Raw genomic sequence first — 54,729 nt, forward strand, 5'->3', positions numbered from 1 at the left:
GGTCCTGGCCTTCGTAGGTGTTGGCCACGGCGTTGACCTTGCTCAGGGCCTTGCGGTTGCCCTTGTCGTAGTTTTCCACGACCTGGATGAACGGCTGGCGGTCCACCGCAGCGGATTCGCGCAGGATGGACACCGGCGAAATGGTCACCAGGTGGCCGTTGACCGTTTCAGCCCAGACCCGGTTGTTGTAGCCAGGCAGGTAATCGGTGGTGGCACGGTTTTCCACGGCTTTGCCGCTGGCCAGGTTGAACACCTTGCCGCTTTCGCGCGGCTGGTCGGCTTCACAACTGCTCATGGGGATCTGCGACGCCTGCGCGCTGGAGATCAGGGCGAAACCACCGCTCTTGGGCGTGATTGCCTGGCCCAGGGTCCATTGGTTGGTGCTGGCCGGCTTGCCGCCGAAGTCCACTGCTGTGCCTTTGAACGGGCTGGCGGAGCTGGTCGGCGTTTTGGCCGAGGCGACTTCGCTGGACTTGCCTTGCGTGCTGGTCACGACCGGCGACTGCGCCGTGGACTCGCTGCTGGTGTCTTTGCTGGTGTCGGTTTTCGCGACGGTGGTGCTGGTCTTGTCCGTCCCGGTCTTGGCGACCGTGGTGGCGGACTTGTCGCTGCCGGACTTGGCCACGCTGGTGTTCTTGCTCGAGGCGGTTTTGCCGCTGCTGGCGGTCGCCTTGCCTTGAACCGGGGCGGCCGGCGCTGTGGTCGACGTACCGTGGGCCAGGTATTTCGGGTTGTTCTGCTCGGCGTTGATGCGTTTGACCAGGGTCTGCACATCATTCACTTCGACGATTTCCACGCGGCGGTTTTTCGCCCGCTCGGTGACGTCGGTGTTGTCGGCCACCGGACGCGAAGCGCCCGCGCCCTGGAAGTACATGCGGTCGGCGCTGATGCCCTGCTCGGCCAGAATGCTGGCGACAGCGCGGGCGCGTTGTTCCGAAAGCTTCTGATTGGTGGCGGCGCTGCCGGTGGCGTCGGTGTGGCCGACCACCAGGATGGCCGTTGTGTCTTTCTCACCCGGCTTGCTGGCGAAGGCGCTGGCGAGCTTGCGCACCTGGCGCTGGCCGTCGGCGGTCAGGGCCGCGCTGCCCAGCGGGAACATGCCCTGGTCTTCGACCTGGGCGACGAAACCGGCGTCTTCGGGTGCGGCACCCGGTTCGGCGGTCTTCAGGGTTTCGGTCTGCAGGCGCAGGTTCTCTTCCTTGGCGACCTTCTCGAGCTTGTCGATGCGGTTCTTGTACACCAGTGCGATGCCGCAACCGGCGGTGGCGCCGATGAGTGCGCCGCCGATGATCGAGCCGTTGCCCTTTTCCTTCTTGTTCTTCTTGACCATGGCGCCGGCCGCGGCACCCGCGACGGCACCGATGGCGCCGCCGGTAATGCAGTTGACGCTTTCACTGTGGCTGGCGGCGAAGTCGTGCACGGTGGTGCAGCCACTGGTGAAGAGGGCGACGGAAAGGGCCAGGGCCGTTGCACGGAAAGTCCGTGAGCCGATCGGATTCTGAGAGGGGATCAATGGTGCGCTCCTGATGCTCACGACAGAACCTCAGGGCGCTCGCGAAGGGGCGTAGTGAAAATGGTCATCCCTGAAGCAGGCAGGGCGAAGCCTTGTTGGCTTCGCGCGAACGGGCATTTCATCACAGCGAGTGATGGCGCTTCAATGGCGTCAAGAAAAAATCATTACATGATGTGGCCAGCTTTCGGCGCTGGCCAACATTCGCGGGGGTGCGGGTGCGTGTCGCTCACTCGCTGGTGATGGGGTTGAGGCGGGCTTCGAGTTCTTCGAACTTGGATTCCAGCGCTTCAAGGCGAGCGCGGGTGCGAGCGAGCACAACCATCTGGCTGTCGAATTCTTCCCGGCTGACCAGGTCGAGCTTGCTGAAGCCGCTTTGCAGCAGGGCCTTGAACTGGCTTTCGAGTTCGTTGCGTGGCTGCGAGGCGTCGCCACTGAACAGGCGGGAGGCCTGGTCGCTCAGGGCATCGAGAAAGGCTTTGGGCGCGAGCATGATCGGCTGTCCTGTCTGGCAAAGAGGGGCGGCAGTGTAGCACGGGGCAATGGCGGCCTTTTGCTGCACGCTTTTTGAGCATGCCCGGGAATGGTCGCGCACCTTTATTGTGCGTCCCTTGCTTGCTGGCGACTGGCCAAGATCGTGAATCGCTCCCAAGTCGTTGTAATCCGGGCTTTTGTCAGACATGGCAAGGTTTCTGCTAAGACCATCGTGACCCATGCACTGATGCAGTCCCCGTGACGAGGCAGTGCTCAGGCAGCGCGAATACATGTGTTTTGTCAGGAGCGGTACTGGTGTCGGACCGGGCATATAAAGCCGACGAAGCGTTACAAAGCCAGGCACTGCGCTTAGACTTGAGTCGGGTTTGTTTTCCTGGGGCAAGTCCACCAATTCGGGAGAAAGTTTCATGAAGCTAGTCACTGCCATCATCAAGCCGTTCAAATTGGACGATGTGCGCGAGTCGCTGTCCGAGATCGGCGTGCAGGGCATTACCGTCACTGAAGTCAAAGGTTTCGGTCGTCAAAAGGGTCACACCGAGCTGTATCGCGGCGCGGAATACGTGGTCGACTTCCTGCCCAAGGTCAAGATCGATGTCGCCATCGACGACAAGGATCTGGACCGGGTCATTGAAGCCATCACCAAGGCCGCCAACACCGGCAAGATCGGTGACGGCAAGATTTTCGTGGTGAATCTGGAACAGGCTATCCGCATCCGTACCGGCGAAACCGATACCGACGCGATCTAAAACAAGCCGCCCCAAACCCAACGCCCCAGGAGATAACAACATGACTCTGCGTAAGTTCGCAGGGCTAGGAGCCCTTTTGTCCCTCGCAATGCCTGGCCTGGCATTTGCCGAGGAAACCGCGGCGGCGGCAGCAGCCCCGGCGCTCAATTCCGGCGACACCGCCTGGATGCTTACCGCAACTGCCCTCGTCCTGTTCATGACCATTCCTGGCCTGGCGCTGTTCTACGGCGGCATGGTGCGTTCGAAGAACGTCCTCTCGGTGATGATGCAGTGTTTCGCCATTACCGGCCTGATCAGCGTGCTCTGGGTCGTCTACGGCTACAGCATGGCGTTCGATACCACCGGTATGGAACAGGGCGTCACCAACTTCAATTCCTTCGTCGGCGGCCTGTCCAAGGCATTCCTCGCCGGCGTGACTCCGGCAAGCCTGACTTCGGCCTTCCCGGAAGCGGTGTTCGTCGTCTTCCAGATGACCTTCGCCATCATTACCCCGGCCCTGATCGTCGGTGCCTTCGCCGAGCGCATGAAGTTCTCCGCGATGCTGCTGTTCATGGGTATCTGGTTCACCCTGGTTTATGCACCGATCGCGCACATGGTCTGGTCCGGCAACGGCGGCCTGATGTGGGACTGGGGCGTACTGGACTTCGCGGGCGGCACCGTGGTGCACATCAACGCCGGTGTTGCTGGCCTGGTGGCCTGCCTGGTGCTGGGCAAGCGTAAAGGCTTCCCGACCACCCCGATGGCCCCGCACAACCTTGGTTACCCCCTGATCGGCGCCGCCATGCTGTGGGTTGGCTGGTTCGGCTTCAACGCCGGCTCCGCCGCTGCCGCCAACGGCACCGCCGGCATGGCGATGCTGGTGACCCAGGTCGCCACCGCTGCCGCCGCACTGGGCTGGATGTTCGCCGAGTGGATCACCCACGGCAAACCAAGCGCGCTGGGCATCGCCTCGGGTGTGGTTGCCGGCCTCGTCGCCATCACCCCGGCTGCCGGCACCGTCGGCCCGATGGGCGCCCTGGTGATCGGTCTGGTCGCTGGTGTGATCTGCTTCTTCTGCGCCACCAGCCTGAAACGCAAACTGGGCTATGACGACTCGCTCGATGCCTTCGGCGTCCACGGTATCGGCGGTATCGTCGGTGCGATCCTCACCGGTGTGTTCGCAGCACCGGCCCTGGGCGGCTTCGGCACCGTTACCGATATCGGCGCTCAAGTCTGGATTCAGGCCAAGGGTGTCGGCTTCACCGTGATCTACACCGCGATCGTCACCTACGTGATCCTCAAGGTGCTGGATCTGGTCATGGGCTTGCGTGTAAACGAAGAAGAAGAGTCGGTCGGTCTCGACCTGGCACAACACAACGAGCGCGGCTACAACCTGTAACTGTCCTCGAAAAAACTTGCCCGGTTCGCCGGGCATTTTTTCGTCCGGATTTTGCCCTTGTTGGCGACGCAAACGGTTTTTCGCCTCAGGTTCATCGCTGCGGGAATGCATTGAGCGACGGCGCCTGGATTGTCAGCGGAAAACTTACAGGCATCCGGGAGATTTAGGCACTTTGCTTTTTCATCGGGCACGCTAGAATGCGCGCCGTGGGGTGATGATGGCCTGTTCACACACTTCATGGCCCTTTGCTAGGCTTGTCGATGAGCAGGCCCAGTCGGCGGGGTAAAGTCCGGTGTGGTTGAACCGGCAGCTCTTTATTTGGTCAGGCTCAAAGTAGCCTGCACGGCGCTCGTCAGGCGACACGGCGGGTGCTGTCGATCACGGGTTACCCGAGGTCTGTTTTTTCTCCAGCGGTCGTAAACCTCCACGGCTGCTGGTCTATAACTAATCTGCTTTTCGCAAGTCATGAGGTAGAACATGAGCGACGACGATCTGGAAAACGATGACCTCGAAGTAGGCGACGAAGACGAAGGTGATGAAGGCCTCGAAGCGGCAGCCGACGATGTAGCGGACGACGCGGGCGATGACAGCCCGGCGCCGGCTGCCAAGGGCAAGTCCAAGGCTGCGGCAGCGGTCGACGAAATGCCGAGCATGGAAGCCAAGCAGAAGGAGCGCGACGCTCTCGCCCGTGCGATGGAAGAGTTCCTGAATCGCGGTGGCAAAGTGCAGGAAGTCGAAGCCAACGTGGTTGCCGACCCGCCCAAGAAGCCTGACAACAAATACGGTAGCCGTCCTATCTGAGGCCGCTGTAACAAAAAAGCCCGCCATTGCAGCGGGCTTTTTTGCGTTTGGGGTTCAGCGCCAGCGGGCGAGCACTTCCGGCAATTGCGACAGGCGCTGGATTTCCGCGTCCGGGCGGCTGTCGGCTTGCCAGGCTTTGCCCTGGGGGTTGAACCACACCGCGCGCAGGCCGGCCTGTTGCGCCCCGGCGATGTCATCACCGGGATGATCGCCGATATGCACTGCGGCACCCGCCTCGACGCCGCCCTGGCGCAAGGCTTCAAGGAAGGGCGCCGGGTCCGGCTTGCCGATCCCCAGGTCTTCGGCGCAGAGCGCGAATTTGAAATAGTCGGCCAGGCCCAGGCGGCGCACATCGGCGTTGCCGTTGGTGACCACCCCGAGGGTGTAATGGTGGCGCAGGATCTCCAGCACCGGCTGCACCTCGGGGAAGATATCGATCTGGTGACGGGCGTGGAGGAACACCTCGAACCCTTCGTTGGCCAGCTCGCGGGCGTGCGCTTCGCTGTAGCCGACATCTTCCAGGGCATGGAACAGCACGCGCCGGCGCAAGGCGCTGATGCGGTGCTTGAGGCCGGGCTCGGCCTGCACCAGGCGTTCGCGAATGGCGTACAGGTGCTCGACCGGCACGCCGCCCAGGCTCGGCGCATTGGCCGCCAGCCAGTCGCGCAGGACGGCCTCGGCGCTGACGATCACCGGCGCGGTGTCCCACAGGGTGTCATCAAGGTCGAAGGTGATCAGCTCGATACTCATGAGTCGCTGCCTTTGCTGCGTTTGGCACGAGGGTGGGCGCTGTCGTAGACCGCCGCCAGGTGCTGGAAATCAAGGTGAGTGTAGATCTGTGTGGTGGCGATATCGGCGTGGCCGAGCATCTCCTGGACCGCGCGCAAGTCCTGGGACGACTCCAGCAAATGGCTGGCGAAGGAGTGACGGAGCATGTGTGGGTGCAGGTTCTGCCCCAGCTCGCGCTCGCCTGCGGCGCGGACCCGCAACTGCACGGCACGCGGGCCGAGGCGGCGGCCTTGCTGGCTGACGAAGACGGCGCCGTCTGGCGGGTTGCTCATCGGCCGCAGCGCCAGCCAGAGCTCAAGCGCTTCGCGTGCCTTGCGCCCGACCGGCAGGACGCGGGTCTTGCTGCCTTTGCCGTGCACTTGCACCAGCCCTGCGGGCAGGTCCAGTTGCTCCAGGTTCAGGCTGGTCAGCTCGGAAAGGCGCAGGCCGGAGGAATAGAACAGTTCGAGAATCGCCTGATCGCGGCGGGCGAGAAAATCGTCCTCGACGCCGCCTTCGAGCAGTTGCAGTGCGCGGTCGGTGTCCAGGGTGCGCGGCAAGCGCCGCTCGCCCTTGGGCGCCGCCAGGCCGTTGGCCGGATCGTGCTCGCACAGGCCTTCGCGGTTCAGGTAGCGGTAGAAGCCGCGTACCGCCGAGAGCAGGCGGGCGAGGCTGCGGGAGGACTGGCCCTGGTGATGGCGGCGGGCGATGAACTGGCGCAGTTGCTGGATCTGCAGGGCTTTCCAGTCGCTGATGCCGGCGGTGGCGCACCAGGCGAGGACGCTGTCCAGGTCGCGGCGGTAGGCCAGTTGGGTGTGTTCGGACATCTGGCGTTCATTGCGCAAGTGCGCATGGAACGCCTCCAACTGGCGTTCCATTAGCGCACCGGGCGCAGGGTCTGGGTAACTTGGGGGATGACCCGACCGAGCACTTCGGCGATATAGCCGAGGAACAGCGTGCCGACGGTGCTCTTGTAGTGATGCGGGTCGCGGCTGCCGATCGCCAGTACACCGTGCAGGCCCTGGTTTTCCACCGCGGCCACGGCGCTGGAACCGACGTCCTTGCGCGCCTCGCCGAACAGGAAGTCCAGCTCGTGGTCACGCAGGTTGCCGCTGACCGTCTTGCCGCCGCAGAGCAGCCCGCCAATGGCTTGCTGCGCTTCGCTGGTGCTGACCCAGCGGCCTACTGGCGTGGCGTTTTCACCGAACAGGATGAGGCTGACGAAGGGCACCTGGAAGTCCTGGCGCAGACGGTCTTCGACCGCCATGACCACGGCTTCCAGGCTATCGGCATCGAGCAGGTCGAGGATCAGCCGGCGGGTCTTTTCGAACAGCCGGTCGTTGTCGCGGGCGACATCCATCAGGTGGGAAAGGCGGTGGCGCATTTCGATGTTGCGATCGCGCAGCAGCTTGAGCTGGCGCTCCACCAGCGACACGCTGTCGCCGCGCTGGTGGGGGATCTGCATGTCCAGCAGCAAGTCATCGTGCTCGACAAAGAAGGTGGGGTTGGCACGCAGGAAAGCTGTCACGGCCTCAGCCCCGACGGTGGGCGTTGAGCCCTCCGCGAGGTTGTCGCTGGGCTCTTCGGCTGGCGCCTGGGGCTGATCGGTCATGGCTGGCACTCACTCATAGACGAACCTGTCCTTCATACACCCGAACTGCCGGGCCGGTCATCATGACCGACTGGCCCGGGCCGTTCCACTCGATGGACAAACGTCCGCCGGGCAGGTCGATCAGCAGCGGCGAATCCATCCAGCCCTGGCTGATGGCGGCCACTGCCGCGGCACAGGCGCCGGTGCCGCAGGCCTGGGTTTCCCCGGCGCCACGTTCCCAGACGCGCAGTTGCGCGCGGTGACGGTCGATGACCTGGAGGAAGCCGACGTTCACCCGCTGCGGGAAGCGTGGGTGGTTCTCGATCTGCGGGCCCAGGTCGTGGACCGGCGCCGCATTGATGTCATCGACCCGCAGTACGGCGTGGGGGTTGCCCATGGAAACGGCGGCCAGTTCGACCGTCTGCCCGCCAACTTCCAGCGGGTAGCTCAGCGCCTGGCTCGGTGCCTGGAACGGGATGTCCGCCGGGACCAGCCGAGGCGGGCCCATGTCGACGCAGATCTGGCCGTCGTTGCGCACGTCCAGCTCGATGATGCCGCTCTTGGTTTCGACGCGGATGGTCTTCTTCGCGGTCAGGCGCTTGTCCAGCACGAAGCGGGCGAAGCAGCGCGCACCGTTGCCGCACTGCTCGACCTCGGAACCGTCGGCGTTGAAGATCCGGTAGCGGAAGTCCACCTCCGGGTTGCTCGGCGCCTCGACGATCAGCAACTGGTCGAAGCCGATCCCGGTATGGCGGTCGCCCCACTGTTTGGCGTGCTTGGGCAGGATGTGCGCATGCTGGCTGACCAGGTCGAGGACCATGAAGTCATTGCCCAGGCCGTGCATCTTGGTAAAACGCAAAAGCATCGGGTCACTCCGGCAGCAGGCTTTCGCCGGCAAACAGCTCGGCTACGGTCTCGCGGCGGCGCACTTCGAACGCCTGGTCGCCATCGACCAGCACTTCGGCGCTGCGGCCACGGGTGTTGTAGTTGGAGCTCATGACGAAACCATAGGCGCCCGCCGAACGAACGGCCAGCAGATCGCCTTCGGCCAGGTTCAGGGAGCGGTCCTTGGCGAGGAAGTCGCCGGTTTCGCAGATCGGCCCGACCACATCGTAGGTACGCGGCTCGCCCTGGCGCGGTTGTACGGCGCTGACGTCCATCCAGGCCTGGTACAGCGCCGGGCGGATCAGGTCGTTCATCGCCGCATCGACGATGGCGAAATCCTTGTGTTCGGTGTGCTTGAGGTACTCGACCTTGGTCAGCAGCACGCCGGCGTTGGCGACGATATGCCGGCCCGGCTCGAAGACCAGTGCCAGGTCGCGGTCGCCGAGACGCTCACGCACGGCCTTGATGTAGTCGCCGGCCAGAGGCGGCGCTTCATCGCGGTAGCGCACGCCAAGACCGCCGCCCAGATCCAGGTGGCGCAGCAGAATGCCACACTCGCCGAGGCGATCGACCAACGCCAGCAGGCGGTCGAGCGCATCGAGGAAAGGATCGAGGGAGGTGAGTTGCGAACCGATATGGCAGTCGACACCAACCACTTCCAGGTTGGGCAACTGCGCGGCGCGAATGTACACATCTTCGGCATCGGCGATGGCGATGCCGAACTTGTTTTCTTTCAGGCCGGTGGAGATGTACGGGTGGGTGCCTGCATCGACGTCCGGGTTGACGCGCAGCGAGACCGGAGCGCGCAGGCCCATCTCGGCGGCGACCACTTGCAGGCGTTCCAGCTCCTCGGTCGACTCGACGTTGAAGCAGTGCACGCCGACTTCGAGGGCGCGGCGCATGTCTTCACGGGTCTTGCCGACGCCGGAGAAGACCACGCGATCGGCGCGTCCGCCGGCGGCCAGGACCCGCTCCAGCTCACCGCCGGAAACGATGTCGAAGCCTGCGCCGAGGCGCGCCAGGACGTTCAGCACGCCGAGGTTGGAGTTGGCTTTTACGGCAAAGCAGACCAGGTGCGACATGCCCTGCAGGGCATCGGCATAGCTGCGGTACTGGGCTTCGATATGGGCCCGGGAGTAGACGTAGGTCGGGGTGCCGAAGCGCTCGGCAATCGCCGACAGCGCTACGCCTTCCGCGAACAGCGCGCCGTCGCGGTAGTTGAAAGCGTCCATCGGTGCCCCTTACTGGTGCTGGTGCGATTGCGACTTCTTGCCGTCCTTGCCGTCTTCCGGCAGGTACAGGGGGCCTTTCTGACCGCAGGCGGAGACGAGGCAGGCAACCGCGACGAGCGCCGCGAGGGAGGAAATCAGGCGCTTCATGGCGAAATCCTTTAATTTAAGCAGTATTGCGCCGGAGTATACCGAGCGCCCGACGCCTTGCCTATGTAGCCGGTCCGCCGTCGGGCGGTGCAGCGGGCGCGGCGCGTTTGTCTTTGCATTCGTGGCGCTGCGCTCGTATCTTGCCCGGCTTGCGTGTTGAGCAGACATTTTCGAGGTTCTTGCAATGAGTTTGAGCGAAGCGCGTTTTCACGATCTGGTAGACGCCACCCAACAGGCACTGGAAGACCTGTTCGATGAAAGCGGCATGGACCTGGACATGGAAAATTCGGCCGGCGTGCTGACCGTCAAGTTCGACAACGGCAGCCAGTTGATCTTCAGCCGCCAGGAGCCTCTGCGCCAACTGTGGCTGGCGGACCGTTCCGGCGGTTTCCACTTCGACTTCGACGAAGAAAGCGGCAAGTGGACGTGCGAGAAGACCGAGGAACTGCTGGGCGAGATGCTTGAACGCATCGTCTGGGAGCGCGCCGGCGAAAAACTCGATTTCGAAGAGATCTGAGATGACCGCCGCCGTCAGACCGGCCAAGCCGCTGTACAGCAATGTCAGCCCGGCTGTCCCTTCACCCTGCATCAGCACCTGCCGTCTCGACGAGGCGCGGGTGTGCATTGGCTGCTTCCGGCATGTCGAGGACATTCGCGAGTGGCGCTCGGCAGATGACCAGCGGCGGCGCGAGATTTGCGCGCAGGCGGGTGAGCGGCGGTTGATGGCGAGCTCCTGAGTCGGGGTGTTCGCGCGTCCCGCCGCCTCTTGTGAATTTGTCCCGCTGTGGTAGTGTCAGTCCTCATCGGCCGAAGCCGAACCGTCAAAACCCCGCCCTTGGGCGGGGTTTTGCTTTATTCGATCTGCAAAAAGGAGTCTTACCGGATCATGAGCACCAAGCCCTCCCTCACCCTCACCCGATTGGACGTGCAGCGTCTCGAGCGTCTGATCGACAGTCTCGATGAAGATGTTCCGGGTGTGCTGGCCCTGCAGGGCGAGCTGGACCGTGCCGAGCAGGTGGTCGGTCACGAGGAAATCCCGGCCGGCGTGGTGACCATGAATTCCCGCGTGCACTGCCGCGAGGAAGCGACCGGCAAGGATTACCACCTGACGCTGGTCTACCCGAAGGACGCCGGCAAGGAAGGCAATGTGTCGATCCTCGCACCGATCGGCTGCGCGCTGCTGGGCCTGTCGGTGGGCGAGCAGATCGACTGGCCGGCGCCGGGCGGCAAGACCCTCAAGCTCAAGCTGCTGGAAGTCGAATACCAGCCAGAAGCCGCGGGCGATTTCGACCTCTGATCAGGCCGCCGCCAGCGCCTGGTTCAGCAACCGCTCAAGCTCCTGCTTGTAGCGCAGGTAGAGAATGCTCGAGCCCTGGCCGTCGGCGAGCAGGTCCGACAGGTCCAGGTCGGTGATGTAGCAACGATAGCGCTGGGCATCCCGGCGCTGCTCGATGATTTCCCGGGCGACCACGGTGTAGAGCTGGTCGCCGTGATCCAGTTCGGAAAACTCTTTCTGATTGCAGTACAGCGTGACGTGCAGCGCATCGTCGGCGGCTGCCTGGATGATCGCCTGAACCTCGTAGTAAGGCTGATCCAGCGTCAGTTCCGGGGCCTGCCACGGTTCGACCTGGCGGGCGCGGCCCGTGCCCGAAGGCAGTAACCGGTAATAGAGGATGTCCAGTGGATGGGCTTGTTGCTCGTCCATCGGCAGCCGCGCATTGCGCCGGAACACCACCGACTGCAAGAAGCGCTGCAGCGGCAGCAGCAGGCTGCTGTCGTCGTGGAACGGCAGGCGTTGCTGCCACAGCACGTTGAACTCATCCAGCACATAGACATCCGCCACAGCGTCCTGCACCCGGTAGAAAACCTGAATGCACTGCGGCTGCCCCAGCGGCAGGACCAGCGCCAGGTCGTGGTCTTCCAGCACGTTGCTGTCCAGCGCCAGCGGGCTGTAGCTGCTGCGCTCCTGACCGAGGTAGGTGAGCAGGCGTGCCTGGCTGTCCAGCGACACCAGGTTCACGCCGCTGGCGAGCAGTTCCAGCACATGGGTGTGCTGCTGGACCTGAATCAGGTAGCGATAGTCGAGGTGCTGGTCGTGGAGCGACTGAGCGGTGGTGAACACTTCCTCCACCCGTTGGGCAATCGCCAGCGCACGGTTGTGGCAGAAGCTGCGCACCCGCAGGCCTGGCCGGTGCCGTGCGTGCGCGGGGGTATCGTCGAGGCTGTTGAGGTAGTCGCGTAGGCAGCGCAGCAACGCATGCTCGCCGTCGTAGCGCAGCACCTGCACTTCGTTCCAGCTGTTGAGGGTGATCTGGTCGAGGGTCAGCACCAGGTTTTCCCGCACGCCGGCGTAGCTCAGCGAGTCGGTGCGCTCGGTGGTCATCAGGATGTTCAGGTCGCGGTGATGACGCAGCGGGTCGACGCCGACGTTCACCAGCAACAGCACGTTGTCCGCCACGCTCGGCTGCAGCAGGCGCGCATCGCTGACGGTGCTCAGCGGCAGCACCACGCTCTGTTGCAGGCTGCCGAGCAGGTTGAACAGCTCGTACTCGCTCAGGTCGCTGCTGCCCGGGTGCAGGGCCAGCCGCGTGGAACTGTCGATAACGCCGTTGCGGTGGGCCCAGGCCAGCAGGTCGAGCAGGTCGCGGCTGCGCTTGATCGGCGTGAAATGCTCCCACTCATGGGCGGTCAGGTTGCCGTTGTACAGCCCCCAATGGGTTTGCCCGGGCTCCTTGCGGTCGGGCGACTGGACCACGGTCAAGGTGTCTTCGGCCAGGTCCGGGGCGACGCCCGGGTTGACGAACTCGACCTTGCCGGCACGTCGCTCGAAGGCGGCATACAGGCGCCGGCCGAGGATGTTCAGGTCGCGCTGGTTGATGCTGGCGGTAGCGCCCCGGGTGCGGGCGAACTGATCGAGGAAGCGGTAGCTGTGGTTCAGCTCGGCCACCAGCACCCGCCGCTCGGCCGCGACCTGACGCACCTTCCATTGGCTGCGGCTGTCCAGCAGCGCCAGTTGTCGTTCGTCCCAGCCCCATTCGTGGGTCAGGCGCTCCAGCAGCGCGGATTGCCAGTTGGAACGCTGCCGCGCCAGTTGGCTGATCTTGCGGTTCACCTTCAGGTACAGGCTGCGCCGCACCAGTTCCAGGCGCTGGTGTTCGCCGCGGCGTTGCAGGTATTGCTCGATGCGCCGGTACACCATCATGTACGGGTCGAGTTCGTCCAGGTCCAGCACGTTGGCGAACACCGCCTGCTTGAAGTGCAGGCTCAGGCAGCGCACGTCCGGGTGCTCGCTGGCGTAGACCTCGGTCAGCAGCAGCTTGAGCACGGACTTGTAGGGCGATTCGATGCCCTTGAACAACTGCCACAAGCCGGCGCCGACGAACTCGCCGGGCGGGATGTGCGACAGGTTGCCGAGGTCGAGCACTTCGTCGCCGGGCACGAAGCGTTTGGACAGCAGGGTTTCGGTATAACGGGCGTAGTTGGCTTCTTCGTAGACCGGCACCAGCCACCACAGCGGCGTGCGTCCGGCCAGCCAGATGGCGGTGCGGTAGAACTCGTCCAGCAACAGGTAATGCTGGGTGGTGCCGCAGTCGTCGGAACTGAGGCGGCTTTCGCGCTCGCCGGTGATGAACTGCCGCGGTTCGATCATGAACAGGTGCGCTTCGGCGCCTTGGCTGGCGGCCCAGATTTCCAGCAACTGGCATTTCTTGCGCAGCTCGGCCACTGCGACCTCGCCCAGGTCCGGGGCGTGGCAGACCCAGATGTCCATATCGCTTTGTTCGGCCTGGGCCAGCGTGCCCAGGCTACCCATCAGGAACAGGCCGTGGATCGGCAGCCATTGTTCGCCGCGTTTGGCTTTGTAGGAAAACGAGCGGGTCAGGCGCTGGGCATCGGCCAGGGCCAGGGGCGTCGGCTCATAGGCGGACACGCCGGCAGGCGTCGTGCCGGACACATAGCCGGGCAGCAGCGGATGATTGACGTGGAAGAACAGCGGCAGCAGGGTCAGGACCTGTTGCTGGCGGCTGGAAAGTCCTTCCATGGCCCGGGCCAGACGCCCTTGGTTGAGATCCAGGAAGCGCTTGCGCAGCTGGCTGAGGACTTTTCGATCGATGCCCTGATCGAGGTTCGGGCGAATTTCCTGGGGGTGATTCATCGCGAGCTTTAAACCGGCCGTCATGAAGGCATGGGCGAGTTTAGCCGTTGTCGCGTTGTAGGAATAAGCGCTATTTGATTTTTGACGTCAGATTTCCAGCGCCGTTTGTCGGCGCCACCGAATCTGTCGTGGCAAGCCCGCGGTAGCGCGGGCTTGTCGGAGGAGGGAGGCGGTCAGGCCGGTTCGGCGACGTTCAGAATGGTCAGCAATTGCTGGGCTGCTTCTGCGGCATCGTGGCCCAGTTGAGTGAGGTAGCCGCCATCGGGCTGGTCGATCAGCTTCTTCTCGTAGAGGCGCTTGGCCGCCGCGATAATATGAGGGGCGGCGGTGTTGTGGACTTTAAGTCCTTCCTGGGTGCTGTCCAGATTGAACAGCGCGAGGATTTCCAGTTCGGCAACCAAATCGGGGGTAAACGACATAGATACTCCGGACTTCAAGAAAAAGGAGGGCGGCACCTCTGCGGATGCCTGGTTTTGCAGTGTAGTCAGCCTCGCCTGGCTTTGCGTCAGTCTTTCTCTGGCGGCAGCTCGGGCAGGGCGCGCAGCGCGGTTTCATACCATTCGGTGTTGAAGGCGCGGTCATCTTCAAGCATGGCATCGATCTCGATGGCCAGGACATGGGCCATCAGGTTGAGGATGTCCTCACGCTCGTAGCCCACCAGGGTCAGCTTGTTGAACGCTGCCTTGGCTGCCGGCGGCTCTTCGCTTTCAATCTGGTTTTCGATGGCTTGGGTCAGGGTCGATTCGGCGAAGGCTTCTTCATCGTCGTTGTCGATATCGTGGTCGCTCATGGGCGCGCTCCTCGGGATGAGGCAGCCAGTTTGCCACGGCCTTGGCGACAATGCCGGGGTATCTGCCGCTTGGATGATGCTGGTCAGTACCGGGCATTGGGTCTATAACACCCCGGCCAACCCCTTACGGCCTGGAGGCTGTTTTCATGCTCAAGCTTCATGGATTCGCAGTCAGCAACTACTACAACATGGTCAAGCTGGCACTGCTGGAAAAAGGCCTGCCGTTCGAGGAGGTACTGTTTTTCGGCGGTCAGGTGCCGAGCTCGCTGAAAATCAGCCCGAGGGGCAAGGTGCCGGTGCTGGAGACCGAGCACGGTTTCCTCAGCGAAACCGACCTGATCCTCGATTACATCGAGCAGACCCAGCCGGGCAAGGCGTTGCTGCCGAGCGAACCGTTCGCCCGCGCCAAGGTGTGGGAGCTGGTCAAGGAGATGGAGCTGTATATAGAGCTGCCGGCGCGCGCGTTCTACCCGCAGACCTTCTTCGGCGCCGAAGTGCCCGAGGCGATCAGGGAAAAGGCCTGGACCGAATTGCAGAACGGCATCGCAACCCTCAAGCGCAACGGGGTGTTCACCCCTTACGTCGCGGGTGAGAGCCTGACGGTGGCGGATATCTTCTTCTGCTTCAGCGTTGATCTGGCTCGTGCGGTGGGCAAGAAAGCCCATGGCGTGGACTTGCTGGAAGACTTCCCGCAGGCCAGCGCACTGCTGGAGCAGTTCGCGCAGAACCCGCATGTGGTGGCGATCAATGAAGCCAAGGCGGCGCAGTTCCCGACCTTCCTGGAGCAGGTGGTCAAGGCGCGTAGCCAGTAGTAAAGGCGTGGGAGCGAGCAAGCTCGCTCCCACGGTCACTCAGCGGCTGGCCAGCAAGGCCTGGCCGCGGGCCACGGCAGCGCGAACCTGCGCCGGCGCGGTACCACCAATGTGGTTACGAGCGTTGACCGAACCTTCCAGGGTCAGCACTGCGAACACGTCCTGCTCGATCTGGTCGCTGAACTGGCGCAGTTCGTCCAGGCTCATCTCGGCCAGGTCCTTGCCGGTCTCCACACCGTATTTCACGGCATGGCCGACGATTTCGTGGCAATCACGGAACGGCAGGCCGCGGCGTACCAGATAGTCCGCCAAGTCGGTCGCGGTGGAGAAACCGCGCAGAGCTGCTTCACGCATTACCGCGTGACGCGGCTTGATCGCCGGGATCATGTCGGCAAAGGCACGCAGCGAGTCGCGCAGGGTGTCGGCGGCGTCGAACAGCGGTTCCTTGTCTTCCTGGTTGTCCTTGTTGTAGGCCAGTGGCTGGCCTTTCATCAGGGTCAGCAGGCCGGTCAGGGCGCCGAATACGCGGCCGGTCTTGCCGCGAACCAGCTCGGGAACGTCCGGGTTTTTCTTTTGCGGCATGATCGAACTGCCGGTGCAGAAACGATCCGGCAGATCGATGAACTGGAACTGGGCGCTGGTCCACAGCACCAGCTCTTCCGAGAAGCGCGACAGGTGCATCATCGCCACGCTGGCAGCGGCGCAGAATTCGATGGCGAAGTCGCGGTCGGACACGCCGTCCAGCGAGTTGCCGGCGACGGCTTCGAAGCCCAGCAACTGGCAGGTCAGCTCGCGGTCGATCGGGTAGGTGGTGCCGGCCAGCGCGGCGCTGCCCAGCGGCATGCGGTTGGTGCGCTTGCGGCAGTCGACCAGGCGCTCGTAGTCGCGGCTGAGCATCTCGAACCAGGCCAGCAGGTGGTGGCCGAAGGTCACCGGCTGCGCGGTTTGCAGGTGGGTGAAGCCGGGCATCACGGTTTCCGCTTCGCGCTCGGCCTGCTCCAGCAGACCCTGCTGCAGACGGGTGATTTCGGCGAGGATCAGGTCGATTTCGTCACGCAGCCACAGGCGGATGTCGGTGGCCACCTGGTCGTTGCGGCTGCGCCCGGTGTGCAGCTTCTTGCCGGTGATGCCGATGCGGTCGGTCAGACGCGCCTCGATGTTCATGTGCACGTCTTCAAGGTCGATGCGCCAGTCGAAGTTACCGGCCTCGATCTCGCCCTGGATGGTCTGCAGGCCGTCGATGATGGTGTCGCGTTCGGCGTCGGTGAGCACGCCGACCTTCGCCAGCATCGTGGCGTGGGCGATCGAACCCATGATGTCGTGGCGGTACAGGCGCTGGTCGAAGGTGACGGAGGCGGTGAAGCGGGCGACGAAGGCGTCGACGGGCTCACTGAAGCGGCCGCCCCAGGACTGGTTGGTCTTGTCAGTGCTCATGGATTCGCTCGTTGAAGGCGTGAACGGGAAAAAGTGCCGCAGATGATAACAGGGTTGCCGGCTGCTACGAGGCCCGGAAGTCGGCACGCATGCGGGTTGGTGTCGCAGCTGCACGGGATATTTATCGATTGAACGGCAGTGTTCCGGCAACCGTCTACAGTTGGACAAAGGATCGGCATGTTTGCTGTCGAACCAGTGAATCTTTAGCCATCGTGCGAGTCTGAGCGTGGATCGCCGTGACGGTCGTCACCTCACCTGTCTACGTTACCCTTGTGCGAGACTCACGCAGGAATCCAGCGCAATATGAATGTCCTGATCGTTGATGACGAACCCCAAGCCCGCGAACGCCTGAGCCGGCTGCTCGGCGACCTGGAGGGCTATACCGTGCTGGAGCCCAGCGCCACCAATGGTGACGAGGCTCTGGCGTTGATCGACAGTCTGAAGCCCGACGTGGTCCTGCTCGACGTGCGCATGCCGGGTGTTGACGGCCTGCAGGTCGCTGCCCGTCTTTGCGAGCGCGAATCCCCGCCGGCCGTGGTGTTTTGCACCACGGACGACGAGTTCGCCGTGCAGGCGCTCAAGGACAGCGCCGTGGGCTACGTGCTCAAGCCGGTGCAGGGCGAAGACCTGCACAACGCCCTGCGCAAGGCCGACCGGCCCAACCGCGCGCAACTGGCGGCCCTGACTCGCCCTGCCGCCGAAAGCGGCAGCGGCCCGCGCAGCCATATCAGCGCGCGGACCCGCAAGGGCATCGAACTGGTCCCCCTCGACCAGGTGATCTATTTCATTGCCGACCACAAATACGTGACCTTGCGCCACGAAGGCGGCGAGGTCTTGCTGGATGAGCCGCTCAAGGCCCTGGAAGACGAGTTCGGCGATCGCTTCGTGCGCATCCACCGCAACGCGCTGGTGGCCCGCGACCGCATCGAGCGCCTGCAGCGAACGCCGCTCGGGCACTTCCAGCTGTTCCTCAAGGGGCTCAACGGTGACGCGCTGATCGTCAGCCGGCGTCATGTGGCGGGTGTGCGCAAAATGATGCAGCAGCTTTAGGGCGGGGCAGGAAAGCCAGACGACCAGGGATGGTCACTTTTCAGATGACATAGATCTGCAAGAGGCTTTGGCGGAGCTGTTATTATCCGGCGAATCTTTCTGCTACGGATCGTTCCATGTCCACTCGCGAAATCCGCATTGCCACTCGCAAAAGTGCCCTTGCCCTGTGGCAGGCCGAATATGTCAAAGCCCGTCTGGAACAGGCCCATCCGGGACTGATCGTGACCCTGGTGCCGATGGTCAGCCGTGGCGACAAGCTGCTCGATTCGCCGCTGTCGAAAATTGGCGGCAAGGGCCTGTTCGTCAAGGAGCTGGAAACCGCGCTGCTTGAGCAGGAGGCCGACATCGCCGTGCATTCGATGAAGGATGTGCCGATGGACTTCCCCGAGGGCCTGGGCCTGTTCTGCATCTGCGAGCGCGAAGACCCACGCGACGCCTTCGTTTCCAACACCTTCTCCAGCCTCGAAGCGCTGCCGGCCGGCAGCATCGTCGGCACCTCCAGCCTGCGCCGTCAGGCCCAGTTGCTGGCGCGCCGGCCTGATCTGGAAATCCGCTTCCTGCGCGGCAACGTCAACACCCGCCTGGCCAAGCTGGATGCCGGCGAGTACGACGCGATCATTCTCGCCGCCGCCGGCCTGATCCGCCTTGGTTTCGAAGACCGCATCACCGATTCCATCAGCATCGACGACAGCCTCCCGGCGGGCGGCCAGGGCGCGGTGGGCATCGAGTGCCGCAGTGCCGATCACGAAATCCACGCCCTGCTGGCGCCGCTGCACCACGCTGATACCGCCGACCGCGTCAGCGCCGAACGCGCGCTGAACAAGCACCTCAACGGTGGCTGCCAGGTGCCAATCGCCTGCTACGCCGTGCTTGAAGGCGAGCAACTGTGGCTGCGCGGCCTGGTGGGCGAGCCCAGTGGCGGCGCGCTGCTCAGTGCCGATGCCCGCGCCCCGCGTGCACAGGCCGAGGCGCTGGGTGTCCAGGTTGCCGAGGCACTGCTGGCGCAAGGCGCTGGCGATATCCTCAAGGCGGTGTACGGCGAGGCCGGTCACCCGTGACCTGCTGGCGGCTGCTGCTGACCCGGCCCGCCGAGGACTGCGCTGCGCTGGCCGCCACCCTCGCCGAGGCGGGTGCATACGGCAGTTGCATGCCCCTGCTGGAAATCGAGCCGCTGACGGTCCTGGATCAGTATCAGGCGCTGATACACAACCTCGATCGCTACTGCGCGGTTATTGTGGTCAGCAAACCGGCAGCCCGGCTCGGCCTCGAGTTGCTTGCCAGGCAGTGGCCGCAGTTACCTGAGCTGGCCTGGTTCAGTGTCGGCGCCGGCACTGCCGGCGTACTCGAAAGCCATGGCCTGACGGCGCACTTCCCCGACAACGGCGATGACAGCGAAGCCCTGTTGCGCTTGCCGCAATTGCAGGCGGCGCTGGCTGGTCCGGCGCCGCGCGTGTTGATCCTGCGCGGTGAAGACGGTCGCGAACTGCTGGCCTCGCAGTTGACCACGCTCGGCGCGCATGTCGACTATCTGCCGCTGTACCGCCGTGGCTTGCCGAACTACCCTGCCAATACCCTGGCGCAGCGGGTTTCGGCGGAACGCCTGAATGGCCTGGTGGTCAGCAGTGGACAGGGTTTTGAACACCTGCGGGCGCTGGCTGCGCAGGATTGGCCGCGTCTGGCGCGGTTGCCCTTGTTCGTACCGAGCCCGCGGGTGGCTGAAATCGCCCGCCAGGCCGGTGCGCAGAACGTGGTGGATTGTCGCGGCGCCAGTGCCGCGGCTTTGCTGGCGGCGCTGCGGGAAACCCCTGCACCCGCTTTCTAAGGCGCTAAGCTGATGCGACGCGCCCCAATGCAAAGGATGGATACGTGAGCGAAACAGCCTTGCCCAACGATGATCTGCAAACGACGTCCGAGGCTTCGACGAAACCCGCGCCCGAGTCATCCGGGCGCTCTGGCAATGGTCTGGCGATCCTCGCCCTGCTGCTCGGCGCCGCGGGTGTGGCTGCCGGTGGCTGGGGGTTGTGGCAGGTTCGTCACTTGCAGCAGTCGAGCCAGGTCCAGGTTGACCAGGTACGCCAACTGAACGAGCAGACCGAAGCCCTGCAGGCCCGTGAGCAGCAACTCACGGCGCAGTTGAGCAGCCTGCCGCCGGCCAGCGAGCTGGAAGACCGCCGCCGTCTGGTGGCGCAACTGCAGGGTGACCAGCAACGCCTGAGCCAGCGCCTCGAAACCGTGCTCGGAGCCAGCCGCAAGGACTGGCGCCTGGCCGAGGCGGAGCACCTGCTGCGTCTGGCCAGCTTGCGCTTGTCTGCCTTGCAGGACATCGCCAGCGCCCGCGCGCTGGTCGAGGGCGCGGACCAGATTCTACGCGAACAGAGCGATCCCGCTTCGTTCGCCGCCCGCGAGCAACTGGCCCGCAGCCTGGCCGCGCTGAACAGCGTGGAGCAGCCGGACCGCACCGGCTTGTTCCTGAAGCTGGCCGCACTGCGTGAGCAGGTGGTGCAGCTCAATGTGCAGGCGCCGGAGTTCAAGGCTGACGGTGAATCCTCGTCCGGCCTGACCGCCGATGGCGATGGTGCCAGTCGCTGGTCGCAATGGTGGGAGCAGATCTCGCGCTACTTCCGCATCGACTTCAATGCCGATCAGAACATCAAGCCGCTGCTCGCCGGGCAGGCGCTGAGCCAGGTGCGCCTGGCCCTCAGCCTGGCGCTGGAGCAGGCGCAGTGGGCCGCGCTCAATGGCGAAGCGAAGGTCTACACCCAGGCGCTGGATGAGGCCCGTGGTGTGCTGCTGGCCAACTTCAATCGGGACAACGAGCAGGGTCGCTTGATGCTCGACCAGCTCAACGCGCTGGTGAAAGCGCCGGTGACGGTGGTGACACCGGACCTGGCCGAAAGCCTCAGCGCCGTGCAGGCGTACCTCGAGCGGCGTCATATGCCGGCCGAGGAAGCGGTACTGCGCCAGCCCGCCGAAGATAAAACCCAGGAGGCCAAGCCATGAAGCGCGCCTACCTGCTGGTGGTGGTGGCGATCGTCGTCGCCACCCTGTTGGGTATCGCCGTGGCCCGGCACAGCGGCTATGTCCTGATCGCGTACGACACCTTCCGCTACGAATCGAGCCTGTGGGCGACCCTCGCGTTGGTGGCGGCCGTGATCCTGGCGTTGTGGTTGCTGCGCGTGGTGATCGGTCTGGTGTTCACCTCCACCGGGCTGGTCAATCCATGGTCGCGGCACAACCGCAGCCGCCGTACCCGGATCGCTATCGAGCAAGGCCAGATGGACCTCGCCGAAGGTCGCTGGGCCAGCGCGCAGAAACACCTGCACCGCGCCGCGGAGGCCGAGCGCCAGCCACTGCTGTACTACCTCGGCGCGGCCCGCGCGGCCAACGAGCTGGGCCGTACCGAAGACAGTGACAACCTCTTGGAGCGGGCGCTGGAGCGTCAGCCACAGGCGGAACTGGCCATTGCCCTGACGCACGCGCAGCTACAGGTCGATCGCGGCGATACCGAGGCTGCGTTGGTCACCCTGCAGACGATGCATGAGCGTCATCCGCACAACGCGCAGGTACTGCGTCAGTTGCAGCGTCTGTATCAACAACGTGGCGACTGGTCGGCGCTGATTCGGCTGATGCCGGAATTGCGCAAGGACAAGGTACTGTCGGCGAAGGAACTGGCGGACCTCGAACGTCGCGCCTGGGGCGAGAACCTGAGCCTGGCGGTGCAGCGCGAGGACGATGGTCAGGCAGCCCGGCAATCGTTGGAGCGTGCCTGGCAACAACTGACCAACGCCCAGCGCCAGGAGCCGCAACTGGTGCTGGCCTACGCCGAGCAATTGCGCCAACTGGGCGCCGAGGGCACGGCAGAGGAAGTGTTGCGCACCGCGCTCAAGCGTGAGTACGAAAGCCATCTGGCGCGCCTCTACGGCCTGGTGCGTGGCAGTGATCCGGCGCGGCAACTGCAAACCGCCGAAGGCTGGCTCAAGACGCACGCCGACGACCCGAGCCTGCTGCTGACCCTGGGGCGTCTGAGCTTGCAGAACCGTCTGTGGGGCAAGGCCCGCGACTATCTGGAAGACAGCCTGCGCCTGCAACGCAACCCGGAAACCTGCGCCGAGCTGGCGCGCCTGTTGGCCGGCCTGGGCGACAACGAGCGCAGCAATGCGCTGTTCCAGGAAGGCCTGGGTCTGCTCGACGAACGCCTCCTGGCGTTGCCGCTGCCGGATCCGGTGCGGGCGTGATCGACGCCGCGGACTGAACGGCAGGTTTGGTCCGCGGTGGTGACGGTGTGAGTTTTCCTGCGCAGGGTTGAGGATTTTTCTTATCCTGTTCGGCGAAAATTCTAACAAAATCAGAGATTTGTCTACTTCGTTGCTTCTTGAAACAACGGGGGCGTTTCCTCTACCGTTGCGCAATCTCTTTCCTGCCTTGGTTCTGCCATGCCGCTGGCCTGTCTGCGTTCAATCTTCCTCCCGGCTTTCCTGGCTTCCTTTCTGGTGCTTTGCGGCGCGTTCTACCTCGAGTTCGGCCTGGGGCAGATTGCCTGTCCGCTGTGTCAGGGGCAGCGGCTGTTGCTGGCGGCGTTCTCGCTGGTCTGCCTGTGTGGGCTGATTCATCGCCCCTCCCGCCGGGTCGCTCGCCGGTATCTCTGGCTGTGCCTGGCGCTGGCCATTGCGGGCGCGCTGCTCGCAACCCGGCATGTTTGGCTGCAAGGGCTTTTTCCTACCGACGACACGCCTTGCCTGCAGTCCATGGACTATCTGGTCGAGCAGGGAAGCCTCATCGAGTGGTTGCAAGGCATGCTGGTGGGGGCGGCGGAATGCGTGCCGATCACCTGGAGTTTCATGGACCTGAGTGTGCCGGAATTGAGCCTGCTGGCGTTTCTCGGGCTCGGCGTGATGGTGGTGTCGAGATTGTTACCTTGGCGTGAGGTGAACCCGCCCAACCCGGCGCGGTCATGAAAGGGGGCCGCCGGTCGTTTGAATCACCGGTGGCGATGCGTCGCAGGCTTAAACACTTGTATGAAACTAGTCACCTGCGTACCTTGAAGCCAAGGGCGTGCGGGAATAATCTCCCCTGCACGCATACCGAAAACACTGCTGCTCAATGCCGTTCTGCCGTTATTCCTTTTTGTATCTCAGCCTTGAGATACGGGGCGCAGGGGCACGACCCACTAGGGATGAGACCGCCATGTTAGATAGTTGTCAGAATGCTCAGGAACGCTGGGGTGGGGTTCACAAGCTCATTGATCGCTGGCTGCAAGAGCGTAGGGAGTTGGTCACTGCGTTTCGCGAGTTGCGCGATGCCAAGCAGGCATTTGCCGACAAGAAAGCCAATGCCCGTTTCTGCGAGATTCTCGTGGACTATGTTTCAGCCTGGCACTTCGAAATCTGCGAACAACTGGTCAGCGAAGCCAAAGCGTTTGGCGATGACGGTGGGCTGAAACTGGCTGAACAAATCAACCCGCGCATCAATGACAGTACTCAGCTCGCGTCGGCCTTCAACGACAATTGCCACAAAGGCGAATGCAAGGACGCCGAGCGTTTCGCCGAAGAGCTGAGCAAGCTCGGTGGTCAGTTGCGCGAGCGCTTCGAACTGGAAGACTGTCTGATCGAGGTGCTGCACACCGCGCACAAGGAAGAGGTCGCCACCCAGGCCTGATCCTTCTGCGATGACGTTGCCGGCCTGTCAGTCGGCAACGCCGAGCAATTCAATCTCGAATACCAGCGGCGTGTACGGTGCGATCAGATCGCCCGCACCGTCCGCCCCGTAGGCTTGCGCCGAAGGGATCACCAGGCGGTATTTCGAACCCGCCGCCATCTCCGGCAACGCTGTTTGCCAGCCTTCGATCACGCTGCCCAGTTTGAACCACTGCGGTTGGTTGTTCTGATCGAACACCGTGCCATCCGGCAATTTCCCCACATAACGAACCTGCACCCTGCCACCCGCTTTCGGCTTGGCGCCGTTGCCTGCCTGCAGCTCGGTCATCAGCACGCCGTCACTGAGCTCACGCACACCGGCGCGGCCGCGCTCGGTGGCCATGAAACGCTTTTCCGCTGCCAGCGCCTGCTCGACCTGCGATTGCGCGGCGGCGGCAGTGGCCTGCTCGTCGTGCCTGGCGAGGACGGCATCAATCCGCGCCTGGCTCAGCGCCAGCGGCTTGTTCTGATAAGCCTGTTGCAGGCCCTCGATCAACGCCTGGAGTTGCAGCCCCGGAACCTCCTGGCGCAGGCGCTCACCCAGGCTGGCGCCAAGGCTGTAGGCGAGGTCGTGATCCGATGTGGCGGGGGTGGTCTGTTCCGCGAAAGCCGGCGGCAGCATGAGGACTAATGACAGCAACAAATAGCGCGACACGGGCAGGCTCCGAAAAGACCGAAGAAGAGTTTCGAGCGGTGTTGATTATGCCGTCGGCATGGCGCAATTAGTTAATTATCGGCAGTCGGAAATACAGCATCTACACTTGTTTTCGAGCTGCAGCGATAACAACTTTGCCCAGGCATGCAACGCGGCGTCTCCCTTGCGGTCAACATGCCCTAGCGGCGATAGCAGCACAGGTCTAGTATGAGCCGCAATTTCGTCAGCCAGGAGGTAAGCCATGTCGGCCAACAAGAAGCCAGTCAATACGCCTTTGCACCTGCTACAACAACTCTCGGGCAGCCTGCTCGAGCATTTGGAGAACGCCTGCTCGCAAGCGCTGGCTGATGCGGAAAAACTCCTGTCCAAGTTGGAAAAACAACGTGGCAAGGCTCAGGAAAAACTGCACAAGTCTCGCCTCAAACTTCAGGATGCCGCTACCGCCGGTAAAGCCAAGGCACAGGACAAGGCAAAAACTGTAGTAAGTGAGTTGGAAGGACTGCTCGATTCGTTGCAAGAGCGTCAAGCGCAAACCCGCACTTATATTTCTGGGCTCAAGCGTGATGTTCAGGAAAGCTTGAAGCTGGCCCAGGGTGTTGGCAAAGTTCGTGATGCCGTGTCCAAGACACTGTCCACTCGCGCACCGGCCAAGCCTGCCGCGAAACCAGCCGCCAAGACCGCTGCCAAGCCAGCCGCAAAAGCCGCTGCTGCCAAGGCGCCGGCCAAACCTGCTGCCAAGCCGGTAGCCGCCAAAGCCCCAGCCAAACCGGCTGCCAAGCCCGCCGCAGCCAAAGCACCTGCCAAGCCTGCCGCCGCCAAACCAGTAGCCGCCAAACCGGCCGCCGCCAAAGCCCCGGCCAAGCCAGCACCCAAACCCGTCGCCGCCAAGGCTCCGGCCAAACCGGTAGCCGCGAAGGCTCCAGCCAAGCCAGCGGCCACCAAGGCACCAGCCAAACCGGCTGCTGCCAAAGCGCCAGCCAAACCCGCCGCCGCCAAGGCACCTGCCAAGCCAGCAGCAGCGAAACCTGCCGCCAAGCCCGCTACCCCTGCCGCTACACCAGCAGCGCCAGCGTCGCCGGCTCCTGCGGCTTCCGCTCCAGCCAGCGCTCCAGCAGCAACCACTCAATCTCCGTCGACGGCTTCCTGAGTCGTCACCACTGCGGCGCGCAGCACCTGCAGCGCGTCGTGGTGATGGGAGATGGCCGGCGCCAGCCGTGCTAGCCAGCTATCCGGCGGGGCTTTGTCCCCGTCCGGCCAGCCGGCACAAATACCCTGTAAACGTTCCAGTTGCAGGCGCTCCGCATCCAGTTCCAGCCCCTTGATTCGCTCGCGCAACGCCGCCAGTTGGCTGTCCGCAGTCGCTTGCGCGCGCCATTGCTGTCGCAGTGACCTCAACGGTTGCACCACGTCGCGCTGCCACGGGCCAGCCAGTTGCCGCAATTGTTCGGTGCGCTCATCGCTGGGCACGACTGCGCGTCGGTCGAGCCACGCCGCGCACAGCAGCAGGCAGACATCCGCGCCCTGCGTCTGAAGTTCCAGGCAGGCTTGTTCCACGCCAGGCCGGGCATAGAGCCCGATGGCGAAATTCCACAGGTCGGTGTGCATGGTCCCACTCGCGCCAGTTGCCATCGAAGCTGGTAGACTCCGCGGCCATTATGATCAGACTCTCGAACCTCACTTTACAGCGTGGTCCGCAACGCCTGCTAGAAGGCGCGGAGCTCACCCTGCACGCCGGCCACAAAGCCGGTTTGATCGGCGCCAACGGCGCCGGCAAGTCCAGCCTGTTCGCCTTGCTGCGCGGCGAGCTCACACCCGACGCCGGCAACTGTCAGTTGCCCGGCGACTGGCGTATCGCCCACATGCGCCAGGAGGTCGACACCCTCGACCGCCTCGCCGTGGACTATGTGCTGGACGGAGATGTGCACCTGCGCAAGGTCCAGGACGCGCTTGTCGCCGCCGAAGCCGCCGATGACAACATCGCCCTGGCGCGGCTGCACATCGAGCTCGACAGCGCCGACGGCTACACCGCCGATGCGCGGGCGCGCAAGCTGCTGGCTGGCCTCGGCTTCAGCAACGAGCAGATGGACCGCCGTGTCGGCGACTTCTCCGGTGGCTGGCGGATGCGTCTGAACCTGGCGCAGGCACTGATGTGCCCCTCCGACCTGCTGCTGCTCGACGAACCCACCAACCACCTGGACCTCGACGCGATCCTCTGGCTGGAAGACTGGCTCAAGGGCTATCCCGGCACGCTGCTGCTGATCTCCCACGACCGTGATTTCCTCGATGCCGTGGTCGATCACGTCGCCCATGTCGAGCAGTGCAAGCTGACGCTCTACCGCGGCGGCTACAGCGCCTTCGAGCGGGCCCGGGCCGAGCGCCTGGCGCAACAGCAGCAGGCGTACGAGAAGCAGCAGGCGCAGCGCGCCCACATGGAAAAATACATCGCCCGGTTCAAGGCCCAGGCAACCAAGGCCCGTCAGGCGCAGAGCCGGATCAAGGCCCTTGAGCGCATGGAAGAACTGTCGGCGGCCCACGTCGATTCACCGTTCGACTTCGTTTTCCGTGAGTCCGAGAAGATCTCCAGCCCGCTGCTCGACCTCGCCGAAGCCCGCCTGGGCTATGGCGACAAAACCGTGCTGGAGAAGATCAAGCTGCAACTGGCACCGGGTGCCCGTATCGGCCTGCTGGGCCCTAACGGCGCGGGCAAGTCGACACTGATCAAGAACCTCGCGGGCGAGCTGGAGCCATTGGCCGGTCGTCTGGTACGTGGCGAGAACCTGGTGGTCGGCTACTTCGCCCAGCACCAGCTCGACTCCCTCGACAGCAAGGCTAGCCCGTTGCTGCACCTGCAGCGCCTGGCGCCGACTGAGCGCGAACAGACGCTGCGCGATTTCCTCGGCGGTTTCGACTTCCGTGGCAATCGCTGCGACGAGCCGGTGCTGAATTTCTCCGGTGGCGAGAAGGCCCGCCTGGCCCTGGCGCTGATCGCCTGGGAGCGGCCGAACCTGCTGCTGCTCGACGAACCGACCAACCACCTCGACCTGGAAATGCGCCTGGCGCTGACCATGGCGCTGCAGGAATTCAGCGGCGCCGTCGTGGTGGTCTCTCACGATCGTCATCTGCTCAAGAGCACCACGGACGAGTTCCTGCTGGTCGCCGACGGCAAGATGGAAGCCTTCGACGGCGACCTCGATGACTACGCCCGCTGGCTGGTGGAGTATCGCCAGCGCAACGCGCCGGTCAGTACGACGCCGGCCAACCCCGACAAGACCGACAAGAAGGCCCAGCGCCAGGCCGCCGCGGCCCTGCGCCAGCAATTGGCACCGCACAAGCGCGAGGCCGACAAGCTCGAAGCCGAGCTGGGCAAGCTGCACGCGGAGCTGGCGAAAGTCGAAGCGAGCCTCGGCGACAGCGGTGTCTACGAGGCCGCCCGCAAGGACGAACTGCGTGACCTGCTGGCCCGTCAGGCCCAGCTCAAAAGTCGCGAAGCGGAACTGGAAGAAGCCTGGATGGAAGCGCTCGAAGTGCTGGAAAACATGCAGGCGGAGCTGGAGGCATTGTCCTGATGGAGTCGTTGCGGCAGATGTTGCCGGTGGAGTGGATCGGACCGTTCTGGATGGGTTTGCAGATCCTGCTGATCCTGGTGGTGGCGTTCGTCCTGCAACGCCTGGTTGCCCGCTGCCTGAAACGCCTGAGCGAGCGCTACCCGCTACCGCCGCAACTGATGGTGCCGCTGCGCGGCGGCCTGCGCTGGCTGATCATGGGCAGTGCTTTGCTGTTTGTGCTGGAGCGGCTCGGGGTTTCGGCCACGGTGTTGTGGACGGCGCTGTCGGGCTTTGTCGCGGTTGCCGCGGTGGCGTTCTTCGCGATCTGGAGCGTGCTGTCGAACCTGCTCTGCGCGGTGTTGATCTTCACGGTCGGTCCGTTCCGCATCGGCGATGTGGTTGAACTGGTCGACACCACCGACAAGCCGGGCATCAAGGGCCGGGTCACGGCCATCAACCTGCTGTTCACCACCCTGGTGGAACTGCCGGAAACCGGCGGCGCGCTGGTGCAGGTGCCGAACAGCCAGTTCTTCCAGAAGTCCGTGCGGCGCTGGCGTGGCAGTGATGTCTTGCCACTGGTGACCGAGGACAAGTCGAGCGGTCATTGAGCGGTCGCTGAAAAATTTTGTGGTGATTTCTTTTCCAGCGGATTAGCGTGAGGCCTTGAACCGATTTTTTGGCCGAGGTGTGTCATGTCGCTGGAAACGTGGTTGGCTTTTTTCGCCGCCTGTTGGGTAATCAGTCTGTCGCCGGGTGCAGGGGCTATCGCCTCCATGTCCTGCGGTTTGCAATATGGCTTCTGGCGCGGTTACTGGAACGCCCTGGGCCTGCAACTGGGCCTGATCCTGCAGATTGCGATCATTGCCGCCGGCGTCGGCGCTATCCTCGCGGCGTCGGCCACCGCGTTCCAGATCATCAAGTGGTTTGGCGTGGCCTATCTGATCTACCTGGCAGTGAAGCAATGGCGAGCACTGCCGGCTGACCTGTCCGACGACGCTGCGGTCCGTCCGATCGGCAAGCCGCTGAGCCTGGTGTTCCGGGGTTTCCTGGTCAACGTCAGCAACCCCAAGGCGCTGGTCTTCATGCTCGCGGTGCTGCCGCAGTTCATCAACCCGCATGAGCCGCTGCTGCCGCAATACGTGGCGATCACCGTGACCATGATCAGCGTGGACCTGCTGGTGATGGCCGGCTACACCGGTCTGGCCTCTCGCGTGCTGCGCCTGCTGCGCACGCCCAAGCAGCAACGCCGGATGAACCGCACCTTCGCCGGCCTGTTCCTGGGCGCGGCGACCTTGCTGGCGACCATTCGCCGGGCGCCGGTCTGATTCGATCTGCAATGCAAAAAGGCGACCTGAGAAGGTCGCCTTTTTTGTTTCGCGCGAGTTCCGGCATGGCGTACGCTGCGGCGCCAGGCGGTAAGCAATTTGGAGAGTTTTGGCCGACCATTTCAGCCAGAGACGGCCAGTGGCGGCGTGATTGGCATGACGCCAGGTTGGCCCCTACAGGAGTTCACATGCAGGTCATCTATCTTTTCTTCTGCTTTGCGGGCGCGGCGTTGCCCCTTTCGCAGTTCGTCCCTTGGCTTGCGGCGCAGGGCCTCGATCTACCGCTGCTGTTGCAGCAGGCAACCGCTGACTCCATCACAGCATTCGCTTGGGCTGATGTCCTGGTTTCAGGACTGGTGGTCATTGTGTTCGTGCTTGCCGAAGGTCGCAGGCTGGCGGTCCCTCGACTGTGGTTGCCGTTGTGCGGCCTTGCCGTCGGGCCGTCACTGGCATTGCCACTCTTTCTCTTGCTTCGCGAGCGCCATCTTGCGGCTGCCAGGCTTGAGGCCGGTGTTGCCTGACCGCTGCTTCGTTTCAAGCCCCAGGCATTTTGGGCAAGGGGCTTGAAGCGAGCTTTTTTGTGCCTTAGCGCAGAACCCGCGCTGGCTCATCCGGCGGCAGGTTGTTGCCACCCTGGTAGCTGCGAGGCTGTCCCGATACCGGTCCGCCCAACTGCTCGGCCAGTTGCCGGGCGACATCGATGCCCAGCTCTTTCGACACTTCACGCACCACCTTCGGCCGGCTCAGGCTGATTTTCGCGTCGCGACCGTTGACCAGCTTGGTTTGCTGGCCTTCACCCATGGCGGTGAACGCCGAGGTGATTTCGTAGGTGCGGGTGTTGATCAGGCTGAAGTCGGCCACCAGGGTCAGGCCCAACACCGCCGAGTAGCTGTTGGTGTTGTCGATGGCGTTGGTGTCCTGCTCGAAGTCGACATCCGACAAGGTGCCGAACAGCACATAGTCCGCGCCCTTGAAGTGGCCGGCCTTGATGCGCTTGATGATGTCGTAGACGTCACCCTTGGCGTCGGCGGTGTAGGGCGTGCCCTGCACCAACTGGAACATCCCGGACTTGATGATCTCGCCCTTGATGTCGCCGCTGAACTTGCGCAGTTCGGTCTGCTCGATGTAGCTCTGGCTGCTCTCGAACTCGTTGTAGTTCGACGAGCCGCTGGCGCTATACATGCTTGCCTGCGAACTGTTCTGCGCAGAAACGATGTGGATGTACTGCTCCACACGTTCTTGATACGCAAGGTCGGTGACCGCCACCTTGGGGGCCGCCTGTACGCCAAAGGCGCAGGCCAGGCCCAGAATTCCCATCCATGCGCGCATTGCTTATCGCTCCGTGGTCTTGCGGATTTCTTTCTCGTCCATCCACTCGGCCAGGCCGCTTTCGACGTCGATCAGTTGCAGGCTGAATTTGTAGAAGACGTCCTTGTAGTCTTCGCTGCGCTTGACGATCGAGCTGATCGAGCCTTCCAGGCGGTATTTGGCGGCGATCATGTTGCCGGTCTTGGCGACGGTGTTTTTCTTGTACAGGCCGCTCTGGTTCTGCAGCTTGAGCTGATCGACCTGGCTCTGCATCTGGTTGTTGTCGCTGGCGAAGCGGGCGGTGCCGGACTTCATCAACTGGGTCTTGATCGAGGTGGTGATCTCGCGGGTATCGATGTACTCGCTGGTCTTGTTCTTCACGTCGTAGACCTGAACCACCGGACGACCTTGCAGCACGCCGGACTGGGCCAGGGAGCGGGTCATGGTTTCGGCGATCATTTGCAGGTCGGTGGAACCGAATTCATTGGTTACCAGTTCGACGGCCTTGCTGTCGCCGTAGCTGATGTTCTTGCCGCCCAGCACGGGGGAGGGCGACGAGCAGCCGCTGGCCAGGGCAACGACGGCGGCGAGCAGGGAAAGCTGGACAAACTTCATGTAGAAAACTCCGGAAAAAAATTACTGAGACTGGACTTCGAGACGGAAATCGGTGGCCTGGGGAACCGGCGCAATCGCTGGCAGGACGCTGGATTGCGAACCGTACAGGGTCAGGGTCTTCCAGCTTTCCTCGTCGGCGACGGGGAAGCCGTCGTTGCCCAACCAGGCGAAGCGGTAGAAGAGGGTCTTGTTGCTGCTGCTGGTGTTGTTCAGCGCGACCTTGACGGTGAGAAAGCCGTTCTCGCGGGCGACCCGCATCGGGCCGGTCTCGATGTTCTTCAGCTTGCCCATGACTACGACTTTGCTGGCGGCGCTGCCGGGAGCGGGCGGCGGTGTGGCGCAACCGGCCAGCAGGGCGGCGGCGAGGGCGATGGCGAGTTTGAAGCGCATGACAGTCCTTGGTTACTTGAGGGTGGCGACGGCGGCTGCCGGAGCCGGAGGTGTGAGGAGCCTGGCGGAGCCGGCGGCGAAGACCTGGTTGCCGACGACGCGCAGCGAAACGACCTGATAAGGACGGTCGACTTTCACCACGATCTTGCTGCCGCCCAGGCCTGAAGGCAGGCTCAACTGGTGCTCGCCCGGACTCAGGCGCACGCGGGCGACCAGGGTTTCGTTGGGCAGGGTGCGCCAGGTGCGGGTGTCAGCGCCTTCGGTGATGGCCGAGGCGATACCGACGGCCAGTCCGGCCAGCGGGTTGACGTCGTTGAGCTGCTTCTGCGTCACCGCGCGGGTGACGGCGCGCACGCTGGTGCGCAGGATGATGCCCGGCATGTCGTCGCGCAAGGCCCGGCGAGACATGGCCGAAGTGCTGTTGAGCGTGGTCAGCGACAGCGACTTGTCGTCCAGCGTGACCTGGCCAACATGGGCGGTGGACGTGTCTTCACGGATGATCGGGAACGACAGCGGGGTGATCACCAGATTGCCGCTGATTACCAGCGGCAACGGGATGCGGATCGAGTCGCGGGCTGGCGCCAGGCCGCTCTGGACCACGATCAGCACGTCGCTGTCCTGGCTCTTGGGTTTTTCCACGACGACTTCTTTGGCCTTGCCTTTGCGCTTGCCCTTGTCCTTGCTGGCGACGGGGGCGGGCTCACTGCTGTTGTCGGTGCTCTTGTCGAGGTCGAGCAGGGCCTGTTCCAGCAGCGGGGTGTTGGGCAGCAGTTCGGCAGCCTTGCGATAACCCGGCGCGGCCAGGCCCTGTTCGCCCAGCGCCTCGTAGACGAAGCCGGACAGGTAATGGCTGAAGGCGCTCTGGTAGCTGTTTTTCAGGCCGATGACTTCGGGCGCATCAAGGGCGGCGACCGGGTAGCCGCGCAGGTCCTTGTACTCGGTCGTGACGCCTTCCTTCTCGGCCTCTTCCTCGCGCTTGAGGTATTCCTTGTCGCGCAGCTCGGCGATCACCGCTTCACGTTCGTGGGTTTTCTTGATTTCGGTGCGGGCGCCGTCGAAGTCGTTCTGCGCGAGCAGGTTCAGGGCCATCTGGGTGGTCAGCATGACTTTTTCATAGTCATAGCCTTCGTAGCGGCGGACCTTGTCGTTGCCCGGGTAGCTGCCGAACTGGCTCAGGTCCTTCTCGGTATCGAGCTTGACCGCCTCTTCCCATTTGAACACCAGCCCGTCGGCCGCGCGCCAGGCAGTCTGGCTGCCGCTCAGGTCGCCCTTGGAGCGCAGCAACTCACCTTTTTCGAAGTAGTAGAGAAGATCCTTGTCTTCGCCTGTGTTGTTTTTCTCCAGCACGGCCAGGGCGGCATCGATGTTGCCGCTGCTCAGGTGCTGGTTGGTTTCCTGGAGTTCGCTGTCGTAGCTGCGGAACACGGAGCAGCCTGTCAGTTGGAGTGCCACGAAGAGTGCGGCAAACGTGAAGACACGGGACTTCATTACTTCTTCCCTGAACAGAGGTTGGGGTCTTTTGGAAGGCCGAAAAGTGCTTTTGAATTGTTCTTTGATTCCGTTAGGGCATAACGGAAGGCGCGCAGTATAGGGGCGGACTTCGCTACTCCAAGACGTGCGGATTGTTACCGAAGGTGAGTGCCAGTACGGGTGCCATTATCTCTGAAGTGCCCGATGAACGGTAACTTCCGCCGCATTCGGAAGGGCAATTAATGAAATTGTTGCTAATTTTTACGATTCGCCTTGAGCCCGCCAGGACGGCGGTGAACAATATTCGCCTCATCGCTACCGTCCGAGACTGGCCCCATGATTTCCCGCTCCCGCTTGTTCGCCTGGCTGTTGTGGCCAATGCTGGTCCTGGGCAGTGCTGCGGCACTGGCTGAACCTGTCGAGGGGGCGGCGAAGGCGTTGCACCTGCTGGACGCCATTGGCGCGGATTACCCGGACACGGTGCAGGCCGGCAACGCGGTGGACAAGGCCGGGCATGGCAAGCAACTGGAGTTCGTCGGGGCCCTGCAAGGGTTGCTCGCCGACCTGCCGGAGCGGCCTCAGCGCAAGGCGTTGCAGGACGGCGTCGCTAATCTGCGCCAGGCCATCAGCGAACATCAAGATGGCGCTAGCGTGACGCGTCAGGCCCGGCAACTGGGCGCGGAGCTGGCGCTGGCGTATGAAGTCAGCCAGGCCCCGGTCATCACGCCCGACCCGACACGCGGCGCGCCGCTTTATGCCCAGCATTGCTCGGTGTGCCACGGCGACAGCGGTGCCGGCGATGGCCCGGCGGGCCTTGGGCTGGAGCCGCCGCCGTCCAACCTGCGGGATGTCGCGCGCCTCGACCGGCTGAGCCTGTTCGATCTGTACAACACCCTCGGTCTGGGCATCGAAGGCACCGACATGCCGTCCTTCGCCGACCAGCTCGACGAGCGTCAGCGCTGGGACCTGGCCTCCTACATCGCCGGTTTCAGTGCCGATCCGGCCAAGGCCGTCAGCGACAAACCGTTCAACCTCGCCGACCTGGCGCGTCAGACCCCGGCCGAAATCGAAGCAGCCCAGGGCGCGCAAGCGCTGCCCGCCTTCCGTGCCCAGCGCGCCAAGCCGCCACAGGTCCAGCGCGGTCCGGGGCAGTTGCTCGACTACACCGCCACCACCCTCGACCAGAGTCTGGCGGCCTACCAGCGCGGCGACCACGAGCAAGCCTACGACTTGTCGGTGGCGGCTTATCTGGAAGGCTTCGAACTGGTGGAAAGCTCGCTCGACAACGTCGATAGCACCGTGCGCAAAGACACCGAAAAAGCCCTGATGGCTTACCGTCAGTCGCTTCAGGACGGCCTGCCGCTGGAGCAGGTCAGCCAGCGTCTGGCCGACGCCAAGGCCAAGCTGAAGGTGTGCGCCGGCCTGCTGGGCAGTGATGGCCTGAGCTGGTCGCTGAGTTATATCTCCGGCCTGCTGATTCTGTTGCGCGAAGGGCTGGAGGCGATCCTCGTTCTGGCAGCCATCCTCGCGTTTCTGCGCAATACCGGGCAGCAGGCGGCGGTGCGCAGCGTCAACATTGGTTGGGGACTGGCGTTGCTGGCAGGCTTCGGCACCGGGCGCTGGCTGCGTATGTGATCGATGTGGGCGGCGCGCAGCGTGAATTGCTCGAAGGCTGCACGGCGCTGTTCGCCTGCGTGATGGTGCTCTGGCTCGGCGTGTGGATGCACGACCGTCGGCATGCCGCAGCCTGGCAGGACTACATCAAGAGCAGCCTGGTGGGCGGCGGTGGTCGCTTCGGCTTCGCCATGCTGGCGTTCTTCTCGGTGTACCGCGAGCTGTTCGAGGTGATCCTGTTCTACGAAACCCTCTGGTTGCAGGCCGGCCCGGCCGGGCATCAGGCGGTGCTGGCGGGCGGCGCCACGGCGCTGGTGCTGCTGGTGGGTCTGGCGTGGGTGATCCTGCGTGGCTCGGCCAAGTTGCCGCTGTCGCTGTTCTTCAGCATCAACGCGGCGCTGCTGTGCGCGCTGTCGGTGGTGTTCGCCGGGCACGGCGTCAAGGCGCTGCAGGAAGCCGGGATCTTCGGCACCCGGCCGGTGCCGTTCTTCGACTTCGACTGGCTGGGCATCCACGCTGACGCCTATTCGCTGGCCGCCCAGGTCGCGGCCCTGCTGGCAATCGCGGTGCTGTATGGCCGCAGTTGGTTCAGCGAGCGGCGCCGCGTTTCGGCGCATTGATTTGAAGCGGGGCGGGCGAGCGGGGATACTGCCCGCCTGTTTCGTCTCGCTGTGGATAACTCAATGATGCGTATCTGGATCGATGCCGACGCCTGCCCCAAGGCCGCGAAGGATCAGATCGTTAAATTCGCGCTCAAGCGTCAATTTGAAGTGGTGATGGTGGCCGGCGGGCCCCAGGCCAAGCCGCCTTTCGCCTGCGTAAAGCTGATCGTGGTGCCGAGCGGGCCGGATGCCGCCGATGATTACCTGGTGGAACACGCGGTCCCCGGTGAACTGGTGATCTGCAGCGATGTGCCGCTGGCCGACCGCCTGGTGAAGAAGGGCGTCGCCGCCCTTGACCCGCGTGGCCGCGAGTTCGATGAGCGCAACATGGGTGAGCGGCTGGCGGTGCGCAACCTGTTCACCGACCTGCGTGAGCAGGGCCAGGTCGGCGGCGGCCAGGCGCCTTATGGCGAACGCGAAAAGCAGGCGTTCGCCAATTCCCTCGACCGCATCCTGACGCGGCTGGCGCGGCAGTTTCCGGGCTGAGGCCGGAGCCGTCAGCCCGGCTAGCCCCGGTCACTCACCTTCGTGGGTCAGTTCCAGTACGCGGTCGACCAGCTTGTAGATACCGCCGGCGGCGTCGCTGATGGACTGGGCGAGCATGTAGGCCGGGGTGCTGACCAGCTTGCGCGCGGTGTCTTCGACAATGCCGTGCACATCGCATTCTTCGTGAGTGCCGCCCATCTTGACGATGGCTGCACTGATCTCGGCATCGTTGCCGATGGTGCAGACCACGCCCGGGCCGTAGATCTTCGCCGCCAGTGCCGGCGAGATGCAGATCAGGCCCACCGGCTTTCCGGCTTCGGCGAATGCTTCGGCCAGGGCCAGGACATCCGGCTGCACGGTGCAGTTGGCGCCTTCAAGAAGCAGGTTGGACAGGTTTTTCGCGGTGCCGAAACCACCGGGCACGATCAGCGCGTCGAAGTCGTTGGCATCGGCTTCGCGCAGGTCCTTGATATTGCCGCGGGCAATCCGCGCGGACTCCACCAGCACATTGCGCGACTCGGGCATTTCCTCGCCGGTGAGGTGGTTGATCACGTGCAGTTGCGCGATGTTCGGCGCGAAGCACTGCACCTGGGCACCACGCTGGTCGAGGCGCAGCAGGGTGATGACGCTTTCATGGATTTCCGCGCCGTCGTAGACGCCGCAGCCTGACAGAATCACAGCAACTTTTTTGGTCATGCTTTCTACTCCCGATTCGAGGCGCTAAATGTCGTCTAATTTGGCAGTTGTCGCCATAGGGATTCCCGCATTGCGGGCCTAATCTTGATCCATTGCCAGAAAATGGACTCGCCATGGACTTCATCCTGCTTGCCGTGCCGTTTTTCTTCGTCTTGATCGCGGTCGAACTGCTGGCTGACCGCTGGCGCGGCGTGAGCAATTATCGGTTGGCGGATGCCGTCAACAGCCTGAGTGCGGGGGTGTTGTCGACCACCACGGGGCTGTTGACCAAAGGGGTGGGGCTGGTGAGTTACGCCATTGCCCTGGAGCACCTGGCGCTGTTCGAGTTGCCGGCGAATGCCTGGTGGGTATGGGTGCTGGCGTTCATCGCCTATGACTTCTGCTACTACTGGCTGCATCGCTTCGGCCACGAGCGCAACATTCTCTGGGCCGCGCATTCGGTGCATCACCAGAGCGAGGACTACAACCTTTCTACCGCGCTGCGTCAGACCAGCACCGGCTTTCTGCTGTCGTGGATCTTCTATCTGCCGCTGGCGGTGCTGGGCGTGCCGCTGCTGGTGTTCGTCAGCGTCGGCGCGCTGAACCTGCTGTACCAGTTCTGGGTGCATACCCGGCACATTCCCAAGCTCGGCTGGTATGAATGGCTGTTCGTCACGCCGTCCAATCATCGGGTCCACCATGCGCAGAATCCTATCTACATAGATCGCAACTACGGTGGCGTGTTCATTCTCTGGGACCGTCTGTTCGGCACCTTCCTCGAAGAAGACGATAACGAACCCGTGGTGTTCGGGGTGACCACGCCGCTGGCGAGCTGGAATCCGCTGTGGGCCAATCTGCAGTTCTACGCCCAGCTCTGGGCGGATGCGCGGCGCACGGGGCACTGGTGGGACAAGCTGCGGATCTGGTTCATGCCCACTGGCTGGCGGCCGGCCGATGTGGCGCAACGTTATCCACAGGCGAAGCAGGATCTGACCAATTTCCGCAAGTTCGAGGTGCCGCTGGGCGGCGCGCAGCAGCTTTATGTGTTGCTGCAATTCGCGGTCTATGTGGCGCTGGGCAGCTATCTGATGAACGCCGGCGGGCACCTGCCGCTGGCAGCGTTGCTGCTGGGCTGGGGGGTGATGGCGTTTGGATTGTTCGTGTTGGGGACGGCGCTGGAGAACCGTCCCTGGGCGCGGCGTCTGGAACTGACGCGGCTGGGGCTGAACCTGCCGGCCTATGCGCTGGCCGGTGTGACCGGTTTAGGGTCGGTCACCGCCCTGGGGTGGGTCGCGCTGCTCGGTTACAGCCTGCTCAGCCTGATCGGCCTGTACTTGAGCCGCCGCTTCCTGTTTGGCAATGCGCGCGGCCTTGAACCGGCGACGCAGCCACAGCAGGGCGCCGAGCACCAGCAGGCCGCCGAGCACCCATAGCTCGTACTTCTTCACGTTGCCCAGCAGGCCTTCGAGAATCGCGCCGAAGTGGTAGGCGGCGGCACCCAGGGCCAGCGCCCAGACCGCCGCGCCGATGCCGTTGAGCAACAGGTAGCGGCGCGGTGGATAACCGGACAGGCCGATGGCCACCGGCATCACGGTACGCAGGCCGTAGACGAAGCGGAAACTCAGCACCCAGATGTCCGGGTGGCGGCGGATATGCTCCAGCGCCCGGTCGCCCATCAACTGCCAGCGCGGCTTGCGTGCCAGCAACTTGCGCCCATGACGACGGCCCATGAAGTACCAGAGCTGATCGCCGGCATAGCTGCCGAAGAACGCCACCAGCACCACCAGGTTGATGTCCATGTATCCGCGGAACGCAAGGAATCCGGCCAGTACCAGGATGGTCTCGCCTTCAAAAAACGTACCTAGAAAAAGGGCAAAGTAGCCGAAATCTTGCAGGAATTCTTGAAGCATTTTCTGGATGCTGGCGAAATGAACGCGCAGCCTACCCCTTCGAGCGCTTTGGGGAAAGTGTCCAAATGTGTCTCGACGTGAACAATTCCTACAAGGGACAATGCCTGCGTCTGTAGGTCGCAGGGTTGTCCCCGCCTGTCACACAAGCGTCATAATGGCCGCTTATAACTGTCGCGCCCGCCTGTCCGCGCGGGCTCAGGAGTCTGCCGTGAGCTTTACCCCTGCCAATCGTCTGTCCCCAGCTACCCGCCTGCGTCGCAACCGCCGTGATGACTTTTCTCGTCGTCTGGTCCGCGAGAATGTCCTGACTGTCGATGACCTGATCCTGCCGGTATTCGTGCTGGACGGTGAAAACCGCCGCGAGGAAGTGGCCTCCATGCCGGGCGTCGAACGCCTGAGCATCGACCTGCTGCTGGAAGCGGCGGCGGAGTGGGTCGAGCTGGGCATTCCGGCGCTGGCACTGTTCCCGGTGACCCCGTCGGAAAACAAATCCCTCGATGGCGCCGAAGCCTGGAACCCCGAAGGCATCGCCCAGCGCGCTACCCGCGCCCTGCGTGCTCGCTTCCCGGAACTGGGCGTGATTACCGACGTCGCGCTTGACCCGTTCACCACCCACGGTCAGGACGGCATCCTTGATGAAGAAGGCTATGTGCAGAACGACATCACCGTCGATGCACTGGTCCGCCAGGCCTTGTCCCACGCCGAAGCCGGCGCCCAGGTGGTCGCTCCGTCGGACATGATGGACGGCCGCATCCAGGCCATCCGCGAAGCCCTGGAACTGGCCGGCCACGTCAACGTGCGCATCATGGCCTACTCGGCCAAGTACGCCAGCGCTTACTATGGTCCGTTCCGCGATGCGGTGGGCTCGGCGCTCAATCTGGGCAAGGCCAACAAGGCCTCGTACCAGATGGATCCGGCCAACACCAATGAGGCGCTGCACGAAGTGGCAGCCGACCTCTCCGAAGGCGCCGATATGGTCATGGTCAAGCCCGGCATGCCATATCTGGATATCCTTCAGCGGGTCAAGGACGAGTTCAAGGTGCCGACCTTCGTTTACCAGGTCAGTGGCGAGTACGCGATGCACATGGCTGCGATCCAGAATGGCTGGCTCTCCGAGGGCGTCATTCTCGAATCGCTCACCGCTTTCAAACGAGCGGGCGCCGACGGCATCCTGACTTACTTCGCTGTACGCGCCGCACAATTGATGAGAGGGCAGTAACGCCCTTCAGGAACGCAAGATGAATAACGAAGCACTGATCGAAGACGCTGTTAAGGATGAACCAGTCGCTCCCGAGCAACTGCTGGAAACTCCGCCAGAACCCGAGGTGGTCGCCGCTCCCCCGGCGGAGGCGCCGGCGGTTGCTCCGGCACCCGCTGTCGCGGTACCGGGCCTGGATGACAGCAGCCTTTACATCCATCGCGAACTGTCGCAATTGCAGTTCAACATCCGCGTGCTGGAACAGGCGCTGGATGAGTCCTATCCCCTGCTGGAGCGGCTGAAGTTTCTGCTGATCTTCTCCAGCAACCTGGATGAGTTCTTCGAAATTCGTGTTGCGGGCCTGAAGAAGCAGATTACCTTCGCTCGCGAGCAGGCCGGCGCCGACGGCCTGCAGCCGCACCAGGCACTGGCGCGGATCAGCGACCTGGTGCACCACGAAGTGCAGCGCCAGTACGCGATCCTCAACGAAGTGCTGCTGCCGGAGCTGGAAAAGCACCAGATCCGCTTCATCCGTCGCCGTCACTGGACGACCAAGCTCAAGACCTGGGTGCGCCGCTTCTTCCGCGACGAGATCGCGCCGATCATCACGCCGATCGGCCTCGACCCGACTCACCCGTTCCCGTTGCTGGTGAACAAGAGCCTGAACTTCATCGTCGAGCTGGAAGGTATCGATGCCTTCGGCCGCGACTCGGGTCTGGCGATCATCCCGGCGCCGCGCTTGCTGCCGCGGGTTATCCGGGTGCCGGAAGAGGTCGGTGGTCCTGGCGACAACTATGTATTCCTTTCGTCGATGATCCACGCGCACGCCGACGACCTGTTCCAGGGCATGAAGGTCAAGGGCTGCTACCAGTTCCGCCTGACCCGTAACGCCGACCTGGCACTGGACTCCGAAGATGTGGAAGACCTGGCCCGCGCCCTGCGCGGTGAGCTGTTCTCCCGTCGCTACGGTGACGCGGTGCGTCTTGAAGTCGCCGATACCTGCCCGAAACACCTGTCCGACTACCTGCTCAAGCAGTTCAGCCTGAGCGAGAGCGAGCTGTATCAGGTCAATGGGCCGGTCAACCTGACCCGCCTGTTCAGCATCACCGGCCTGGACAGCCATCCAGAGCTGCAATACACGCCGTTCACCCCGGCGATCCCCAAGCTGTTGCAGAACAGCGAGAACATTTTCAGCGTGGTGAGCAAGCAGGACATCCTGCTGATGCACCCGTTCGAGTCGTTCACCCCGGTCGTGGACATGCTGCGCCAGGCCGCCAAGGACCCGCACGTCCTGGCCGTGCGCCAGACCCTCTACCGCAGCGGCGCCAACTCGGAAATCGTCGATGCGTTGGTGGACGCGGCGCGTAACGGCAAGGAGGTCACTGCGGTGATCGAATTGCGTGCGCGCTTCGACGAAGAGTCCAACCTGCAGATGGCCAGCCGCCTGCAGGCCGCTGGCGCCGTGGTGATCTACGGTGTGGTCGGCTTCAAGACCCACGCCAAGATGATGCTGATCCTGCGTCGCGAAGCTGGCGAGATCGTCCGCTACGCGCACCTGGGTACCGGCAACTACCACGCCGGCAACGCCCGCCTGTACACCGACTACAGCCTGCTGACCTCTGACGACGCCCTGTGCGAGGACGTCGGCAAGTTGTTCAGCCAGTTGATCGGCATGGGCAAGACCCTGCGCATGAAGAAGCTGCTGCACGCGCCTTTCACCCTGAAGAAAGGCATGCTCGACATGATCGCGCGGGAAACCCAGCTCGCCGTGGAAGGCAAGCCGGCGCACATCATCGCCAAGTTCAACTCGCTGACCGATCCGAAGATCATCCGCGCGCTGTACAAGGCCAGCCAGTCGGGCGTGCGCATCGATCTGGTGGTGCGTGGCATGTGCTGCCTGCGTCCGGGCATCGCCGGCGTCTCGCACAACATCCACGTGCGCTCGATCATCGGCCGCTTCCTGGAGCACACCCGGGTGTTCTACTTCCTCAATGGCGGCGATGAGCAGATCTTCCTGTCCAGTGCCGACTGGATGGAGCGCAACCTCGACAAGCGCGTCGAGACCTGCTTCCCGGTCGAGGGCAAGAAACTGCTGCTACGGGTGAAGAAAGAGCTGGAAGGGTACCTGACCGACAACACCCACTCGTGGATCCTGCAACCGGACGGCCGCTACGTACGCAGCACGCCGACCGGCAATCAGAACCCGCGCAGTGTTCAGGCGACTCTGCTCGAGCGCCTGAGCAATCCGGTGCTTATCGTACGCTGAGGACGAAACCGACCCGGGCCAACCACTCGGCTTCCTGTTCGAAGTCGGCCCGGGTCAACTGGTTCTCTTCCAGCCAGTTATCCGGGAACGCGATGGCCAGGCTGTCGCCATTGGCGTGCAGTTCCACCTTCGGCATCTGTTGGGTGCCGCGGATGTGGTGGAACAGGATGGCGAAGCGCAGCAGTACGCACAGGCGAATGAGCTTCACGCCTTCGTCGCCGAAGTCGGCGAACTTGTCCTTGGGAATGTTGCGGCGGTGGCCACGCACCAGCAGGGCCAGCATTTGCTGGTCTTCGCGGGAGAAGCCGGCCAGGTCGGAGTGTTCGATCAGGTAGGCGCCGTGCTTGTGGTAGTGATAGTGGGCGATGTCCAGGCCCACCTCATGCACCTTGGCCGCCCAGCCCAGCAGTTCACGCCAGATACCGTCTTGTAGATCCCACGCCGCGGCCACCTGGTCGAAGGCGTGCAGCGCCTTGCGCTCGACCCGGGCAACCTGGCCCTGATCGACGTGGTAGCGCTCCATCAGCGAGCTGAGGGTGCGCTCGCGCACGTCTTCGTGATGGTGGCGGCCGAGCAGGTCATAGAGCACGCCTTCGCGCAGGGCGCCGTCGCAGTGGTCCATGCGTTGCAGTTCGAGGGCGTCGAAAATCGCTTCGAGGATCGCCAGGCCCGCCGGGAAGATCGCCCGGCGGTCAGGTTTGACGCCGTCGAAGTCGATCTTCTCGATCTCGCCCAGCTTGAACAGCTTGCGCTTGAGCCAGGCCAGGCCTTCGGCGTTGACTTCACCGTTGCCCAGGCCGCCGGCCTTGATGGCCAGACCAATGGCGCGGATGGTGCCGGATGAACCGATGGCTTCATCCCAGCCCAGGCGGTGCAGGGCGGTTTCGATGCTCATCAGTTCCAGGCGCGCTGCGGTGTAGGCCTGGGCGTAGCGTGCCGGGGTGATCTTGCCATCGCGGAAATAACGCTGGGTGAAGCTGACACAGCCCATTTGCAGGCTTTCGCGCAGCAGCGGTTCGAAACGCTGGCCGATGATGAACTCGGTACTGCCGCCACCGATGTCGGCCACCAGGCGCTTGCCGGGGGTGTCGGCGAGGGTGTGGGAAACACCCAGATAAATGAGGCGGGCTTCCTCGCGGCCGGAAATCACTTCCACCGGATGGCCGAGGATTTCTTCGGCGCGGCGGATGAACTCGCCACGGTTGCGCGCTTCGCGCAGGGCGTTGGTGCCGACGATGCGCACCGAGCCCTGGGGCATGCCGTTGATCAGTTGGGCGAAGCGCTTGAGGCAATCGAGGCCGCGCTGCATGGATTCTTCGTTGAGCTGGCGCTCTTCATTGATGCCAGCCGCCAGTTGAACCTTCTCGCCGAGCCGCTCAAGGATGCGGATTTCGCTGTGATGGGCTTTGGCTACAACCATATGGAAACTGTTGGAGCCAAGGTCAATGGCGGCGATCAGGGAAAGGTTCTTGGCAGGGGAATGCGGCATGTGATGGCTTCTCGGTCGTTAACCCGGCAATCCTGCCACGATAGTCGGTTTACGCCAACGCGGAGCAGTGCAAGGCTTGATATGGCGCAGTTTCGCGTAGGAATTGTGTCTTTTGTGTGACAGCCGATACGCAAGATCATGAACTACCATAGACAGACTCAATCGCTGGCGGCTTCCTGTCGGCAGAGAGGGCCGTTATGATGGGCAACGTTTTTTTGCTTCCGAACCTGGAGATTTCCATGAGCAGCGATCTTATCAAACATGTTACTGACTTCAGTTTCGAGGCCGACGTACTGCAGGCTGCGGGCCCTGTACTGGTCGACTACTGGGCTGAGTGGTGCGGTCCTTGCAAAATGATCGCTCCGGTCCTGGACGCTATCGCCGAGGATTACAACGGCAAGCTGACCATCGCCAAGCTGAACATCGACGCAAACCCTGATACTCCGGGCAAGCACGGCGTTCGGGGTATCCCGACCCTGATGCTGTTCAAGGACGGCCAGGTCGCAGCCACCAAGGTCGGCGCCCTGTCGAAATCTCAGTTGCAAGCGTTCATCGACGCCAATATCTGAGTCTGTAAAAGCCCCGCATTTGTCGGGGCTTTTCTCATTCTGGTGACTAGACGCCAGAAAAAGCAGGTGTTAAATTCGGCCTCGCATTGTTTCTTCAATGCCCCCTGCACACCGCCGCCGCCTTCTAATTAGAACCTGTGCGCGATCTTGTCGCCTTCTCTGCGGCGCGGCCTCATTAAGCCAGATGCTTAATCTCCCTTCTTACATGATTACCTCAATCCCCTTATGAACCTGACTGAACTCAAGCAAAAGCCGATTACCGATCTGCTAGAAATGGCCGAACAGATGGGCATAGAAAATATGGCCCGTTCGCGCAAGCAGGATGTGATTTTCTCCCTGTTGAAGAAGCACGCGAAAAGCGGCGAGGAAATTTCCGGTGACGGCGTGCTGGAGATTCTCCAGGACGGCTTCGGCTTCCTGCGTTCGGCGGATTCTTCCTACCTGGCCGGCCCAGACGATATCTACGTCTCGCCAAGCCAGATCCGTCGCTTCAACCTGCGCACCGGCGACACCATCGTCGGCAAGATCCGGCCGCCAAAAGAAGGCGAGCGTTACTTCGCACTGCTCAAGGTCGACACCATCAACTTCGACCGTCCTGAAAACGCGAAGAACAAGATCCTGTTCGAAAACCTGACGCCGCTGTTCCCCAACAAGCGCCTGAAGATGGAAGCCGGCAACGGTTCCACCGAAGACCTCACCGGTCGCGTCATCGACCTGTGCGCCCCGATCGGCAAAGGCCAGCGCGGCCTGATCGTCGCCCCGCCGAAAGCGGGCAAGACCATCATGCTGCAGAACATCGCGGCGAACATCACCCGCAACAATCCCGAGTGCCACCTGATCGTTCTGCTGATCGACGAGCGCCCGGAAGAAGTGACCGAAATGCAGCGCACCGTGCGCGGCGAAGTGGTTGCCTCCACCTTCGACGAGCCGCCAACCCGTCACGTGCAAGTGGCCGAAATGGTCATCGAGAAGGCCAAGCGCCTGGTCGAGCACAAGAAAGACGTGGTCATCCTGCTAGACTCCATCACCCGTCTGGCTCGCGCCTACAACACCGTGATCCCGAGCTCCGGCAAGGTACTGACCGGTGGTGTCGATGCCCACGCGCTGGAAAAACCGAAGCGTTTCTTCGGTGCCGCACGGAACATCGAGGAAGGCGGTTCGCTGACCATCATCGCTACCGCGCTGGTTGAAACCGGCTCGAAGATGGACGAAGTGATCTACGAAGAGTTCAAGGGCACCGGCAACATGGAGCTGCCTCTGGACCGTCGCATCGCTGAAAAGCGTGTGTTCCCGGCCATCAACATCAACCGTTCGGGCACCCGCCGCGAAGAGCTGCTGACCGCCGACGACGAACTGCAGCGCATGTGGATCCTGCGCAAGCTGCTGCACCCGATGGACGAAATCGCCGCCATCGAGTTCTTGATCGACAAGCTCAAGCAGACCAAGACCAACGACGAGTTCTTCCTGTCGATGAAGCGCAAGTAAGCACTCGCTGTAGGCAAGAGCCGGGGAAACCCGGCTTTTTGCTATCTACCTTACGGACTATTCTGACTGGCCCGGTTCGGCGCTACACTGCCCGTCCCGACCGATACGGCCAATACGAGGCTCACGCATGCAGTATCGCGATTTGCGCGACTTTATCCGTGGCCTGGAGCAGCGCTCAGAACTCAAGCGCATCCAGGTCCCCATTTCGCCGGTCCTGGAAATGACTGAAGTCTGCGACCGCACACTGCGGGCCAAGGGGCCGGCACTGTTGTTCGAGCGCCCCACCGGTTACGACATTCCCGTCCTTGGCAACCTGTTCGGCACCCCGGAGCGGGTGGCCATGGGCATGGGCGCCCAGTCGGTGAGCGAACTGCGGGAAATCGGCAAGCTGCTGGCTTTTCTCAAGGAGCCCGAGCCGCCAAAGGGACTCAAGGACGCTTGGTCCAAGCTGCCGATCTTCAAGAAAGTCGTGGCCATGGCGCCGAAAGTGGTCAAGGACGCGCCTTGCCACGAAGTGGTCATCGAGGGTGAAGATGTCGACCTGGGCATGCTGCCGATCCAGCATTGCTGGCCAGGCGACGTCGCGCCGCTGATCACCTGGGGCCTGACCGTCACCCGCGGGCCGAACAAGGAGCGGCAGAACCTCGGCATCTATCGCCAGCAGGTGATTGGCCGCAACAAGGTCATCATGCGCTGGCTCAGCCACCGCGGCGGTGCCCTCGACTACCGCGAGTGGTGCGAGAAGAACCCCGGCAAGCCATTCCCGGTGGCCGTGGCCCTGGGCGCTGACCCGGCGACCATTCTCGGCGCGGTCACGCCGGTGCCGGACACCCTTTCCGAATACGCCTTCGCCGGCCTGCTGCGGGGCAACCGCACCGAGCTGGTGAAGTGCCGTGGCAGCGACCTGCAGGTGCCGGCGACCGCCGAGATCATCCTGGAAGGCGTGATCCACCCCGGCGAAACCGCGCCGGAAGGCCCGTATGGCGACCACACCGGCTATTACAACGAAGTCGACAGCTTCCCGGTGTTCACCATCGAGCGCATCACTCACCGCACCAAGCCGATCTATCACAGCACCTACACCGGCCGTCCGCCGGATGAGCCGGCGATTCTCGGCGTGGCGCTGAACGAAGTGTTCGTGCCGATCCTGCAGAAGCAATACCCGGAAATCACCGACTTCTACCTGCCTCCCGAAGGCTGCTCCTACCGCATGGCGGTGGTCACCATGAAGAAGCAGTACCCGGGGCACGCCAAGCGGGTAATGCTGGGCGTCTGGTCGTTTTTGCGACAGTTCATGTACACCAAGTTCGTTATCGTCACCGACGACGATGTCAATGCGCGGGACTGGAACGACGTGATCTGGGCCATCACCACGCGCATGGACCCCAAGCGCGACACGGTGCTGATCGAGAACACGCCGATCGATTACCTCGATTTCGCCTCGCCGGTCTCGGGCCTTGGTTCGAAGATGGGCCTGGACGCCACCAACAAGTGGCCGGGCGAAACCACGCGCGAGTGGGGCCGGGTCATCGTCAAGGACGAGGCCGTCACCAAGCGGATCGATGAGCTGTGGAACCAGTTGGGAATAGATTGATGCAGGTAACCTTGCAGCCGTCCGGAGCCGTACTGGCGCTCAAGCCCGGAGAGAGGATTCTGGAAGCGGCACAGCGCCTGGGTTATGACTGCCCGCAGAGCTGCCGCAATGGCAACTGCCACGTCTGCGCCGCCCTGCTGGTGGAAGGCCGGGTGCGTCAGGACGGTGAAGTACGCGATCACGGTGAGCTGTTCACCTGCATCGCCGAACCGCTGGAAGACTGCATCCTGCTCTGGGACGGCGTGCTCGCCCTGGGCGAGTTGCCGGTGCGTACGCTGGCGTGCCAGTTGAGCGAGTGCACCGAGGTCGGTGGCGATGTCTGGCGCGTGCGCCTGCGCGCCCCGGCCGGCAAACCGCCGCGCTACCACGCCGGGCAGTACCTGTTGATCGAGCGCGAAAGCGGCGATAAGGCTGCGTTCTCCCTGGCGTCGGCACCGCACGGTGGCCGCGACCTGGAAATGCACGTGCTGGCGCGGGAAAAGAGCGCGCTGGACCTGATCGCGCAACTGCAGCGCACTCGCATGGCCCGCCTCGAAATGCCGTTCGGCGACACCCATCTCGCCGAATTGCCGGAAGGTCCGCTGGTGCTGATCGCCGCAGGCACCGGCATGGCGCAGATGCACAGCCTGATCGAGCATTGCCGCGTGCAGGGCTTCAAGCACCCGGTGCATCTGTACTGGGGCGTGCGCCGGCCCGAGGACTTCTACAGCATCGACGCGTGGGCGCAGTGGGAGCAACTGCCGAACCTGTTCCTGCACAAGGTCGTGAGCGACCTGTGTGGCTGGGACGGGCGCTGCGGCTTGCTGCACGAGGCGGTCTGCGAGGACCTCGACGACCTGTCGCGGATTCATGTCTATGCCAGCGGTTCGCCGGCCATGGTCTATGCCACCCTCGATGCCCTGGTGAATGCCGGCATGGATGCGCACCAGATGCGCGCCGATGTATTCGCTTATGCCCCGCGTGGCTAACTTGAGTAATAAGGCGCGTTGCAACAACGCGCCGGTTTATAACCGAGTGTCCAAGTAAGGCTTATAAGCAAACGCCCGCCTTTTAATTATTGCCGGCGCCGCGAAAAAGTATCGCTACACTTGCAATAGTGTTCTTCGATCTTCTGAAACTCCCGTGTTTCGCGGTGTTTAGGCGAGCGGGGGGGCTTGTTTCCGAACCGTTGTCTGCCGTACGGTAAGTGTCTATTGAGTGCGTTGGCTCTATAGTGGAGTACTTCGGTATTTCACGAGGAACTTTGGCGGCGGCTATGTCGGTAATCGAATCTGCACCTTTTCCCCTTGCGTATCCCCCGGTACTTGATTTCGGTCAGCAATTGTCCCGGGAGCAACTTCTCGACTCTGTCCAGCAAACCATGGCCCTGCACCAAGGCGGCCCGGTCTGGCTGTTCGCCTACGGTTCGCTGATCTGGCGTCCGGAGTGCCAATCGACCGAGCGGCGGCGCGGGCGGGTTCATGGTTATCACCGCGGGCTGTACCTGTGGTCGCATGAACATCGCGGCACGCCGGAATGTCCGGGGCTGGTGTTTGGGCTGGATCGGGGTGGTTCGTGCAGCGGGTTCGCCTATCGGTTGCCGGAAGACAAACTGCAGGATTCGTTGCTGGCGCTGTGGCAGCGCGAGATGCCGTACCCGGCGTATCGCCCGCACTGGCTGAATTGCCGGTTGGACGACGGCAGCAAGGTACAGGCGCTGGGGTTCGTGCTGGAGCGGCATTTGCCGTGCTACGCGGGGAATCTGCCGGACAGCCTGCTCACCCATATCCTCGCCAGCGCCAAAGGGCGCTACGGCACGACCCGCGATTATGTCGAACAGACCCTGGAAGCGTTGCGCAGCCATGCCATGCCGGACCGCAATCTGGAGGCGCGGTACAGGCGCTGCCATGGTCAGTGATTGAGCCTTGGGGGCCGCTTCGCGAGCAAGCTCGCTCCTACACTGAGTGCCGCTGACTGTAGGAGCGAGCTTGCTCGCGAAGGGCTGCAACGTCGGTTTATCTGACCTTCACCACCAACTTCCCAACCGCCTTGCGCCCCGCCAACTGTTCGATTGCCAACCCGGCCTCGGCCAATGGATAGGTCTTCGACACCAACGGCTTCAACTTGCCCTCGGCAAACCACGCAAACAGTTGCTGGAAGTTCGCCGCGTTGTCCGCCGGCTGGCGCTGGGCGAACGAGCCCCAGAACACGCCGAGCACCGCCGCGCCCTTGAGCAGCACCAGATTGACCGGCAACTCAGGGATTCGCCCGCTGGCAAAGCCCACCACCAGCAACCGGCCGTTCCAGGCCAGGCCGCGCACGGCCTGATCGAACAGGTCGCCGCCGACCGGATCGTAGATCACGTCGACGCCCTTGCCGCCGGTCAGGCGTTTGATCTCGTCTTTCAGGCTGCTCTGGCTGTAATCGATCAGCTCGTCAGCGCCCGCCGCCTTGGCGATTTCCAGTTTCTCCGCGCTACTGGCCGCAGCGATCACCCGCGCGCCCATGGCCTTGCCGATTTCCACGGCCGCCAGGCCAACGCCGCCAGACGCACCCAGCACCAGCAAGGTTTCGCCGGCCTGCAACTGGCCGCGCTGGCGCAGCGCGTGCATCGAGGTGCCGTAGGTCATGCCGAAGGCCGAGGCGGTGGCGAAGTCCATGCCTTCCGGGATGGGCAGCACGTTGTAGGCCGGCACCGCGACCTGTTCGGCGAAGCTGCCCCAGCCCGTCAGGGCCATGACCCGGTCGCCGACCTTGAACGCGCCGGCATTCTCGCCCGCCGCGGCGACCACCCCGGCGGCCTCGCCACCCGGCGAGAACGGCAGCGGTGGCTGGAACTGGTATTTGCCCTCGATGATCAGGGTGTCCGGGAAGTTGACGCTGGCGGCGTGTACGTCCAGGAGGACTTCATTCTTCTTCGGCGTCGGGCTGGCGACGTCTTCCAGCACCAGATCACGGGCCGGACCATGGGCTTTGCACAACACGGCTTTCATCAGGGCTATTCCTTTGCGGGTGGTGGCCGATAAGTGTAGGTATGCAAGGTGCCGGGTCAACGAGCATGGCCTGGCCTGAATAGGCTGGCATAAGCCCGGGCTTGGGTTTGGCCGGCGCGCTGGGTATGCTGGCGCCAACTGTTTGAGGAGCGAATTCGTGAAAGCGTGGATCTTGATGGTACTGGCGCTGACGCTGCCAGTGGCGGCCATGGCCGAAGAGAAGGAAGAAGCAGCAGCGCCGAAGGTTGCCTATATCAGCCTGTCGCCGCCCCTGGTCGGTAACTACGCCCTCGATGGCAGCCCGCGTCTGCGGGTGTACAAGGCCGATGTTGCGCTGAAGGTCGAAGGCGATGCGGACGCCGCCGCGGTCAAGCACCACGAGCCGTTGATCCGTAACCAGTTGGTGGCGCTGTTTACCCAGCAGAGCCTGGACGGCATGAGCAACGTCGAAGCCAAGGAAAAACTGCGTCAGGAAGCCCTCAAGCAGGTCCAGCAGGTCCTGGCCAACGAAGAGGGTCGGCCGGTCGTCGAAGACCTGCTGTTCAACAACCTGATCGTTCAGTAATCACGAGGCCAGGCTGCGGCGGAAACGTGCCAGGGCGATCGCGAAGAACGCCAGGCCGATCGCCGCCAGGGCCAGCAGGTCGGGCCACACCACTGCGGTGCCGGCGTCGCGAAACAGAATCGCGGCGCCCAGGCTGACGAAGTGGGTGGACGGCGACAACTGCATCACCCACTGCAACCATTGCGGCATGCTGTCCAGCGGCGTGCTGCCGCCCGAGAGCAGCAGCATCGGGATGATCACCGGGATCGCCAGCAACCCGAACTGCGGCGTCGAGCGCGCCAGCGTGGCGAGAAAAATCCCCAGCGCCGTGCTGGCGAACAGGTACAGCGCCGTCACCCCCAGAAACAGCGGCAGCGAGCCGGCCAACGGCACGCCCAGCGCCCACTTCACCACCACCTCCAGCGACACCCAGGTGCACAGCACCACCACCAGCGCGTTGCTGCCGATCTTGGCGAGCATGATTTCCAGTGCAGTCAGCGGCAGCACCAGCAGGTGATCGAGGGTGCCGTGCTCGCGCTCGCGCAGCAGGGCGGTGCCGGTGAGGATGATCGCGAGGATGGTGATGTTGTTGACGATCTGGATCACCGCCAGGAACCAGCCGCCTTCCAGGTTCGGGTTGAACAGCGCGCGGGGCTCCAGCAGCGCCGGGCTGCGGCTGCTGCTGCCGGCGGGGCTGGCGTAATCCAGCAACTCGCGTTCGAAAATCCGCCCGATATAGCCGGCGCCCATGAACGCCTGGCTCATGGCCGTGGCATCGACGTTGATCTGCAATTCCGGCGAGCGTCCGGCCAGCAGGTCGCTCTGGAAATTCACCGGAATATTGATGACGAAGGTGTACAGGCCGCTGTCCAGGCTGCGGTCGAGCTGGTCGTAGGCCAGCGGCACGGCGGGCTGGAATTCCGGGGGCTGCAGCGCTTCGGTCAGCTTGCGTGAGACCAGGCTCTGGTCCTCATCGACCACCGCGACACTGGCGTTGTGCACGCCGATCACCGAGCCCGCCGCGGGCATGTAGATCGCCACGCTGAAGGCGTAGAGCAAGAACAGCAGCAGGACGCTGTCGTGGCGCAGGCTGGTCAGCTCTTTCAGACCCAGGCGCAGAATGTGGGCAAGACGCTGCATCAGGCCTCCTGTTTCTTCAACATGATCAGGCTGAGCCCGGTGAACCCGACGAAGAAGCCGAGCAGCGCCAGGCATTGCGGCCACAGTTCGCGCAGGTCCAGGGCCTTGGTGAAGGTGCCGACGGCGATATCGAGGAAGTAGCCTGCGGGGAACAACTGGCCCATCAGCGCGGCGGAGCCATCGAGGGATGAGCGCGGTACGATCAGCCCGGAGAACTGGATGGTCGGCAGGCTGGTGAGGATCATGGTGCCGAGGATCGCGGCGATCTGCGTGCGGGTGAAGGCCGAGATCAGCAGGCCGAGACTGGTGGTCGCCAGCAGGTACAGCACCCCGCCGCACGCCAGCGCCAGGGCGCTGCCCTTGAATGGCACGCCGAACAGCCAGCGGTTCATCGCCACCAGCAGCGCCAGGTTGACCAGGCTCACCGCCAGGTACGGCGCCTGTTTGCCGAGCAGGAACTCCAGGCGGGTCAGCGGTGTGGCGTAGAAGTTGGTGATCGAGCCCAGTTCCTTTTCGCGGACGATGCCGAGGGCGGTGAGCATGGCCGGGATGAACGCCAGGATCAGCGCCATGACCCCCGGACCGATGGCATTCACGCTGACCACATCCTGGTTGTAGCGAAAGCGCGTTTCCAGCTTCACCGCCGCCTGGCGTGGCTGCGCCGGGCTGCTCAGCGCCGCCAGCTGTTCGAGGTTGGCCTGATGCACCGCTTCGACATAGTTGCGGCTGGTTTCGGCGCGGAACGGCATGCCGCCGTCGAGCCAGGCTGCGACCACCGGCTGGCGCCCGGCAAGCAGGTCGCGGCCGAAGCTGGGTGGAATCTCCAGGGCCAGCTTGATCTCCGAGCGTTGCAGGCGCTGGTGCAGTTGCTGCGGATCACGGATTGGCGGCTGCTCGGCAAAGTAGCGCGAGCCACGGAAGGCTTCGAGATAGGCCCGGCTTTGCGGGCTCTGGTCCTGGTCGTAGACGGCGAAGGCGAGGTTTTCCACATCCAGCGAAATGCCGAAGCCGAAGATCACCATCATGAACAGCGCACCCAGCAAGGCGAACGCCAGGCGCACCTTGTCGCGCAGCAGTTCCTTGCCCTCGCGGCTGGCCACGGCGACCAGCCGGGTCAGGCTGAAACCCCGGCGAGGCGGCGGACTGGCGGGTGCGGCCGGCGTGTCGAGATTGGCTGCTGGCGTCTCGGGCGCGCCGCCTTGGGCTTGTTCCAGGCACGTGACGAAGGCGTCTTCCAGGGTCGCGCCGCCGTACTGCACCTGCAAGGCGGCCGGGGTGTCGCAGGCCAGCACCGAGCCTGCGTGCATCAGCGAGATGCGGTCGCAGCGCAGCGCCTCATTCATGAAGTGGGTCGAGAGAAAGATGGTCACGCCCTGTTCCCGCGACAGCTCGATCAGCAACCGCCAGAAGTCGTCGCGGGCAGCCGGGTCGACGCCGGAGGTGGGCTCGTCGAGGATCAGCACCTCCGGGCGGTGCAGCACCGCCACGGCCAGCGACAGCCGCTGGCGCAGGCCCAGCGGCAGGGCGCCGGACTGCTGGTCGGCGACGTCGCCGAGGTCGAAGCGCTGGATCAGCTCGGCGATGCGCGGCGTGCTGTCGGCGGGTTTCAGGTCGAACAGGCGCGCGTGCAGTTCCAGGTTCTGGCGCACGCTGAGTTCGCCGTACAGCGAGAAGCTCTGCGACATGAAGCCGACCCGCTTGCGCGTGGCCAGGTCCTTGGCGTCCACCGGGCGGCCGAGCAGGGTGGCGCTGCCTTCGCTGGCCGGCATCAGGCCGGTGAGGACTTTCATGGTGGTGGTCTTGCCGCAGCCGTTGGAGCCGAGGAAGCCGAAAATCTCGCCACGACCGATAGCGAAGCTGACCTTGTTCACGGCGGTGAAGTCGCCGAAGCGCAGGGTCAGTTCATGGGCTTCGATGGCGATGCTCGCGTCGCCGGCGTCCCGTGGCGGGATGTGCAGCGGCTCGGCGTTGTGGTGGCTGTCGCCCTGGAAGTAGGTAAAGGCTTCGTCCAGCTTGCCGCTGGGTGTGACGCTGGCCAGTTCATGGCTGGCGCCGGCGCCGATCAGTCGTCCGCGGTCGAGCATCAGGCAGTGTTCGAACTGTTCGGCCTCTTCCATGTAGGCCGTCGCCACCAGCAGCGTCAGTTGCGGGCGTTGCTGGCGCACATGCTCGACCAGTTCCCAGAAGCGCCGCCGCGACAGCGGGTCGACGCCGGTGGTGGGCTCATCGAGGATCAGCAGATCGGGTTCGTGGATCAGCGCGCAGCACAGGCCGAGCTTCTGTTTCATGCCGCCAGACAGCTTGCCCGCCGGGCGCTCGGCGAAGCGGGCGAGGTCGGTGGCCTCCAGCAGCGTGTGCATGCGCGCGTCGCATTCGGCGCGGGACAGGCCGAACAGGGTGGCGAAGAAGCGGATGTTCTCGCTGATCGACAGGTCCGGGTACAGGTTGCCGCCCAGGCCTTGGGGCATGAAGGCGATGCGCGGGTACAGGCTGCTGCGGTGCGAACGCTTGCCGATCGGGCCGCCGAGCACGTCCAGCTCGCCTTGCTGCAGCCGTTTGACCCCGGCGATCAGCCCGAGCAGGCTGGACTTGCCGGCGCCGTCCGGGCCGATCAAGCCGCAGCGGGTGCCGGCGGGCAGATCGAAGGTGATGTCATGCAGGGCTTCCAGTGCGCCATAGCGGTGGCGGATGCCGCGGGCCTGCAGGGCCAGCCCGTTCATTGCAGGTTGGCCGGCCAGTCCACGGTGGCGGTGCGCACATAACCGGCGCCGGGCATGCCGGGTTTGGCCTGGGGCACGGCGTCGGGGGCGGTCAGGCGCAGCTTGACCCGGAATACCAGCTTCTGCCGCTCGTCGCGGGTTTCCACCTGCTTGGGCGTGAACTGGGCCTTGGCCGCGACAAAGCTGATTTTCGCCGGCAGCGCCTGGTCGGGCAGGGCGTCGAGGACGATCCGCGCCTCGTCGCCGATGGTCAGCCGGCCAGCGGTGGAGGCAGGCAGGTAGAGGTTCATGTATTGGTCGCTGGGGTCGATCAACAGCAATACCCGACCACCGGCACCGAGCACTTCGCCCGGTTCGGCCAGGCGCAACTGGATCACGCCATTGATTGGCGCGCGCAGGCTGCTGTCGTCGATTTCGCTGGTCAGTTGCGCGACCTGGGCTTCGGCGGCGCCAATCGCCGCCTTGATCGCCGCAAGTTGCGCCCGCGCGGCGACCACCGCCGAGTTGCTGGTGTCGAAGCGCGCCTGTTGCTGGTCGAGCAACTGCTGACTGGCGTATTTGCGCTGGAACATCTCGCGGATGCGCTTCAGCTCCTGGCTGGCGAGCAGTTGT

52 protein-coding genes and 4 pseudogenes (2 of these 56 only partly in view) are annotated in these 54,729 nt (G+C 63.6%); 31 read left to right on the forward strand and 25 right to left on the reverse strand.

The window, feature by feature from the left end; all coding sequences use genetic code 11:
- Both HWV67_RS20480 and HWV67_RS20485 read right to left on the reverse strand, forming a co-directional pair.
- A protein-coding gene (locus HWV67_RS20480) for an OmpA family protein (protein WP_256680160.1) crosses the window boundary here: on the reverse strand, positions 1–1,513 show its 5' portion. It extends 161 nt beyond the left edge of the window; the window shows 1,513 of its 1,674 coding nt (coding positions 1–1,513); its start codon is at positions 1,511–1,513; the stop codon falls past the left edge of the window.
- 226 nt (positions 1,514–1,739) lie between these two features.
- The gene (locus HWV67_RS20485) at positions 1,740–2,003 is read right to left on the reverse strand and encodes an accessory factor UbiK family protein (protein WP_175652577.1); all 264 of its coding nucleotides are present in this window, start codon (positions 2,001–2,003) and stop codon (positions 1,740–1,742) included.
- Between the two features lie 409 nt (positions 2,004–2,412).
- On the opposite strand from HWV67_RS20485, the gene glnK reads away from it, so the two are divergent.
- The 3 genes from glnK to sutA all read left to right on the forward strand — a co-directional run bounded on the left by glnK (position 2,413) and on the right by sutA (position 4,930).
- On the forward strand, positions 2,413–2,751 hold the full coding sequence (gene glnK, locus HWV67_RS20490; protein WP_002555808.1) for a P-II family nitrogen regulator: 339 nt from the start codon (positions 2,413–2,415) through the stop codon (positions 2,749–2,751).
- Positions 2,752–2,791: 40 nt separating this feature from the next.
- The gene (locus HWV67_RS20495; RefSeq protein ID WP_175652578.1) at positions 2,792–4,129 is read left to right on the forward strand and encodes an ammonium transporter; all 1,338 of its coding nucleotides are present in this window, start codon (positions 2,792–2,794) and stop codon (positions 4,127–4,129) included.
- A 477-nt stretch (positions 4,130–4,606) separates the two neighbouring features.
- Complete coding sequence (gene sutA / locus HWV67_RS20500; protein ID WP_175652579.1) at positions 4,607–4,930, forward strand: transcriptional regulator SutA; 324 nt, start codon at positions 4,607–4,609, stop codon at positions 4,928–4,930.
- Between the two features lie 54 nt (positions 4,931–4,984).
- Here sutA and HWV67_RS20505 read toward each other — a convergent pair whose 3' ends face one another.
- The 6 genes and pseudogenes from HWV67_RS20505 to lptM all read right to left on the reverse strand — a co-directional run.
- Positions 4,985–5,680, reverse strand: coding sequence for an HAD family hydrolase (locus tag HWV67_RS20505; RefSeq protein WP_175652580.1), 696 nt, complete (start codon positions 5,678–5,680; stop codon positions 4,985–4,987).
- Positions 5,677–6,576, reverse strand: a complete 900-nt coding sequence (gene xerC / locus HWV67_RS20510) for a tyrosine recombinase XerC (protein ID WP_175652581.1) — start codon at positions 6,574–6,576, stop codon at positions 5,677–5,679. Before xerC ends, HWV67_RS20505 begins: the two co-directional genes overlap by 4 nt.
- Positions 6,576–7,310: a DUF484 family protein gene (locus HWV67_RS20515; protein ID WP_175652582.1), complete on the reverse strand. Its 735-nt coding sequence runs from the start codon at positions 7,308–7,310 to the stop codon at positions 6,576–6,578. The genes xerC and HWV67_RS20515 overlap by 1 nt, the downstream gene beginning before the upstream one ends.
- Before the next feature lie 13 nt (positions 7,311–7,323).
- Positions 7,324–8,154: a diaminopimelate epimerase gene (dapF, locus tag HWV67_RS20520; protein WP_095156478.1), complete on the reverse strand. Its 831-nt coding sequence runs from the start codon at positions 8,152–8,154 to the stop codon at positions 7,324–7,326.
- Between the two features lie 4 nt (positions 8,155–8,158).
- The gene (lysA, locus tag HWV67_RS20525; RefSeq protein ID WP_175652583.1) at positions 8,159–9,406 is read right to left on the reverse strand and encodes a diaminopimelate decarboxylase; all 1,248 of its coding nucleotides are present in this window, start codon (positions 9,404–9,406) and stop codon (positions 8,159–8,161) included.
- Between the two features lie 12 nt (positions 9,407–9,418).
- Positions 9,419–9,553, reverse strand: a pseudogene (gene lptM / locus HWV67_RS20530) (LPS translocon maturation chaperone LptM); the annotation flags it as partial.
- 184 nt (positions 9,554–9,737) lie between these two features.
- Between lptM and cyaY the strand changes: the two are divergent.
- The 3 genes from cyaY to rnk all read left to right on the forward strand — a co-directional run bounded on the left by cyaY (position 9,738) and on the right by rnk (position 10,850).
- Complete coding sequence (gene cyaY, locus HWV67_RS20535) at positions 9,738–10,070, forward strand: iron donor protein CyaY (protein ID WP_095156475.1); 333 nt, start codon at positions 9,738–9,740, stop codon at positions 10,068–10,070.
- Position 10,071: 1 nt separating this feature from the next.
- Positions 10,072–10,290, forward strand: coding sequence for a DUF1289 domain-containing protein (locus tag HWV67_RS20540; RefSeq protein WP_175652584.1), 219 nt, complete (start codon positions 10,072–10,074; stop codon positions 10,288–10,290).
- A gap of 149 nt (positions 10,291–10,439) precedes the next feature.
- Positions 10,440–10,850, forward strand: coding sequence for a nucleoside diphosphate kinase regulator (gene rnk, locus HWV67_RS20545; protein WP_095156473.1), 411 nt, complete (start codon positions 10,440–10,442; stop codon positions 10,848–10,850).
- Here rnk and HWV67_RS20550 read toward each other — a convergent pair whose 3' ends face one another.
- From HWV67_RS20550 to HWV67_RS20560, 3 genes are all read right to left on the reverse strand, one after another.
- The gene (locus HWV67_RS20550) at positions 10,851–13,706 is read right to left on the reverse strand and encodes a class I adenylate cyclase (RefSeq protein ID WP_175652585.1); all 2,856 of its coding nucleotides are present in this window, start codon (positions 13,704–13,706) and stop codon (positions 10,851–10,853) included. It lies immediately after the preceding gene.
- Positions 13,707–13,879: 173 nt separating this feature from the next.
- Positions 13,880–14,125, reverse strand: a complete 246-nt coding sequence (locus tag HWV67_RS20555; protein WP_175652586.1) for a TIGR02647 family protein — start codon at positions 14,123–14,125, stop codon at positions 13,880–13,882.
- Positions 14,126–14,211: 86 nt separating this feature from the next.
- Positions 14,212–14,496 carry a hypothetical protein gene (locus HWV67_RS20560; protein WP_175652587.1) on the reverse strand — a complete coding sequence of 95 codons (285 nt, stop codon included), beginning with the start codon at positions 14,494–14,496 and terminating at the stop codon, positions 14,212–14,214.
- Positions 14,497–14,642: 146 nt separating this feature from the next.
- Here HWV67_RS20560 and HWV67_RS20565 point away from each other — a divergent pair, with 146 nt between their 5' ends.
- Positions 14,643–15,308, forward strand: a complete 666-nt coding sequence (locus HWV67_RS20565) for a glutathione S-transferase family protein (protein WP_175652588.1) — start codon at positions 14,643–14,645, stop codon at positions 15,306–15,308.
- Positions 15,309–15,347: 39 nt separating this feature from the next.
- Here the strand turns inward: HWV67_RS20565 and argH are convergent, their stop codons facing one another.
- Positions 15,348–16,742 (reverse strand): argininosuccinate lyase, encoded by a 1,395-nt coding sequence (gene argH, locus HWV67_RS20570; RefSeq protein ID WP_175652589.1) that lies wholly within the window; start codon positions 16,740–16,742, stop codon positions 15,348–15,350.
- 199 nt (positions 16,743–16,941) lie between these two features.
- On the opposite strand from argH, the pseudogene HWV67_RS20575 reads away from it, so the two are divergent.
- The 8 genes and pseudogenes from HWV67_RS20575 to rsd form a co-directional block, all read left to right on the forward strand.
- A pseudogene (locus tag HWV67_RS20575) lies at positions 16,942–17,049 on the forward strand (sensor histidine kinase); the annotation flags it as partial.
- A complete protein-coding gene (locus tag HWV67_RS20580; protein ID WP_095156467.1) occupies positions 17,046–17,792 on the forward strand; it encodes a LytR/AlgR family response regulator transcription factor in 747 nt (248 codons plus the stop codon). The pseudogene HWV67_RS20575 and the gene HWV67_RS20580, both read left to right, overlap by 4 nt.
- A gap of 116 nt (positions 17,793–17,908) precedes the next feature.
- Positions 17,909–18,850: a hydroxymethylbilane synthase gene (gene hemC, locus HWV67_RS20585; protein WP_175652590.1), complete on the forward strand. Its 942-nt coding sequence runs from the start codon at positions 17,909–17,911 to the stop codon at positions 18,848–18,850.
- Entirely contained in the window at positions 18,847–19,614 is a 768-nt protein-coding gene (locus tag HWV67_RS20590) for a uroporphyrinogen-III synthase (RefSeq protein WP_175652591.1), read from the forward strand. The genes hemC and HWV67_RS20590 overlap by 4 nt, the downstream gene beginning before the upstream one ends.
- Before the next feature lie 44 nt (positions 19,615–19,658).
- Complete coding sequence (locus tag HWV67_RS20595) at positions 19,659–20,792, forward strand: uroporphyrinogen-III C-methyltransferase (protein WP_175652592.1); 1,134 nt, start codon at positions 19,659–19,661, stop codon at positions 20,790–20,792.
- Positions 20,789–22,027: a heme biosynthesis protein HemY gene (locus HWV67_RS20600; RefSeq protein ID WP_175652593.1), complete on the forward strand. Its 1,239-nt coding sequence runs from the start codon at positions 20,789–20,791 to the stop codon at positions 22,025–22,027. Before HWV67_RS20595 ends, HWV67_RS20600 begins: the two co-directional genes overlap by 4 nt.
- Before the next feature lie 198 nt (positions 22,028–22,225).
- Positions 22,226–22,747: a disulfide bond formation protein B gene (locus HWV67_RS20605; RefSeq protein ID WP_095156462.1), complete on the forward strand. Its 522-nt coding sequence runs from the start codon at positions 22,226–22,228 to the stop codon at positions 22,745–22,747.
- A 229-nt stretch (positions 22,748–22,976) separates the two neighbouring features.
- Positions 22,977–23,447, forward strand: a complete 471-nt coding sequence (gene rsd / locus HWV67_RS20610) for a sigma D regulator (RefSeq protein ID WP_175652594.1) — start codon at positions 22,977–22,979, stop codon at positions 23,445–23,447.
- 27 nt (positions 23,448–23,474) lie between these two features.
- Here rsd and HWV67_RS20615 read toward each other — a convergent pair whose 3' ends face one another.
- Entirely contained in the window at positions 23,475–24,140 is a 666-nt protein-coding gene (locus HWV67_RS20615) for an FKBP-type peptidyl-prolyl cis-trans isomerase (RefSeq protein WP_175652595.1), read from the reverse strand.
- A 241-nt stretch (positions 24,141–24,381) separates the two neighbouring features.
- On the opposite strand from HWV67_RS20615, the gene HWV67_RS20620 reads away from it, so the two are divergent.
- On the forward strand, positions 24,382–25,287 hold the full coding sequence (locus HWV67_RS20620) for an AlgP family protein (protein ID WP_175652596.1): 906 nt from the start codon (positions 24,382–24,384) through the stop codon (positions 25,285–25,287).
- On the opposite strand, the gene HWV67_RS20625 is transcribed toward HWV67_RS20620, so the two are convergent.
- Positions 25,263–25,745: a TIGR02444 family protein gene (locus HWV67_RS20625; protein ID WP_175652597.1), complete on the reverse strand. Its 483-nt coding sequence runs from the start codon at positions 25,743–25,745 to the stop codon at positions 25,263–25,265. The two genes, HWV67_RS20620 and HWV67_RS20625, sit on opposite strands and share 25 nt — an antisense overlap.
- Positions 25,746–25,795: 50 nt before the next feature.
- Here HWV67_RS20625 and HWV67_RS20630 point away from each other — a divergent pair, with 50 nt between their 5' ends.
- From HWV67_RS20630 to HWV67_RS20645, 4 genes are all read left to right on the forward strand, one after another.
- A complete protein-coding gene (locus HWV67_RS20630) occupies positions 25,796–27,706 on the forward strand; it encodes an ATP-binding cassette domain-containing protein (RefSeq protein WP_175652598.1) in 1,911 nt (636 codons plus the stop codon).
- Positions 27,706–28,293 (forward strand): mechanosensitive ion channel family protein, encoded by a 588-nt coding sequence (locus HWV67_RS20635; RefSeq protein WP_175652599.1) that lies wholly within the window; start codon positions 27,706–27,708, stop codon positions 28,291–28,293. The genes HWV67_RS20630 and HWV67_RS20635 overlap by 1 nt, the downstream gene beginning before the upstream one ends.
- Positions 28,294–28,377: 84 nt before the next feature.
- The gene (locus HWV67_RS20640) at positions 28,378–29,010 is read left to right on the forward strand and encodes a LysE family transporter (protein ID WP_095156455.1); all 633 of its coding nucleotides are present in this window, start codon (positions 28,378–28,380) and stop codon (positions 29,008–29,010) included.
- 188 nt (positions 29,011–29,198) lie between these two features.
- The gene (locus tag HWV67_RS20645; protein WP_175652600.1) at positions 29,199–29,531 is read left to right on the forward strand and encodes a DUF2834 domain-containing protein; all 333 of its coding nucleotides are present in this window, start codon (positions 29,199–29,201) and stop codon (positions 29,529–29,531) included.
- A gap of 64 nt (positions 29,532–29,595) precedes the next feature.
- Here the strand turns inward: HWV67_RS20645 and HWV67_RS20650 are convergent, their stop codons facing one another.
- Genes HWV67_RS20650 through HWV67_RS20665 form a run of 4 tightly spaced genes read right to left on the reverse strand, consistent with a single transcriptional unit; the run spans position 29,596 to position 32,811 of the window.
- Positions 29,596–30,339, reverse strand: coding sequence for a penicillin-binding protein activator LpoB (locus tag HWV67_RS20650; RefSeq protein ID WP_175652601.1), 744 nt, complete (start codon positions 30,337–30,339; stop codon positions 29,596–29,598).
- A 3-nt stretch (positions 30,340–30,342) separates the two neighbouring features.
- Positions 30,343–30,933 (reverse strand): penicillin-binding protein activator LpoB, encoded by a 591-nt coding sequence (lpoB, locus tag HWV67_RS20655; protein ID WP_095156453.1) that lies wholly within the window; start codon positions 30,931–30,933, stop codon positions 30,343–30,345.
- A 21-nt stretch (positions 30,934–30,954) separates the two neighbouring features.
- Entirely contained in the window at positions 30,955–31,323 is a 369-nt protein-coding gene (locus HWV67_RS20660; protein ID WP_175652602.1) for a YcfL family protein, read from the reverse strand.
- 12 nt (positions 31,324–31,335) lie between these two features.
- Complete coding sequence (locus tag HWV67_RS20665) at positions 31,336–32,811, reverse strand: COG3014 family protein (protein ID WP_175652603.1); 1,476 nt, start codon at positions 32,809–32,811, stop codon at positions 31,336–31,338.
- Between the two features lie 318 nt (positions 32,812–33,129).
- Here HWV67_RS20665 and HWV67_RS20670 point away from each other — a divergent pair.
- Positions 33,130–35,027: pseudogene (locus HWV67_RS20670) on the forward strand (FTR1 family protein).
- Positions 35,028–35,093: 66 nt separating this feature from the next.
- Entirely contained in the window at positions 35,094–35,555 is a 462-nt protein-coding gene (locus tag HWV67_RS20675; protein ID WP_095156498.1) for a YaiI/YqxD family protein, read from the forward strand.
- Positions 35,556–35,585: 30 nt separating this feature from the next.
- On the opposite strand, the gene elbB is transcribed toward HWV67_RS20675, so the two are convergent.
- Entirely contained in the window at positions 35,586–36,251 is a 666-nt protein-coding gene (gene elbB, locus HWV67_RS20680; protein WP_175652604.1) for an isoprenoid biosynthesis glyoxalase ElbB, read from the reverse strand.
- A gap of 113 nt (positions 36,252–36,364) precedes the next feature.
- Here elbB and HWV67_RS20685 point away from each other — a divergent pair.
- Positions 36,365–37,573, forward strand: a pseudogene (locus HWV67_RS20685) (sterol desaturase family protein); the annotation flags it as partial.
- Here HWV67_RS20685 and HWV67_RS20690 read toward each other — a convergent pair.
- Positions 37,493–38,140, reverse strand: a complete 648-nt coding sequence (locus HWV67_RS20690; RefSeq protein ID WP_175652605.1) for a DedA family protein — start codon at positions 38,138–38,140, stop codon at positions 37,493–37,495. The pseudogene HWV67_RS20685 and the gene HWV67_RS20690 overlap by 81 nt on opposite strands.
- 208 nt (positions 38,141–38,348) lie before the next feature.
- On the opposite strand from HWV67_RS20690, the gene hemB reads away from it, so the two are divergent.
- Both hemB and ppk1 read left to right on the forward strand, forming a co-directional pair.
- Positions 38,349–39,359, forward strand: a complete 1,011-nt coding sequence (hemB, locus tag HWV67_RS20695) for a porphobilinogen synthase (RefSeq protein ID WP_175652606.1) — start codon at positions 38,349–38,351, stop codon at positions 39,357–39,359.
- A 19-nt stretch (positions 39,360–39,378) separates the two neighbouring features.
- Positions 39,379–41,604: a polyphosphate kinase 1 gene (gene ppk1 / locus HWV67_RS20700; RefSeq protein ID WP_175652607.1), complete on the forward strand. Its 2,226-nt coding sequence runs from the start codon at positions 39,379–39,381 to the stop codon at positions 41,602–41,604.
- Here the strand turns inward: ppk1 and ppx are convergent.
- The gene (ppx, locus tag HWV67_RS20705) at positions 41,591–43,093 is read right to left on the reverse strand and encodes an exopolyphosphatase (RefSeq protein WP_175652608.1); all 1,503 of its coding nucleotides are present in this window, start codon (positions 43,091–43,093) and stop codon (positions 41,591–41,593) included. The two genes, ppk1 and ppx, sit on opposite strands and share 14 nt — an antisense overlap.
- A 239-nt stretch (positions 43,094–43,332) precedes the next feature.
- On the opposite strand from ppx, the gene trxA reads away from it, so the two are divergent.
- The 5 genes from trxA to HWV67_RS20730 all read left to right on the forward strand — a co-directional run bounded on the left by trxA (position 43,333) and on the right by HWV67_RS20730 (position 48,638).
- Complete coding sequence (trxA, locus tag HWV67_RS20710; protein ID WP_175652609.1) at positions 43,333–43,662, forward strand: thioredoxin TrxA; 330 nt, start codon at positions 43,333–43,335, stop codon at positions 43,660–43,662.
- Positions 43,663–43,887: 225 nt separating this feature from the next.
- Positions 43,888–45,147: a transcription termination factor Rho gene (gene rho, locus HWV67_RS20715; protein ID WP_095156444.1), complete on the forward strand. Its 1,260-nt coding sequence runs from the start codon at positions 43,888–43,890 to the stop codon at positions 45,145–45,147.
- Positions 45,148–45,274: 127 nt separating this feature from the next.
- On the forward strand, positions 45,275–46,741 hold the full coding sequence (gene ubiD / locus HWV67_RS20720) for a 4-hydroxy-3-polyprenylbenzoate decarboxylase (protein ID WP_175652610.1): 1,467 nt from the start codon (positions 45,275–45,277) through the stop codon (positions 46,739–46,741).
- Positions 46,741–47,709, forward strand: a complete 969-nt coding sequence (locus HWV67_RS20725) for a CDP-6-deoxy-delta-3,4-glucoseen reductase (RefSeq protein ID WP_095156442.1) — start codon at positions 46,741–46,743, stop codon at positions 47,707–47,709. The genes ubiD and HWV67_RS20725 overlap by 1 nt, the downstream gene beginning before the upstream one ends.
- A 287-nt stretch (positions 47,710–47,996) precedes the next feature.
- Positions 47,997–48,638, forward strand: a complete 642-nt coding sequence (locus tag HWV67_RS20730; protein WP_110970743.1) for a gamma-glutamylcyclotransferase — start codon at positions 47,997–47,999, stop codon at positions 48,636–48,638.
- 97 nt (positions 48,639–48,735) lie between these two features.
- Here HWV67_RS20730 and HWV67_RS20735 read toward each other — a convergent pair whose 3' ends face one another.
- Positions 48,736–49,713 carry an NADPH:quinone oxidoreductase family protein gene (locus HWV67_RS20735; RefSeq protein WP_175652611.1) on the reverse strand — a complete coding sequence of 326 codons (978 nt, stop codon included), beginning with the start codon at positions 49,711–49,713 and terminating at the stop codon, positions 48,736–48,738.
- A 157-nt stretch (positions 49,714–49,870) separates the two neighbouring features.
- Between HWV67_RS20735 and HWV67_RS20740 the strand changes: the two genes are divergently transcribed.
- Positions 49,871–50,278, forward strand: a complete 408-nt coding sequence (locus HWV67_RS20740) for a flagellar basal body-associated protein FliL (protein ID WP_110970745.1) — start codon at positions 49,871–49,873, stop codon at positions 50,276–50,278.
- Here the strand turns inward: HWV67_RS20740 and HWV67_RS20745 are convergent, their stop codons facing one another.
- The 3 genes in view from HWV67_RS20745 to HWV67_RS20755 are tightly spaced (each overlapping or abutting the next) and all read right to left on the reverse strand, a layout consistent with a single transcriptional unit that may run on beyond the window.
- On the reverse strand, positions 50,279–51,397 hold the full coding sequence (locus HWV67_RS20745) for an ABC transporter permease (RefSeq protein WP_175652612.1): 1,119 nt from the start codon (positions 51,395–51,397) through the stop codon (positions 50,279–50,281).
- A complete protein-coding gene (rbbA, locus tag HWV67_RS20750; RefSeq protein ID WP_175652613.1) occupies positions 51,397–54,117 on the reverse strand; it encodes a ribosome-associated ATPase/putative transporter RbbA in 2,721 nt (906 codons plus the stop codon). The genes HWV67_RS20745 and rbbA overlap by 1 nt, the downstream gene beginning before the upstream one ends.
- Positions 54,114–54,729 carry the 3' portion of an HlyD family secretion protein gene (locus HWV67_RS20755; RefSeq protein WP_371929319.1) on the reverse strand. The gene runs 350 nt beyond the window's last position, so only the last 616 of its 966 coding nucleotides appear in the window; its start codon lies beyond the right edge, outside the window; the stop codon is at positions 54,114–54,116. The genes rbbA and HWV67_RS20755 overlap by 4 nt, the downstream gene beginning before the upstream one ends.

Source organism: Pseudomonas sp. Marseille-P9899 (assembly GCF_903166565.1).
In the GTDB taxonomy this organism is placed as follows: Bacteria; Pseudomonadota; Gammaproteobacteria; order Pseudomonadales; family Pseudomonadaceae; genus Aquipseudomonas; species Aquipseudomonas huaxiensis.

Excerpts from the sequence above, each read along its gene's own strand:
- HWV67_RS20485 (WP_175652577.1), bottom strand. The coding sequence starts at position 2,003 with ATGCTCGCGCCCAAAGCCTTTCTCGATGCCCTGAGCGACCAGGCCTCC.
- glnK (WP_002555808.1), top strand. The coding sequence starts at position 2,413 with ATGAAGCTAGTCACTGCCATCATCAAGCCGTTCAAATTGGACGATGTG.
- HWV67_RS20495 (WP_175652578.1), top strand. The coding sequence starts at position 2,792 with ATGACTCTGCGTAAGTTCGCAGGGCTAGGAGCCCTTTTGTCCCTCGCA.
- sutA (WP_175652579.1), top strand. The coding sequence starts at position 4,607 with ATGAGCGACGACGATCTGGAAAACGATGACCTCGAAGTAGGCGACGAA.
- HWV67_RS20505 (WP_175652580.1), bottom strand. The coding sequence starts at position 5,680 with ATGAGTATCGAGCTGATCACCTTCGACCTTGATGACACCCTGTGGGAC.
- xerC (WP_175652581.1), bottom strand. The coding sequence starts at position 6,576 with ATGGAACGCCAGTTGGAGGCGTTCCATGCGCACTTGCGCAATGAACGC.
- HWV67_RS20515 (WP_175652582.1), bottom strand. The coding sequence starts at position 7,310 with ATGACCGATCAGCCCCAGGCGCCAGCCGAAGAGCCCAGCGACAACCTC.
- dapF (WP_095156478.1), bottom strand. The coding sequence starts at position 8,154 with ATGCTTTTGCGTTTTACCAAGATGCACGGCCTGGGCAATGACTTCATG.
- lysA (WP_175652583.1), bottom strand. The coding sequence starts at position 9,406 with ATGGACGCTTTCAACTACCGCGACGGCGCGCTGTTCGCGGAAGGCGTA.
- cyaY (WP_095156475.1), top strand. The coding sequence starts at position 9,738 with ATGAGTTTGAGCGAAGCGCGTTTTCACGATCTGGTAGACGCCACCCAA.
- HWV67_RS20540 (WP_175652584.1), top strand. The coding sequence starts at position 10,072 with ATGACCGCCGCCGTCAGACCGGCCAAGCCGCTGTACAGCAATGTCAGC.
- rnk (WP_095156473.1), top strand. The coding sequence starts at position 10,440 with ATGAGCACCAAGCCCTCCCTCACCCTCACCCGATTGGACGTGCAGCGT.
- HWV67_RS20550 (WP_175652585.1), bottom strand. The coding sequence starts at position 13,706 with ATGAATCACCCCCAGGAAATTCGCCCGAACCTCGATCAGGGCATCGAT.
- HWV67_RS20555 (WP_175652586.1), bottom strand. The coding sequence starts at position 14,125 with ATGTCGTTTACCCCCGATTTGGTTGCCGAACTGGAAATCCTCGCGCTG.
- HWV67_RS20560 (WP_175652587.1), bottom strand. The coding sequence starts at position 14,496 with ATGAGCGACCACGATATCGACAACGACGATGAAGAAGCCTTCGCCGAA.
- HWV67_RS20565 (WP_175652588.1), top strand. The coding sequence starts at position 14,643 with ATGCTCAAGCTTCATGGATTCGCAGTCAGCAACTACTACAACATGGTC.
- argH (WP_175652589.1), bottom strand. The coding sequence starts at position 16,742 with ATGAGCACTGACAAGACCAACCAGTCCTGGGGCGGCCGCTTCAGTGAG.
- HWV67_RS20580 (WP_095156467.1), top strand. The coding sequence starts at position 17,046 with ATGAATGTCCTGATCGTTGATGACGAACCCCAAGCCCGCGAACGCCTG.
- hemC (WP_175652590.1), top strand. The coding sequence starts at position 17,909 with ATGTCCACTCGCGAAATCCGCATTGCCACTCGCAAAAGTGCCCTTGCC.
- HWV67_RS20600 (WP_175652593.1), top strand. The coding sequence starts at position 20,789 with ATGAAGCGCGCCTACCTGCTGGTGGTGGTGGCGATCGTCGTCGCCACC.
- HWV67_RS20605 (WP_095156462.1), top strand. The coding sequence starts at position 22,226 with ATGCCGCTGGCCTGTCTGCGTTCAATCTTCCTCCCGGCTTTCCTGGCT.
- rsd (WP_175652594.1), top strand. The coding sequence starts at position 22,977 with ATGTTAGATAGTTGTCAGAATGCTCAGGAACGCTGGGGTGGGGTTCAC.
- HWV67_RS20620 (WP_175652596.1), top strand. The coding sequence starts at position 24,382 with ATGTCGGCCAACAAGAAGCCAGTCAATACGCCTTTGCACCTGCTACAA.
- HWV67_RS20625 (WP_175652597.1), bottom strand. The coding sequence starts at position 25,745 with ATGCACACCGACCTGTGGAATTTCGCCATCGGGCTCTATGCCCGGCCT.
- HWV67_RS20630 (WP_175652598.1), top strand. The coding sequence starts at position 25,796 with ATGATCAGACTCTCGAACCTCACTTTACAGCGTGGTCCGCAACGCCTG.
- HWV67_RS20635 (WP_175652599.1), top strand. The coding sequence starts at position 27,706 with ATGGAGTCGTTGCGGCAGATGTTGCCGGTGGAGTGGATCGGACCGTTC.
- HWV67_RS20640 (WP_095156455.1), top strand. The coding sequence starts at position 28,378 with ATGTCGCTGGAAACGTGGTTGGCTTTTTTCGCCGCCTGTTGGGTAATC.
- HWV67_RS20645 (WP_175652600.1), top strand. The coding sequence starts at position 29,199 with ATGCAGGTCATCTATCTTTTCTTCTGCTTTGCGGGCGCGGCGTTGCCC.
- HWV67_RS20650 (WP_175652601.1), bottom strand. The coding sequence starts at position 30,339 with ATGCGCGCATGGATGGGAATTCTGGGCCTGGCCTGCGCCTTTGGCGTA.
- lpoB (WP_095156453.1), bottom strand. The coding sequence starts at position 30,933 with ATGAAGTTTGTCCAGCTTTCCCTGCTCGCCGCCGTCGTTGCCCTGGCC.
- HWV67_RS20660 (WP_175652602.1), bottom strand. The coding sequence starts at position 31,323 with ATGCGCTTCAAACTCGCCATCGCCCTCGCCGCCGCCCTGCTGGCCGGT.
- HWV67_RS20665 (WP_175652603.1), bottom strand. The coding sequence starts at position 32,811 with ATGAAGTCCCGTGTCTTCACGTTTGCCGCACTCTTCGTGGCACTCCAA.
- HWV67_RS20675 (WP_095156498.1), top strand. The coding sequence starts at position 35,094 with ATGCGTATCTGGATCGATGCCGACGCCTGCCCCAAGGCCGCGAAGGAT.
- elbB (WP_175652604.1), bottom strand. The coding sequence starts at position 36,251 with ATGACCAAAAAAGTTGCTGTGATTCTGTCAGGCTGCGGCGTCTACGAC.
- HWV67_RS20690 (WP_175652605.1), bottom strand. The coding sequence starts at position 38,140 with ATGCTTCAAGAATTCCTGCAAGATTTCGGCTACTTTGCCCTTTTTCTA.
- ppk1 (WP_175652607.1), top strand. The coding sequence starts at position 39,379 with ATGAATAACGAAGCACTGATCGAAGACGCTGTTAAGGATGAACCAGTC.
- ppx (WP_175652608.1), bottom strand. The coding sequence starts at position 43,093 with ATGCCGCATTCCCCTGCCAAGAACCTTTCCCTGATCGCCGCCATTGAC.
- trxA (WP_175652609.1), top strand. The coding sequence starts at position 43,333 with ATGAGCAGCGATCTTATCAAACATGTTACTGACTTCAGTTTCGAGGCC.
- rho (WP_095156444.1), top strand. The coding sequence starts at position 43,888 with ATGAACCTGACTGAACTCAAGCAAAAGCCGATTACCGATCTGCTAGAA.
- ubiD (WP_175652610.1), top strand. The coding sequence starts at position 45,275 with ATGCAGTATCGCGATTTGCGCGACTTTATCCGTGGCCTGGAGCAGCGC.
- HWV67_RS20725 (WP_095156442.1), top strand. The coding sequence starts at position 46,741 with ATGCAGGTAACCTTGCAGCCGTCCGGAGCCGTACTGGCGCTCAAGCCC.
- HWV67_RS20730 (WP_110970743.1), top strand. The coding sequence starts at position 47,997 with ATGTCGGTAATCGAATCTGCACCTTTTCCCCTTGCGTATCCCCCGGTA.
- HWV67_RS20735 (WP_175652611.1), bottom strand. The coding sequence starts at position 49,713 with ATGAAAGCCGTGTTGTGCAAAGCCCATGGTCCGGCCCGTGATCTGGTG.
- HWV67_RS20745 (WP_175652612.1), bottom strand. The coding sequence starts at position 51,397 with ATGCAGCGTCTTGCCCACATTCTGCGCCTGGGTCTGAAAGAGCTGACC.
- rbbA (WP_175652613.1), bottom strand. The coding sequence starts at position 54,117 with ATGAACGGGCTGGCCCTGCAGGCCCGCGGCATCCGCCACCGCTATGGC.